Source organism: Lacihabitans sp. LS3-19 (assembly GCF_024343575.1).
In the GTDB taxonomy this organism is placed as follows: Bacteria; Bacteroidota; Bacteroidia; order Cytophagales; family Spirosomataceae; genus Leadbetterella.
In genome coordinates this window covers 1-57,671 of sequence record NZ_RJUA01000010.1, presented here as the reverse complement: position 1 = coordinate 57,671, position 57,671 = coordinate 1, and the positions used below count along the sequence as shown (strand labels likewise).

Annotated in this window: 43 protein-coding genes (1 of these 43 running past the window's edge); 11 read left to right on the top strand and 32 right to left on the bottom strand. The window is 34.8% G+C overall.

Annotation, left to right across the window (positions count from 1 at the left end; all coding sequences use genetic code 11):
• Both treF and EGI22_RS10000 read right to left on the bottom strand, forming a co-directional pair.
• On the bottom strand, nucleotides 1-660 hold the 5' end (the start) of the coding sequence (gene treF, locus EGI22_RS10005; protein WP_255068149.1) for an alpha,alpha-trehalase TreF. The gene continues 780 nt to the left of window position 1, outside the view; only the first 660 of its 1,440 coding nucleotides appear in the window; its start codon is at nucleotides 658-660; its stop codon lies beyond the left edge, outside the window.
• 13 nt (nucleotides 661-673) lie between these two features.
• Nucleotides 674-1,897 carry a sugar MFS transporter gene (locus tag EGI22_RS10000; RefSeq protein WP_255068148.1) on the bottom strand — a complete coding sequence of 408 codons (1,224 nt, stop codon included), beginning with the start codon at nucleotides 1,895-1,897 and terminating at the stop codon, nucleotides 674-676.
• 170 nt (nucleotides 1,898-2,067) lie between these two features.
• On the opposite strand from EGI22_RS10000, the gene EGI22_RS09995 reads away from it, so the two are divergent.
• Entirely contained in the window at nucleotides 2,068-2,919 is an 852-nt protein-coding gene (locus tag EGI22_RS09995) for an AraC family transcriptional regulator (RefSeq protein WP_255068147.1), read from the top strand.
• A 34-nt stretch (nucleotides 2,920-2,953) separates the two neighbouring features.
• Here the strand turns inward: EGI22_RS09995 and EGI22_RS09990 are convergent, their stop codons facing one another.
• A complete protein-coding gene (locus tag EGI22_RS09990) occupies nucleotides 2,954-3,901 on the bottom strand; it encodes a hypothetical protein (protein ID WP_255068145.1) in 948 nt (315 codons plus the stop codon).
• A gap of 162 nt (nucleotides 3,902-4,063) precedes the next feature.
• Between EGI22_RS09990 and EGI22_RS09985 the strand changes: the two genes are divergently transcribed.
• Together EGI22_RS09985 and EGI22_RS09980 are read left to right on the top strand one after the other, a co-directional pair.
• Nucleotides 4,064-4,735: an FKBP-type peptidyl-prolyl cis-trans isomerase gene (locus EGI22_RS09985; RefSeq protein WP_310588140.1), complete on the top strand. Its 672-nt coding sequence runs from the start codon at nucleotides 4,064-4,066 to the stop codon at nucleotides 4,733-4,735.
• A gap of 37 nt (nucleotides 4,736-4,772) precedes the next feature.
• On the top strand, nucleotides 4,773-6,854 hold the full coding sequence (locus EGI22_RS09980) for a carboxy terminal-processing peptidase (protein WP_255068143.1): 2,082 nt from the start codon (nucleotides 4,773-4,775) through the stop codon (nucleotides 6,852-6,854).
• Between the two features lie 74 nt (nucleotides 6,855-6,928).
• Here EGI22_RS09980 and EGI22_RS09975 read toward each other — a convergent pair whose 3' ends face one another.
• Nucleotides 6,929-7,903: a polyprenyl synthetase family protein gene (locus EGI22_RS09975; RefSeq protein ID WP_255068141.1), complete on the bottom strand. Its 975-nt coding sequence runs from the start codon at nucleotides 7,901-7,903 to the stop codon at nucleotides 6,929-6,931.
• A gap of 348 nt (nucleotides 7,904-8,251) precedes the next feature.
• Between EGI22_RS09975 and hisH the strand changes: the two genes are divergently transcribed.
• From hisH to lon, 4 genes are all read left to right on the top strand, one after another.
• Nucleotides 8,252-8,848 (top strand): imidazole glycerol phosphate synthase subunit HisH, encoded by a 597-nt coding sequence (hisH, locus tag EGI22_RS09970; protein ID WP_255068139.1) that lies wholly within the window; start codon nucleotides 8,252-8,254, stop codon nucleotides 8,846-8,848.
• On the top strand, nucleotides 8,845-9,567 hold the full coding sequence (gene hisA, locus EGI22_RS09965) for a 1-(5-phosphoribosyl)-5-[(5-phosphoribosylamino)methylideneamino]imidazole-4-carboxamide isomerase (protein WP_255068137.1): 723 nt from the start codon (nucleotides 8,845-8,847) through the stop codon (nucleotides 9,565-9,567). The genes hisH and hisA overlap by 4 nt, the downstream gene beginning before the upstream one ends.
• Nucleotides 9,561-10,316, top strand: a complete 756-nt coding sequence (gene hisF, locus EGI22_RS09960; RefSeq protein ID WP_255068136.1) for an imidazole glycerol phosphate synthase subunit HisF — start codon at nucleotides 9,561-9,563, stop codon at nucleotides 10,314-10,316. Before hisA ends, hisF begins: the two co-directional genes overlap by 7 nt.
• 293 nt (nucleotides 10,317-10,609) lie before the next feature.
• The gene (gene lon, locus EGI22_RS09955; RefSeq protein WP_255068134.1) at nucleotides 10,610-13,087 is read left to right on the top strand and encodes an endopeptidase La; all 2,478 of its coding nucleotides are present in this window, start codon (nucleotides 10,610-10,612) and stop codon (nucleotides 13,085-13,087) included.
• A gap of 28 nt (nucleotides 13,088-13,115) precedes the next feature.
• Here the strand turns inward: lon and EGI22_RS09950 are convergent, their stop codons facing one another.
• The 3 genes from EGI22_RS09950 to EGI22_RS09940 form a co-directional block, all read right to left on the bottom strand.
• A complete protein-coding gene (locus EGI22_RS09950) occupies nucleotides 13,116-13,829 on the bottom strand; it encodes a DUF6503 family protein (protein ID WP_255068132.1) in 714 nt (237 codons plus the stop codon).
• Nucleotides 13,822-14,904: a saccharopine dehydrogenase family protein gene (locus EGI22_RS09945; protein ID WP_255068131.1), complete on the bottom strand. Its 1,083-nt coding sequence runs from the start codon at nucleotides 14,902-14,904 to the stop codon at nucleotides 13,822-13,824. The genes EGI22_RS09950 and EGI22_RS09945 overlap by 8 nt, the downstream gene beginning before the upstream one ends.
• A gap of 239 nt (nucleotides 14,905-15,143) precedes the next feature.
• Nucleotides 15,144-15,470: an iron-sulfur cluster assembly accessory protein gene (locus EGI22_RS09940; protein WP_255068129.1), complete on the bottom strand. Its 327-nt coding sequence runs from the start codon at nucleotides 15,468-15,470 to the stop codon at nucleotides 15,144-15,146.
• A 56-nt stretch (nucleotides 15,471-15,526) separates the two neighbouring features.
• Between EGI22_RS09940 and EGI22_RS09935 the strand changes: the two genes are divergently transcribed.
• Complete coding sequence (locus EGI22_RS09935; RefSeq protein ID WP_255068127.1) at nucleotides 15,527-16,150, top strand: YiiX/YebB-like N1pC/P60 family cysteine hydrolase; 624 nt, start codon at nucleotides 15,527-15,529, stop codon at nucleotides 16,148-16,150.
• An 8-nt stretch (nucleotides 16,151-16,158) separates the two neighbouring features.
• Here the strand turns inward: EGI22_RS09935 and EGI22_RS09930 are convergent, their stop codons facing one another.
• From EGI22_RS09930 to mce, 20 genes are all read right to left on the bottom strand, one after another.
• Nucleotides 16,159-17,376 carry an exo-beta-N-acetylmuramidase NamZ domain-containing protein gene (locus EGI22_RS09930; protein WP_255068126.1) on the bottom strand — a complete coding sequence of 406 codons (1,218 nt, stop codon included), beginning with the start codon at nucleotides 17,374-17,376 and terminating at the stop codon, nucleotides 16,159-16,161.
• A gap of 85 nt (nucleotides 17,377-17,461) precedes the next feature.
• On the bottom strand, nucleotides 17,462-18,016 hold the full coding sequence (locus EGI22_RS09925) for a hypothetical protein (RefSeq protein WP_255068125.1): 555 nt from the start codon (nucleotides 18,014-18,016) through the stop codon (nucleotides 17,462-17,464).
• A gap of 155 nt (nucleotides 18,017-18,171) precedes the next feature.
• Entirely contained in the window at nucleotides 18,172-19,761 is a 1,590-nt protein-coding gene (locus EGI22_RS09920) for a SulP family inorganic anion transporter (protein ID WP_255068124.1), read from the bottom strand.
• Nucleotides 19,762-19,810: 49 nt separating this feature from the next.
• Complete coding sequence (locus tag EGI22_RS09915; protein WP_255068122.1) at nucleotides 19,811-21,679, bottom strand: proton-conducting transporter membrane subunit; 1,869 nt, start codon at nucleotides 21,677-21,679, stop codon at nucleotides 19,811-19,813.
• 3 nt (nucleotides 21,680-21,682) lie between these two features.
• Nucleotides 21,683-24,169 carry a YbcC family protein gene (locus EGI22_RS09910; RefSeq protein ID WP_255068121.1) on the bottom strand — a complete coding sequence of 829 codons (2,487 nt, stop codon included), beginning with the start codon at nucleotides 24,167-24,169 and terminating at the stop codon, nucleotides 21,683-21,685.
• Nucleotides 24,170-24,248: 79 nt separating this feature from the next.
• Nucleotides 24,249-24,623 (bottom strand): hypothetical protein, encoded by a 375-nt coding sequence (locus tag EGI22_RS09905; RefSeq protein ID WP_255068119.1) that lies wholly within the window; start codon nucleotides 24,621-24,623, stop codon nucleotides 24,249-24,251.
• A gap of 253 nt (nucleotides 24,624-24,876) precedes the next feature.
• Nucleotides 24,877-25,251, bottom strand: a complete 375-nt coding sequence (locus tag EGI22_RS09900; RefSeq protein ID WP_255068118.1) for an iron chaperone — start codon at nucleotides 25,249-25,251, stop codon at nucleotides 24,877-24,879.
• A 12-nt stretch (nucleotides 25,252-25,263) separates the two neighbouring features.
• Nucleotides 25,264-25,701 carry a VOC family protein gene (locus tag EGI22_RS09895; protein WP_255068117.1) on the bottom strand — a complete coding sequence of 146 codons (438 nt, stop codon included), beginning with the start codon at nucleotides 25,699-25,701 and terminating at the stop codon, nucleotides 25,264-25,266.
• Nucleotides 25,702-25,790: 89 nt separating this feature from the next.
• Nucleotides 25,791-27,023 carry a sodium:proton antiporter gene (locus EGI22_RS09890; RefSeq protein ID WP_255068115.1) on the bottom strand — a complete coding sequence of 411 codons (1,233 nt, stop codon included), beginning with the start codon at nucleotides 27,021-27,023 and terminating at the stop codon, nucleotides 25,791-25,793.
• Nucleotides 27,024-27,032: 9 nt separating this feature from the next.
• Entirely contained in the window at nucleotides 27,033-27,881 is an 849-nt protein-coding gene (locus EGI22_RS09885; protein WP_255068114.1) for a mechanosensitive ion channel family protein, read from the bottom strand.
• Nucleotides 27,848-29,155: a TIGR00341 family protein gene (locus EGI22_RS09880; protein WP_255068113.1), complete on the bottom strand. Its 1,308-nt coding sequence runs from the start codon at nucleotides 29,153-29,155 to the stop codon at nucleotides 27,848-27,850. The genes EGI22_RS09885 and EGI22_RS09880 overlap by 34 nt, the downstream gene beginning before the upstream one ends.
• Before the next feature lie 135 nt (nucleotides 29,156-29,290).
• Nucleotides 29,291-29,926 carry a DUF1801 domain-containing protein gene (locus tag EGI22_RS09875; protein ID WP_255068112.1) on the bottom strand — a complete coding sequence of 212 codons (636 nt, stop codon included), beginning with the start codon at nucleotides 29,924-29,926 and terminating at the stop codon, nucleotides 29,291-29,293.
• A 147-nt stretch (nucleotides 29,927-30,073) separates the two neighbouring features.
• The gene (locus EGI22_RS09870) at nucleotides 30,074-30,280 is read right to left on the bottom strand and encodes a helix-turn-helix transcriptional regulator (protein ID WP_255068110.1); all 207 of its coding nucleotides are present in this window, start codon (nucleotides 30,278-30,280) and stop codon (nucleotides 30,074-30,076) included.
• A 3-nt stretch (nucleotides 30,281-30,283) separates the two neighbouring features.
• On the bottom strand, nucleotides 30,284-30,820 hold the full coding sequence (locus EGI22_RS09865; RefSeq protein ID WP_255068109.1) for a DUF2975 domain-containing protein: 537 nt from the start codon (nucleotides 30,818-30,820) through the stop codon (nucleotides 30,284-30,286).
• A gap of 220 nt (nucleotides 30,821-31,040) precedes the next feature.
• Entirely contained in the window at nucleotides 31,041-33,509 is a 2,469-nt protein-coding gene (locus EGI22_RS09860; protein ID WP_255068108.1) for a carboxypeptidase-like regulatory domain-containing protein, read from the bottom strand.
• Nucleotide 33,510: 1 nt separating this feature from the next.
• Nucleotides 33,511-34,530 carry a glycosyltransferase gene (locus EGI22_RS09855; protein WP_255068107.1) on the bottom strand — a complete coding sequence of 340 codons (1,020 nt, stop codon included), beginning with the start codon at nucleotides 34,528-34,530 and terminating at the stop codon, nucleotides 33,511-33,513.
• Nucleotides 34,531-34,534: 4 nt separating this feature from the next.
• A complete protein-coding gene (locus tag EGI22_RS09850; RefSeq protein WP_255068105.1) occupies nucleotides 34,535-35,413 on the bottom strand; it encodes a glycosyltransferase family 2 protein in 879 nt (292 codons plus the stop codon).
• A gap of 120 nt (nucleotides 35,414-35,533) precedes the next feature.
• Nucleotides 35,534-36,271 carry an FkbM family methyltransferase gene (locus EGI22_RS09845; RefSeq protein ID WP_255068104.1) on the bottom strand — a complete coding sequence of 246 codons (738 nt, stop codon included), beginning with the start codon at nucleotides 36,269-36,271 and terminating at the stop codon, nucleotides 35,534-35,536.
• On the bottom strand, nucleotides 36,268-37,356 hold the full coding sequence (locus tag EGI22_RS09840) for a glycoside hydrolase family 99-like domain-containing protein (protein ID WP_255068103.1): 1,089 nt from the start codon (nucleotides 37,354-37,356) through the stop codon (nucleotides 36,268-36,270). The genes EGI22_RS09845 and EGI22_RS09840 overlap by 4 nt, the downstream gene beginning before the upstream one ends.
• An 85-nt stretch (nucleotides 37,357-37,441) precedes the next feature.
• Nucleotides 37,442-37,843, bottom strand: coding sequence for a methylmalonyl-CoA epimerase (gene mce, locus EGI22_RS09835; RefSeq protein WP_255068101.1), 402 nt, complete (start codon nucleotides 37,841-37,843; stop codon nucleotides 37,442-37,444).
• A 100-nt stretch (nucleotides 37,844-37,943) separates the two neighbouring features.
• Here mce and mutS point away from each other — a divergent pair, with 100 nt between their 5' ends.
• On the top strand, nucleotides 37,944-40,559 hold the full coding sequence (mutS, locus tag EGI22_RS09830; RefSeq protein ID WP_255068100.1) for a DNA mismatch repair protein MutS: 2,616 nt from the start codon (nucleotides 37,944-37,946) through the stop codon (nucleotides 40,557-40,559).
• Between the two features lie 266 nt (nucleotides 40,560-40,825).
• On the opposite strand, the gene EGI22_RS09825 is transcribed toward mutS, so the two are convergent.
• The 5 genes from EGI22_RS09825 to EGI22_RS09805 all read right to left on the bottom strand — a co-directional run bounded on the left by EGI22_RS09825 (nucleotide 40,826) and on the right by EGI22_RS09805 (nucleotide 45,777).
• The gene (locus EGI22_RS09825) at nucleotides 40,826-40,996 is read right to left on the bottom strand and encodes a hypothetical protein (RefSeq protein ID WP_255068099.1); all 171 of its coding nucleotides are present in this window, start codon (nucleotides 40,994-40,996) and stop codon (nucleotides 40,826-40,828) included.
• Between the two features lie 61 nt (nucleotides 40,997-41,057).
• A complete protein-coding gene (locus tag EGI22_RS09820) occupies nucleotides 41,058-42,584 on the bottom strand; it encodes a DUF6029 family protein (RefSeq protein ID WP_255068098.1) in 1,527 nt (508 codons plus the stop codon).
• Entirely contained in the window at nucleotides 42,581-43,054 is a 474-nt protein-coding gene (locus tag EGI22_RS09815; protein WP_255068097.1) for a TlpA disulfide reductase family protein, read from the bottom strand. The genes EGI22_RS09820 and EGI22_RS09815 overlap by 4 nt, the downstream gene beginning before the upstream one ends.
• Nucleotides 43,055-43,104: 50 nt before the next feature.
• Complete coding sequence (locus EGI22_RS09810; protein WP_255068095.1) at nucleotides 43,105-45,021, bottom strand: M1 family aminopeptidase; 1,917 nt, start codon at nucleotides 45,019-45,021, stop codon at nucleotides 43,105-43,107.
• Nucleotides 45,022-45,144: 123 nt separating this feature from the next.
• A complete protein-coding gene (locus EGI22_RS09805) occupies nucleotides 45,145-45,777 on the bottom strand; it encodes a response regulator transcription factor (protein ID WP_255068094.1) in 633 nt (210 codons plus the stop codon).
• 309 nt (nucleotides 45,778-46,086) lie between these two features.
• On the opposite strand from EGI22_RS09805, the gene EGI22_RS09800 reads away from it, so the two are divergent.
• Both EGI22_RS09800 and EGI22_RS09795 read left to right on the top strand, forming a co-directional pair.
• Entirely contained in the window at nucleotides 46,087-46,401 is a 315-nt protein-coding gene (locus EGI22_RS09800; protein ID WP_255068093.1) for a LytTR family DNA-binding domain-containing protein, read from the top strand.
• Nucleotides 46,402-46,517: 116 nt separating this feature from the next.
• A partial coding sequence (locus EGI22_RS09795) for a right-handed parallel beta-helix repeat-containing protein (RefSeq protein WP_255068091.1) occupies nucleotides 46,518-57,671 on the top strand: 11,154 nt, incomplete at its 3' end.

Genomic DNA, 57,671 nt, shown 5'->3' with positions numbered 1-57,671 from the left:
GTTTAACATTTCACCATCCGGCATTTTTACTGCCCTGTTTTTCATCCAAAAATCATATTCTTTAACCAATTGAGGTAAATAAAATTCCGGTTTTTTGGTAAATTCAAAAGTGTTTAGCAAATCTACCATCAAACAGAAAAACGGTGGTTGAGATCTGCTTAGAAAATAAGTTCTGTTGCCATTTGGAATAAATCCAAAAGTATCTATTAAATAAGCAAAGTTGTCAATTATGTTTTCAACTAAACTATATTTTTTGGAAATTATTAGACCTAGCATAGTGAAATAACTATCCCAATAATACACTTCTTGAAACCTGCCTCCAGGTACAATAAAACTGTTTGGCAAAGGAATATAAGTAGAATTGGCGTCTGTAGATTTAGTTTTTTTTGTTAAAAAATCCCATAATTCTGTAATGTGTTGCTGTGGATCCTTTTCCTTAAACACCTCAAAGTCCTGTGCTCCGTTTTCAACATATTCAAAGTTATCCAAAACGAATTTTTTAAGGCTAAAATCAGTTTTTACTTTTTGTTTTTTAAATTCTTGGGCAATCTGTACAATGTTTTTTTTGCCTATCATGTCAGGGAAAGTCTTAGAATCTTCAAATATACCTGACATCTGTACTGCCGCAAAAAGCTCTTTTTGCTCTACTATAGTTTCCATTTTTTGTGACTTTTTAAATTGTTTGTTTTTTGATTATTGCTTGTATTCTCAAAACAAAAATTATCAATAGCACAATTGGGATAAATAAGAAATAAAATGCATTTACACCTCCCATTGACTCAAAAAGCGTCCCAACTATCCTAGAGCCTAGAGTGCCACCTAAAGCGGAGAAAATGATGATTAAGCCTGACATTGGAGAATGAAGTTTTTTGGGCAAGCTACTTAATACTGCAGAGTTTAGCAAAGGATAAATAGGTGCTATAAATAGCCCAATTAATGGTAAAACGAAGCCAAGAAAAGGTACATCCGAAAGTGAATTTATCATTGTAACCTCTCCCGTAGTTGCGAGTTTAGGAAGCACTATAAACAAAATCAATATAGAAGCCAATGAGCAAATAATTACGATGTAAACCCATGAGATTTTTTTTGCAAACCAACCTGCTAAAAAACGGCCTGCGGCTAGTGAGATTGCCAAAATAGAGGCCATTTGCACACTTAGTTTTTCTGAAAACGAAAATATTTTTTGATTGAACCTTGGCAACCAGGTCATTATACCTTGCTCTATCATTACAAAAAAGAAAGCTGAAGCAACAAATACCAAAACCAGAGGCAGAATGATCAGTTTAAAAGATTCTTTTAGATCATCCATCAAGCTGGAGTTTGAAGCACTTGTTTCAATTTCAATTTTAGAAAATAATAGAAAAAGAAAAGAGATGAATATCATCAAACATAAAACTAAGTAAACATTAAGCCAATTGTTGATGTCTGAATCGCTGTAGAAAAATGGGAAAAGGAAATAAGCACTTGCTATACCAACCATAAAAAATCCTTCAATCGAGCTCATTAACGAAGTATGCTCTTTTGGTGAATTCGTTATCTCACCAATTAAACTATAAACAGAAAGTTTGATTAAGGCAAAACTAACGCCTATGCTCAAAAACAATAGTTCAGCACTCAAAAAAGTATTGCCAAAATACATGCCCAGGCAGCCAAAGAAAACTATTCCTAAACCAATTAACATAGCTTTTTTATAGCCAAGTCTAGGAAGGAATGAAGCAATGAGTAGCGATACAATGGCGATAGGTAAGTCCTTAAAGGCTTCTAAAATAGATGCACTACTTTCTGTGACTTTATAAACATTGATGGATTTGGATATAACTATTCCGACACTATTCAATAGAATGGCAAACACAAAATAGTTTAAGAAAAGAGAGACTTTTAATTTCCAATTGTTCATTTTTCTAGGGATTAGGATAAAAATAAAGCGAACTTAAAAAGTTCGCTCTAATATTCATCATAGGTTAATTCTTTGAAAGTAAAATTATTTAATGCAAATAAATAACAAAATAAACATATAAATTATCCTGAAATTATTTAATATTTGTACTGTATTAATATTTTTTAAATTTGATACCTTTAGAAAGAATATTACCAGATCCAAATTCCTCTTTTAGAGTATTGTATCACCATGTATTATCGGATGTTTTTTCCTGGGATTTTCATTATCATCCTGAGATTGAGCTGGTTTATGTATTTGGTGGAATTGGCCGCAGGCATGTTGGTAACCATGTAAGTTATTACGAATCTGGTGATTTAGTTCTGATTGGGTCTAATCTGCCGCATTCGGGCTTTGGTTATGGAGCCTTAGATAAGCATGAGGAAGTAGTAATACAATTTAAAAAAGAATTGATTTTAGAGAGTTTGGAGTTTCAAAAAATTCAAGATTTGTTTGAAAGAGCTGTGTTGGGTGTAAGTTTTTTCGGTTATACTAAAGAAATTTTAGAAAAGCATTTTAAAAAAATAAAAGAGCAAGATGCTATCGAGAAGTATATTTCATTATTAGAAATTTTGAAAATTCTTTCAGAAAGTGAAGAGTATATATTGCTAAATAAAACCCAATATGAGCAATCAAACTTGTCGAAGGATCAGCATAGATTATTTAGAATTTTTGAATTTGTAGAAAAAAACTTTGAAAAAGATATTAATACGGGAAACTTGGCCGAGATAAGTCATCTAACTATTCCAGCTTTTTGTAATTATTTCAAAAAAAATATCGGCGTATCATTTACTGATTTTTTGAACGAATACAGGATAAATCAAGCTTGCATGATGATAACGGAAGGAAATACTATATCTGATGTAGGTTTTAGATGTGGTTTTAATTCTCTTTCTTATTTTAGTCGAACTTTTAAGACTTTTAAGAATATGTCGCCAAAGGATTTCCAGAATAAAGTTTTCGAAAAAAAAGAGCGAAAGTAATCTTCCACTCTACATATTTTATTGTCACAATATTTTACAATTTCTCTAAGTTTTTTCTGAATTTTCCAGAAACTTTAACCATCTCATTAACCTTAGCAATCGCGATGTCATAACCTCTGGCAGTGCCACTTACTTTTTGTATTGCGTTGGAGTTAAGCATAATATCTTGCGAAAACTTCACAAATTGTGGATGGTCTTTTAATTCATCCAAAACCAATTTAGTATCAATTGTCATTGCTGCTTTGTCTATTCCAAAAGGATTTTGATAATAAAACTCGGCTGCTTCAGCTCCTAATTTTACATAAATCAATTGGTTAGGTATCAAACTTAATTTTTCAGAATTTCCTTGGAATACTAAAATTTTAAGTGGATTTTCGGAGTTTACTACTCCTTTGGTTTTTAGGTCTTGGTTTAATCCTTCTGCCTTTCTTTTGAATTTTGCGTCGTGCATTGATTCTTGTATGTAGACAAATAGGGCTAAAGGAATCACACTAAATCCAAAGTAGATTAGTGCATCTATAGGTAAATTGCTATCACCAACATTTTTTGATTTTAAAAAATACATCAAGCCAAAGATGATAAGAACAGACATCAGTAAAAACTGAATCAATTGTTTTGTTCCGGTCCAATGGTGCTCGTCATAAAAAGATTTCAAAACAAATGGCAAAACAAATTGACAAATTAACATTACAGCCAACACAATCATACCAGAAATGGCCATAACCATTATTTTATCGCCTTCGGCCATCTCTTTAATGCCAAACGGTTGTAAAATATAAAATAAAACAAATGCAGTAACTGTGACTGCTATTGAATGCAACAAGCCTCTGAAACTCATTGTAGACGAATGATATGGTTTTTTGAATTTGTCAAAGAAGGCCTTTATGGCACGTCCAATTCCAGATATTATTGAACCAAAAAAGTTAAAGATAGCTTTAAAAAAAGACGAAATTGAATTAGAAATGCTTTTTAGAAATGACATTTTATTAGGTTATTATATGATTCTAAGGAAATTCAAAAACTATACCACAAATTTTTTGGTTTAAAATTTGTTAATGTTAATGTTAAAAATGTTAAAATTATTACGTTTTTTTGTCTTTCTAACGTATTTAACAGAAATTATTTAATTTATAATCAAATTTTTATGAAAATCAGCTCAAATGTAGCAATCATTGCCTTAGTTTTTTATATCACTTCTGCTTTTAATTCACAAGCACAAACCCTTAAAACCCAAATGGATTCACTAAGCTATGCCATTGGTGTGAATGTCGGTGATAATCTTCGTAATCAGAAACTTAACGTAAATCCTGATATTGTTGCTAAAGCTATTAAAGATGCGATTGCTAACAATAAAAGTGTGATGAGCTCGGAAGCTTGTGGAAGTTTTATTCAAAATTATTTCCAAGGTCAAGCAGCTAAAGCGGGAAATGAAAATAAAATGAAAGGTGAAGCGTTCTTAACAGCAAATAAGACAAAGCCTGGAATAGTAACTACTCCTTCAGGCTTGCAATATAAAGTTTTAACAGCAGGAACGGGACTAAAACCAGCCGAAACGGATAAAGTTAAAGTTCATTATCATGGAACACTTATTGACGGTACAGTTTTTGATAGTTCAGTAAACAGAGGAGAGCCTGCTACTTTTGGTGTTACGCAGGTTATTAAAGGATGGGTTGAAGCTTTGCAATTAATGCCAGTGGGTTCTAAATGGACGCTTTATATTCCATCTGATTTGGCATATGGGCCTCAAGGTCCTCCGTCTATTGGCCCTAATCAAGCCTTAGTTTTTGATGTAGAATTGATTGAAATCGTAAAATGACCTATTATTGTTGGGGCGTTTTTTAATTTATACAAATATGAAAAAGAGTTTCTTAATTGCTTTAATCGGCTTTTCAGGGTATTTTGTTAATGCCCAAACGGATTCGCCAAAGTATAGTTATGATGATTTAGTGCCAAATGCTTCGCAATCAAAAGTTCAGGCTTTTGTAACGCAGTTTTTGAATAACTACCATTATCGAAAGTTTACACTTGACGACAGTCTTTCTAGTAAAGTTTGGAGCTCTTTTATTGAAAATGTTGACGGTTCAAAAGCCTATTTTACCAAATCCGAAATTGATGAATTTGAAAAATACAGATTCAAGATGGATGAAGCCATGCTTTCGGGGGATTTGACGGGGCCATTTGAGGTATTTAATGCCTATCGCCAAAAATATAAGCAAAGGCATGCTTATATCAAAGAATATTTGACTAAGCCAATGGATTTTACTACAAACGATACTTATCAAGTTAACAGAAATGACGCTAAATGGGCTTCAAATCAGGAAGAATTAGATGGAGTTTGGAACAAAATCGTTTTGAGTCAAGCTTTAGGATTGAAGTTAAGTGGAAGCTCTGATAGTGCTATTTTGGCTACGTTGAACAAACGCTACGACATGTATGAGACGAGAGTTTTGAAGTGGAGAGCGGAAGATGTTTTTCAGACTTTTATGAATTCATTTACTGAGGTTATCGATCCTCATACTTCTTATATGATACCTAGTACCGCAGCTCAATTTAATATTGAAATGAGCCAGTCTTTGGAGGGTATTGGTGCAACTCTTATGAACGAAGGAGACTATGTAATGATAAAAGATATAGTAGTGGCCGGTCCATTGTATAAAAATGGACAAGGCAATAAGAATGATTATATCGTAGCGGTTGCTCAAGGCGATGATGGTGAATTTCAAGATATTATTGGTTGGCTTACTGATGATGCCGTTAAACTTATTAGAGGTAAAAAAGGAACCGTTGTAAGATTGAAACTTTTGCCTTCTGATGCTCCTGCAGACTCCGAGCCTAAACTTTTGAGAATAGTTAGAGAAAAGATAAAACTTGAAGAGGCTGTTGCTCAAAGTGAGATAATTGATGTAAAACACGATAAGAAAACTTATAAAATTGGTGTAATTGATATTCCAATGTTTTACAGGGATTTTGAATATGCACGAAAAGGAGGAGATTTTCAAAGTACTACCAAAGACGTGAAGAAATTTTTGTTAGATTTTGAAGAGAAAGGCGTAGATGGCGTATTAATAGACCTTAGAAATAATGGTGGTGGTTCCTTGACTGAAGCTATTAACCTTTCTGGTTTGTTTATTACGGAAGGTCCGGTAGTTCAAAGAAGAACGGGTAGAGGCAAAGTAGATGTAGAGTCTGATACAGATTCAGAATTGGTATACGATGGTCCTTTAATGATATTGCAAAACAGATTTAGTGCTTCGGCTTCTGAAATTTTTGCCGGTGCTATTCAAGACTATAAAAGAGGACTTATAGTTGGTGAAAGATCTTATGGAAAAGGTACTGTGCAACAATTGGTGGATTTAGATCAATTCTTAAACTCTCCTCGTCAGGCTTCTAGAAATACCAAAGAAAATGCGGTTGGAGTTGGCTCTAACGGTTTGGGCTTTGATACCAAAGAGCGTTTTGGACAACTGAAGTTAACAACAGAGAAATTTTACAGAATCACAGGTAATAGTACACAGTTGAAAGGTGTGGAGCCAGATATCGAATTGCCTTCTCCATTTGATCCTGACGAAATGGGCGAAAGTTCGCAGCCAACAGCTTTGCCTTATGATGAAGTTGACAAGGCTAGCTTTGTTGTAGTAAATACTATTACTGACAAATTGATTGGTAAGCTAGATAGTAAGTTTCAAACTAGATTGAAGACAGATGAAAGTTTGAAAGAGCTGGTTGAAGATTTAGATGAATATAAAGCTCAAAAAGACAAAAAGGAGTATTCTTTAAACTACGAAGTGAGGAAAAAAGAGAAAGAAGAGACTGAGAACAATCGCAAAGCAGTGAAAAAAATGAATAAGTCTAATGGCAAATCAGATAAAGAAGATGATTTGTATATGACAGAATCTGAGAAAATCCTTTGCGATATGATTTCTATTATGAAATAAATCAAGAATGGTATTGATAATGAAAAAAGCCCTTTTTAGGGCTTTTTTTATGAAGTATTTTTGACGAATAAGATTTATTTTGTTCTTTCTATCGTAAACTGAACCAAATTTTTAAGTGAATTCTTATGTATTGATTCAGGAAAAGAATCCAGGATTTCATAAGCTTGATCTACAAAACTTTGCATTACTTTTTTGGTGTATTCAATTCCACCAGAGCCTTTTACAAACTCAATCACTTCCATTACTTTCGAAGGCTTATTAGATTGATTTTTGATGAGGTTGATTATTTTTCGTTTGGTAAGCCAAGAGGTATTATTTAAGGCATATATCAATGGCAAAGTCATTTTTTTTTCTTTGATATCTATACCAGTTGGTTTTCCAATTTCGTCAGTTCCAAAATCAAACAAATCGTCTTTGATTTGAAAAGCCATACCGATTTTTTCACCCAATAGTCTCGCTTTTTCAATTTCTTCGGCTTTTGCTCCAGTAGAAGCAGCACCAACAGCACAGCAAGAAGCTATCAAGGAGGCAGTTTTTTGTCTTATTACATCAAAATAAATATCTTCAGTAATGTCAAGTTTCCTTGCTTTTTCTATTTGTAAAAGTTCGCCTTCGCTCATTTCCTTCACAGCATTGTTAACAATCTCCATCAAGTCATAATCTTTGTGTTTAAGACTTAAATCTAAACCTTTACTTAATAGGAAATCACCCACCAAAACGGCTATTTTGTTTTTCCAAAGTGCATTTATGGAAAAGAAACCTCTACGATAGTTGGAGTCATCAACTACGTCGTCATGGACTAAAGAAGCAGTATGAACAAGTTCTATTAAAGCGGCTCCTCTGAAAGTTGAATCTGAGATTTTGCCCACAGTGCCTGCCGTAAGAAAGACAAACATTGGTCGGATTTGTTTTCCTTTGCGGTGAATGATATACTTCATGATTTGGTCAAGAAGCATTACATTGGTTTTCATCGAATTCCTGAATTTCTTCTCGAAACTTTTCATTTCTTCCGAAATCGGAGCTTGTATTTCATCAATTGAAATGGCCATTTAAGCTTTTTCTCTTACGCGAAATGTAAGGTTTAATAGGTATATAAATTTGGGCAAATTTATTTATTTAAACTACAATTACCTAATTGGCAATTACATTAATATTATATTTATTGTATTATTTCTATTAATTAGTCCAAGAATGTTAATTTTTTGAAGATTAATTGCATTTATATTTTGGAATTGGAATAAGTATAATTTATTTTGCAAAATATATTAATAATCAATCCATTACACGAAAGATTTTTTCCTGACAAATTTAGCGAACAAATAGGCCCGACAAATTAGTCGGGTTTTATTTTTTATTAATAGCATGGCTCGCAAAGAAATGAGACGTATTTTTGTGAAATGATTAAACCAGAGATTTCCATCATAAAATATAATGCGGGCAATATAATGTCAGTCATTATAGCTTTGGAGCGAATAGGAGCTACTTATGAGCTCACAGACGACCCTGAAAAAATTCAAAATGCCAATAAAATTATATTTCCAGGAGTAGGAGAGGCTGGGTCTGCCATGAAAAGTTTAAAGGAAACTGGTTTGGATAAATTAATCCCAGGTCTTAAGCAGCCTTTCCTTGGTACATGTGTAGGAATGCAATTGTTATGCGATTATTCTGAAGAAAGCGATACAGAATGTTTAGGTGTTTTTAATGTGCCGATTCTTAAGTTTCCTAAAGAACTAGGTTTGAAAATACCCCAAACAGGTTGGAATGATATTTATGATATTCAATCGTCAATTTGTAGAGATGTAAAAGAACATTCTTATGTATATTATAATCACAGTTTCTATGCTCCACTTTCTGAGTTTACTGTAGCCAAAACAGACTATGTTTTGGAATATTCAGCTATGCTACAGAAAGATAATTTTTACGCTTGCCAGTTTCATTCAGAAATAAGTGGCGAAGTAGGACAGCAAATATTTAAAAACTTTTTAGAATTATGATAGAGGTAATACCTGCTATAGATATTATTGATGGTAAGTGTGTTAGGCTTACGCAAGGCGATTATGCACAAAAGAAAATCTACAATGAAGACCCACTTGAAGTGGCGAAGGAATTTGCGGATGCTGGCATAAAAAGGCTACATTTGGTAGATTTGGATGGGGCTAAGCAAAAGAAAATTATCAATCATAAAGTTTTAGAGAAAATAGCAAACAATACTAGGCTAATTATTGATTTTGGAGGTGGAATACAGTCCAATGAAGATATTCAAAAAGCCTTTGATTTTGGTGCTAAAATGATAACTGGTGGAAGTATTGCCATCAAAAACGCTGAAATGTTTTTGGGTTGGTTAGAAACTTACGGTTCCGAAAAAATAATTTTAGGGGCAGACGCGAAAGATGAAAAAATAGCAATTTCTGGCTGGCAAGAATCTACAGAGGTTTCTATTTTCGATTTTTTAAAAGACTATATCAGCAAAGGAATAAAATATACCATTAGTACAGATGTAGCCAAAGATGGTCTTTTGCCGGGCCCATCTTTTGATTTGTATGAAAAAATGCAAAATCAATTTCCTGATTTAAAGGTTATTGCGAGTGGAGGTGTAAGCCAAATGTCTGACATTGAGCAATTAAATGAAGAAGGTATTTTTGGTGTGATAGTAGGAAAAGCGATTTACGAAGGTAAAATTGATTTAAAAGATCTTCAGAAGTTTTTATGTTAACTAAAAGAATAATTCCTTGCTTAGATATCAAAGAAGGTCGAACTGTAAAAGGGACCAACTTTGTAGATTTAAGAGATGCAGGTGACCCCGTAGAACTTGCTGCAATTTATGCCAAAGAAGGTGCCGACGAATTGGTGTTTTTGGACATAACGGCTACTGTAGAAGAGCGTAAAACGCTACTTGACCTCGTAAATAAAGTTGCACATGCTGTCAATATTCCATTTACAGTTGGAGGAGGTATAGGCAGTATTTCGGACGTTTCTAAATTGTTAAATGCTGGTGCAGACAAAGTTTCTATAAATTCTTCGGCTGTTAGGAATCCGGATTTGGTATATCAACTCGCTAAAGAGTTTGGTAGTCAGTGTATTGTTGTGGCAGTAGACACAAGATATGTAGATGGAGTAGATATTGTACATACACATGGTGGTAGAAAACCGACTTCTTTGAATACGAGAGAATGGGTAAAGCAGGTGGAAGAGTTGGGTGCAGGTGAAATTTTGCTAACTTCTATGGATGCTGACGGTACAAAAAATGGTTTCTCAATAGACATCACTTCATTCGTTTCCGAAAATTTGCACATTCCAGTAATAGCTTCTGGAGGTGCTGGAAATATGGAGCATTTTCATGAAGTTTTTACAAAGGGAAAAGCTGATGCAGGCCTAGCAGCTAGCATTTTTCATTTTAGAGAAATTCCTATTCCTGATTTAAAACAATATTTGGCCAATAAAGGTATTTCTATGCGAATCTAAAGACATAATTGTCAGGTTGTTTCTGCTTCAATTATTATAGTTTTTAGTATTTTTAAATTACTTATAGTCAATTATTTAAATATATGTTTTGAATTATTTTTCTTTAATTATACCATTAGATATGAATTTTCAGGAATCTTTTTAAGATTTAAAAAACATTTGTACCTTTACTTCGATGAAAAGTCTGCCATTTTGCCATGAAAAACTCCCATGGCATAGGGTTTGACGATTATAACTAACCAAAATTGGATAGACAAGTCAAATATTCCGTTTGACATATTGACATAACATTAATGCTAGATTTCGAAAATTTTAATAATATTGGTCTTTCAGGGAAAAACATTGAGAGCGTGGAGATGATTGAAATCGCCCCGCCTGATGAAGTGATGGAGGATGATAATAATTTACCTACCGAACTTCCAATTCTACCTTTAAGAAACACCGTGCTTTTTCCTGGAATTGTAATTCCTGTTACTGTAACACGTACCAAAGGCACTAAACTCGTTAAGAAAGCCTACAAAGGTGACAAAACCTTGGGCATAATTTCCCAAGTTCGTCAAACCAATGACGAGCCTACTGTGGATGATTTGTACAAAGTAGGAACAATAGCTCATATTTTGAAAATGATTGTGTTGCCTGATGGCAATGTTACTATCATTTTGCAGGGAAGAAGGAGGTTTAAAGTTGAAGAATTTACAAAATTAGAGCCTTATTTAACTGCTAAAGTTGAATATATTGAGGATAAATTTCCGAATCCCAAAAAGAAGGAAACCAAAGCTTTGATTTCTAGCTTAAAAGAAGCGGCTTTGAATATTTTGAATCTGAATCCAGAAATTCCTAGAGATGCTCAAATTGCCATAAATAATATTGATACGCCTAATTTTTTGACGCACTTTCTATCGTCAAATCTTAATATCGGTATTTCGGATAAGCAATTGCTTCTAGAAACTTTTGACGGATATGATCAAGCGGTTAAGCTTCTTGAGCATATGCTGAAGGAAGTTCAAGTTTTGGAAATCAAAAAAGATATCCAAAGTAAAGCTACTTCTGATATTGACCAACAACAAAAAGAATATTACTTACGTCAGCAAATTAAGGTCCTTCAAGAAGAATTGGGGCAAGAATCTCCTGATCAAGAGGTAGATAAATTAAGAGCTAAAGGTGCCAAAAAGAAATGGTCGCCTGAAATCAATGAACATTTCAACAAAGAACTTAATAAGATCATGCGTATGAATTCAATGGCCCCAGAATATGGTGTTTCGTTGGGTTATGCTGAGCTTCTGGTTGATTTGCCTTGGAATGAATACAGTAAAGATAATTTTTCACTTTCTCGTGCCAAAAGGATTTTAGACGGCGATCATTTTGGATTGCAAAAAGTGAAAGAGCGTATATTGGAGTATTTAGCTGTGCTAAAACTCAGAAATGACATGAAAGCTCCTTTGCTATGTTTATATGGCCCTCCAGGAGTTGGAAAGACTTCTTTGGGGAAATCAATAGCCAAAGCCTTGGGCAGGGAGTATGTAAGAATGGCTCTTGGCGGTGTACATGATGAAGCCGAAATTCGTGGACATAGAAAGACCTACATAGGTGCTATGCCTGGCAAAATCATTAACAATATCCAAAAAGCTAAAAAAAGTAATCCAGTTTTTATTTTGGATGAAATAGACAAAATCTCTCGAGACCACCGAGGTGATCCTTCGAGTGCCCTGTTAGAAGTTTTAGATCCAGAACAAAACAGTGCTTTTAAAGATAATTATTTAGAAGTTGATTATGATTTGTCCAAGGTCTTATTTATTGCCACAGCAAACTCTTTGGATACTATTCAACCTGCACTTCGAGACAGAATGGAAATTATTGAGTTGAGCGGATATACCGTAGAAGAAAAATTGGAGATAGCCAAACGCCATCTTTTACCTAAACAAATTGAACTTCATGGACTTAAACCAGAAATGTTCAAAATCAACAATGCTGCAATAGTAAAATTAATAGAAGGATATACCAGAGAGTCAGGTGTTAGAAGCTTAGAGCACAAATTGGGTAGCCTAGTTAGGAAAATAGCGAAGTTTGTAGCTATGGAAGAGGAATACAATCCTTTGGTAAAAGAAGCCGATATTGAGAAATTATTAGGTCAGCCTATATTTGATAAAGACTTGTATGAAGGCAATGAACTTGCCGGAGTAGTAACAGGATTGGCTTGGACGCCAGTGGGTGGTGATATTCTTTTCATAGAATCGAACCTTAGCAAAGGAAAGGGTGCTTTGACGCTTTCAGGACAATTAGGTGATGTCATGAAAGAGTCGGCAGTGACTGCTCTTTCTTATCTAAAATCTCACGCTGAAGATTTGGGTATTGATTATAGAGTTTTCTCTAATTATGATCTTCATATTCACGTTCCGCAAGGTGCTGTACCAAAAGACGGTCCATCGGCTGGTATAACCATGCTAGTTTCTATGGCGTCGATATTTACGCAGAGGAAAATCAAAAAAGACATGGCGATGACAGGTGAAACTACTCTAAGAGGGAAAGTGTTGCCTGTTGGAGGTATAAAAGAAAAAATATTAGCTGCAAAAAGAGCAAATATTAAAGAAATAGTGATGTGCTACAAAAACCAAAAAGACGTAGAAGAAATAGGGGCGGAGTACACCAAAGGTCTTACTTTTCACTATGTAAGTTATGTGGAAGAAGTTTTAGAAATAGCTCTTCTAAAAGAGAAAGTCAAGAAACCAATAATTTTTAGTTTTCCTGAAGAAGTAAAGAAAGAGTTAGCATAAAATATCAAAAAGGGGCGTTTAGCCCCTTTTATTTTTTATCGACTATTTCTAATTTATCTGTTCTAAAATGTTCACTCGTTTGATTCCAATGCCATTTTTTTGTTTTGGGCATTATGATTCCATTAAATTTTTCATAATCACTTAGATATATAAATTCTCCGTCTTTTTTTGAAATATCGTGGTGGAATTTATAACCTGCTAATAAAAAATCCTTTTTATCGAAATAGAAATACCAATGGTCAGTACCAGTGTTTTTCTCAAATTCCACAGCAATTTCATATCTTGTTTTTCCATTAAAAAACTTTTCTGAATACTGCTCACTTATTATAACCCCTGGGTCTTTTAGTTTGAATGGCAGACCAAATAAATAATTGTACACTTTTTCAAGGTATTGCGTTCTTTCACAAGTAATATCGTATTTCTTGATTAAGTCAGAAGAAATCTTCTTTCTATTATTTGCTTCCAAATAGCATTTGCCTTTTTTTATTTTTTGTTTAAATGAGACTGAATCTGTATTTACAATATATTCAAAACTATCTTTTGGCTTATTAAAAGCAAGGGTAAAATTTCTAGTTGCTTGCTTGTCTCTTACGATTTGGTAGTTGAATATACCTTCGAATTTTTCAAAATTATTGAAAGGGTCATGTGCATAAATACTTTTAGATACAATATCAAAGGCTGTAAGTTTTTGAGCTGAAAGACCTGTAGGAACTAGAAAAATAAGCAAAAGTTTCTTAATCATATTTATAATAGGAACCATTAGAGGTATTTAAAAAGTCTTCAAAGTTTATTTCTTCTTGTTTTATAAAGCCAATATTTGAGAGTTTGCCATCTGCCACCATTTCTACGGTAGCTGCTATAGCCGCAGCAGTGGTCCAAGATATGGCCCGCCATTTTTCACCATCTATTGTTATTGGCTTGAAGGCTCTATAATATTCTTCTCGTTTTATTTTTTCGTTTTTCCAGCCTTCTACTACGGCATACACATATACTACATCTTCTTGTACTGGCGGTTTTGAGTTTGTTAATATTTGCTCTAGTTGCTGCCTGTTGTTTTTCATAATGAGTTCATAAATCAAGAATTTCATTAAAGCACAATGACCTGGATATCGCATAGTTTTGTAGTTCAATGTATCCACTTTTCCTTCAAAAGTCTCACACATAGTACCTAATCCACCAGAAGTACTAAAAGCCTCAAACTCCTCGCCGCCGATGTATATTTTTTCTAAACCATCTAGGGCAGGCACCATCTTTTTTGTGCCGTTATGGATAACCTCGCAATCATTGATGTATTCGTTGATTACGCCTGCAGGCGACCATGTAAACGAATAACCCAACTGACCATTGGGGAATTGCGGTAAAGCTCCCACTCGCAACTCTATGTCGCGTATTTTGTCAAATCTCTTGCATAGGTCTGCTCCAACTATGCCAATAAATCCTGGAGCCAAACCACACTGAGGAGCAAGTACGGATGTAGCAGTAGCCGCCATTTCTCTTATTGCTTGTGTTGTAGGGACATCTTCTGTTAGGTCAAAATAGTGGATGCTGTTTTTATGGCAAATATTTGCTATGGGTAAATTCAAATAAAAAGGCATGCAAGAAACTACGGCCTCATAGTTTGTTACTGTTTTTTCTAAAAACGTAAGGTCAGCACAATCTCCTTTAAGAATATCAAAAGGAAGTTTAAAGTCGTAATGTGGAGGGTTTTTATCTAAACCAGTGACAGTAAATCGTTTATTGAGAAGGATGCCGACCAATGATCCTACTTTGCCCATACCGATAACCAAGACAGGTGAGCCATCTTTTAATGTTTTCATTGTTTATTATTTAATGTTGAAGAAGAAGTTCTAATTCCTGAAATTAAAGGCTTAGGTCAGGAACAAACGAGCATGCACTACGGAGGTAGGCAAGTCGAGCAAGGTAGAAGTTTAAATCGGTAAACATTCCTTTTGGGTTTTACATATCCAAATTAGTGAAATTATCCAAGAAAACGAAACAAAGCCGCATAAAAAAAACACGGCTTTGGGGCCGTGTCTCTTAAATGTCCTTTGAAAATTTATACAGAAAAACTCTCGCCGCAGCCACATGTACGGCTTGCATTAGGGTTTTTAAATTGAAAACCTTTTCCGTTAAGTCCGTCGCTATAGTCTAGCTGAGTGCCAATCAAGTAGAGAAGACTTTTTTTGTCTACAAAAATCTTTACACCTTGGTCTTCAAATATATGGTCGTTGGCTTGTTGTTCTGCATCAAAAGCTAGGTCATACATCAAACCTGAACATCCGCCGCCTTCAACAGCTACTCTTATGCCATGGTTTTCGTTTTTTCCTTCTTTGCTTTTTAATTCCAAAATTTTATTTTTTGCTTCTTCTGTTACCGTAATCATTTCGAAATTATTTTATATTTACCTTTACAAAACTTAATAATCTATCCAAAAGTTTCATGGCAGACAAAATAAAATCTAAAAGAGCACTCGACAAATTGTATGATTATCAATCCATCAGCACCAATTTGAGATTTTATGATGCTATGCGAAATGAGTTTCAGACGGGCGATCTTTTGTTTTTTTCTGGAAACCATTGGCTTTCTGGACTTATCAGGTGGCGAAGTAAATCTTCGTGGAGTCATGTTGGCATGGTGGTTAGGATAGACGAGCTGGATAGAGTGTTTTTGATAGAAAGTGTGCTAGAAGTTGGTGTAAGAATGCTCCCACTGTCTTTTTTATTTAAGGATTACGGCGGCGACAACAAACCTTACCAAGGAAGAGTGGCTTGGGGTAGGCATAAACTACTTTTTGAAGATAAAAATAAACAAAGAGCCGTAAAAGAATTTTGCTTAGATAATCTCTCTAAACAATACGATAGAAAAGAATATTGGCGTATACTTTGGAGGAGTTTTATGGGTATGGACAAGTTTTTTGAGGATGATAAATATACATGTGCAGAGTATGTTTATGAAGCCTACAAATATGCCAATATAGAATTGCCAAAAGAAAATGGGGTTTTTATAAGTCCAGGAGCTTTTTGGCGACAGAAAGAGTTGGAAATGAAGGCTATTTTGATTTAAAAAACTTCTTACTCATACAAAACATACTTCATTCTCATTTTTTTGTATTCTGAAAGACCGGGTTCCCATGATTTTTGGATTTCTTCGGCGTTTTTTCCTTCTTCTATTTGTTTTCTAAATTCATAAACACCTGCTAGGTAATCTATATTGCCCATTTGTTTGCTTTGTGTTCTATCAAAAAACTTGTCTTTTTGTGGATAAGCTTTGTATAAATCTATCATCCATTGGAGGTTAAGTCTTTTCGATTTTCTTAATTTCTCTATATCATATTGCATCAAATCTAAGCCATAACAAGTTTCGTTTATGTGTAGAGGCGACTCACTCATGCCTTTTATGCTTTCAGGTTTGAAAGTAAATTCATATTTTCCTTTTAATAAAGGACTACCCAAAACTGTGAACGGAACGTAAGTTCCTCTTCCTTGACTGATTATGGTGCCTTCAAACATGCAAATTGTTGGGTAAAGCATCACACTTTGTTGTGTATTAAGATTTGGAGATGGCTTTACTGGCAATGTATATTCCATATCGTGCTTATAATTAAGTACTTTTATGATATTTAAAGAACATTGTAGATTGTTTGGTAACCAACCTTCACCATTTATCATTTGAGCAAACTCTCCAATCGTCATGCCGTGAGCTATAGGGATAGGAAACTGTCCAATGCCAGATTTCAATCTCATGTCCATTATTGGACCATCAATGAGGTAACCGTTAGGGTTTGGTCTGTCTAAAATCAGTAAAGTCTTTTGGTTTTCAGCACAGGATTCCATCACATCTCTAAGAACATTGATGTAAGTGTAAAATCTGCATCCAACATCCTGAATATCAAATATCATAATATCTACATCTGCAAGATCCTCAGGAGTTGGTTTTCGTTTTTTTCCATAAAGTGAAATGATTTTTATGCCAGTGGCCTCGTCTACTTCGTCATTTACCTTTGCTCCATTTGATGCATTTCCTCTGAATCCATGCTCGGGGCCAAATACCTTTCCGATGTTTATCCCAAGTTTTTGAAGGCTATCTACTAAGTGAGATTTACCAATAACCGTAGTAGGATTTGCTAAAACACCAACCCGTTTTCCTTTCAAGAGATTTAAATACTTTTCAGTTTGTTCTGCACCTGTAACTATTTTATTTTCAGAATTTTTATAAGTTTTTTTGGTGCATTTAAAGCCTACTATTGCACTAACAGAAAGAAAAAGAAAGAGTATTTGAAGTTTTTTCATGAATCGAAAATTATTAAAAAGCCTGTTTAAATAGAAACGAGTATCTTTTTTGGAAATTGCCAGAAGTATAAATCCACTATTCAAATTAATATTCTAAAATATCATCAATTTTATATTTACCTTCTTGTTTAACAACCTTTATATCTCTCACATATTTAGATTTAAACTCAAGATCTTCAATAGTCACATGGAACATTAAAAAGCCATCGTTTTGAGGTTCTAATAGTTTACAGTCCGTAACTTTTATTTTACCCCAATCTTGGGCAGAAATCAAAAAACCTGTTCCTATTCCAGCATATTTTGTATTGTAAATTTTAGACCATTTTTCTTTAAAAGCTGCCTCAGTCATTCCACCGTCGTATTCTATTCCAATAGCATCAGTTTTGTATTCTTCGTAGGCATTGGTATAGATGTCATTTGGATGCTCAATTTTTTCTTTATCTTCAAATAGTGGGTCGGAGAATTCTTTCTCAATGCTTTTAATTAGCCAAGATTTGACTTCTTCTGGATTAAGCTTTTGATCTGTTAAAGTCGTTGAATCGGTTGAAGATAGGATTTGGGTTTCAGTTTCTTCGTTATCGTTTTGTGTACAAGAAAATATTACAAATACTATTAGAAATAGCCCAATTGTAGATTTCATTTTTTAGGTAATTTTAGGTTCGATGTAAAATTATATAAAAGTTTGAATTCTTTTCTTAAATGTATAAAATACTCTGTGAAATGGGGAGTTTTGAAAATCATTATTAAAGCAAAAAAAATCCTGCATTCTTTTGTAATGCAGGATTTTTACAGAGATTATTTCTTCTTTCTTGCTGCCAAATGGTGATCGGAAACTGGTGTGTGGGCTTCAAGTCCAATAAGTTGGACAGTTCCGCCAGTTGCCTGATAGTCGTGCTCAAAATGATGTAAGTTTTCCATTACGGAGTGATCAACCAATTTAGTGTTTTTTAAGTCTATTGTCACATTGAAACCTGGAGGTATTGCATCCAATTTTCTTTTAATTCCTAAATAATTAGTAAAAACAGCCGCTTTGTCAATTTCTACAAGGTAATTATTTCCTTCAAAGGATACTTGCGTAGGTGCTTTGAAAAATGAAGAAATAGGCGTGCCATTAATTAAGTGAATAATCATTTTAAGGAACATGCCTGCAAAGATACCAACCAATAAATCTTCAAATAAAGTAAAGAAAATAGTTACCAAAAATATGGCTAACTGCTCTTTTCCAATTTTGAAAGTATGGATAAACTCCTTTGGATGAGCTAATTTGATACCTACAGTAATAAGCATTGCCGCTAATGCTGTATTAGGTATTAACTCTATATATTTTGATGCTAAAAGGACAAAACCTAAAATAAACACGCCATGGAAAAAATTAGCCCAACGGGTTTTTGCTCCGTTGTTTACGTTAGCGGAACTACGAGCTACTTCTGATATCATTGGCAAGCCACCTAAAACCGCTGCGATAGTATTTCCAACACCTACAGCAATAAGGTCTTTGTTCGCGTCTGATTTTCTTTTCCAAGGATCTAAAAGGTCAATTGCTTTCAGTGTTAGCAGGGATTCTAAAGAGCCAACAAGGGTAAACATAATGATATATTTGATGAAAGTGCCAGTTTGCAAATAACCGCTAAAGTCAACATTTACTTTGATATTTTCGGCTAAATTTCCAATGTGTACCAAGGCATAAGTTGGCTCTGTATGTTGAAAATCTAACATCAATTCTGCAGGAATGGCTATTAAAAGTACCATTAATGGAGCTGGGATTTTTTTCAAAAACCCTGGTGTGTTTTGCCATCCTAACATTATCCATAAACTAATTACACCAATCAATGAAGCTTTTGGATCAAGGTGTTTTAGGAAGCTTGGAATAGCTGCAAATAATTCGAAAGGGCTTTTCCCTTTAGATAATAAGGGGTCTACGTCTAGTAAAACTGGAATTTGTTTGGCTATGATAATCAGACCAATGGCTGCCAACATTCCATGTATAGCCGAAAGCGGGAAAAAATCTACGAGTTTTCCGAATTTGAGCACTCCAAAAAGCACTTGTAAAAGTCCTGCTGCTACCATAGCACCTAATGCAAGATGCCAGCCTGTTTCTCCACCGCCAAAATCAGCAACTGCTCCTGCTACTATTACTATCAAACCTGCCGCTGGACCTTTTATGGTTAATCGGGCACCCATAAAAAAACTTACAATTATACCACCAATTATGGCAGTAACAAGCCCCATAATAGGAGGGAACTCTGAAGCTTTGGCAATTCCCAAACTTAAGGGTAAAGCCAATAAAAATACGATAAATCCTGAAATAGCGTCTGTTGAGAAATTCTCTTTTAGACCTGCTAACCCATCTAATGGGAGTTTAAGCTTTTTGTTTTCTGATTTCATTTTGTAATGTTTATTTTATCTGGTTTTTCCAGATGTATTTAATATTTTTTTAAGATGACCTGTAGGCCATTTCGTACATTGATTTTACGTGAGGTCCTAAGAATAGTCTTGCATATAATCTGATAATGGCAAGTCCGTCAATAATAAGACTCATAGAAACAAAAAGTGCCAAGAATATTTGGTTGGAATGAATATGACTAAAAATCAAATCCTCTCCAATAAATGTTGGCGTAATGGGAAATCCTGTAAGACCTAAACATGCCAATAAGAATATTATGGCTATTTTTGGATGCTTTTTTATGTAGCCATTAAACTGACCAAGACTTACTTCTTTCTCTATTTTCTTAAGTCGCATTATACATAAATGACCTACGATTGCAGATACTATTACTCCACCCAAATACATGGCAATTTCGGAGAACTGCAATTTTTCGTTGTAAGCCACTGTCAAGGCTATCCAAAAGTGGTTCATGACTACTAGCCACCAGCTCATTCTTACTCTTTTTCTTTCTGAGAAAGCCTTGAGAACCATAAAAAGGCCAATTAAAGCAAAGACTGTAGGTGAGCTTTCGGGGATTCTGAAAGGGATCATTTCTCGATTGAATAAGAAAAATACACCTGCAGAATATACCAAAACGAAGAAGATTATGATTTTTTCGAAGTTAATAAAATGCAGTTTTCTACTTATAAACTTTATCGGATTCCATAGATATTTATACATCATAGAGTCTAAGTTCCATTCTTGCAAACATAACAAATACAGCGTGTTACGAATTTTTGAAGGATACCTGTATTCCAAAGAATGCTTATGAGGAGAATAATTATAAAACTGCTCTCTTATCAAGTAACTCACCACCGAAGGGGATACCAAAAGTTGATAAGTTCTCAACAAAGCATTGGTAGCAAAGTGAAACAGTGCAAGGTTTTGGAATCCTAATGCTAGCTCAATGAAAATAAGGCCAATTTGTCCAATAGAAAAATAAGCAATTTGTGCTTTAACTGATGACTGCACTCTGGCCGTTCCTATAGCTATCAATGCTGAAACTATTCCCACAGATGCTATCAGGATTCTAACAGGATATTGATGTTCCCAGAATACGAATGTTCTCAAAAGTAAGAATACACCTATGTGCACGGCCAATGAGCCATAAAAAATGGCACTTGATGGGGTAGGGCCTTCCATAGCTCGAGGCAACCAAGACGAAAATGGAAACTGAGCTGACTTAGCTACAGCAGAGAGTAGAATGGTTAATGATAGAGCAAAACCAATCATGGTATGCTCAGATAAATGTTCGCTAACCAATTCGAAATTCGCCATTTTCATGAAAGTGATGTTTTCATGGAATAAATGGTGGCTAATCCACATGGCTAAAAGCAGTCCAATGTCGCCAATTCTATAAATTGAAAACACTTTTACGGCATTTTTTACAGGCAAATATCTGTCTCTATAGAATGCAATCAATAAAAAAGAAGACACACCTAACATTTCCCAACCTACAAACAATGTCTCTAAATTTCCCGATAAAATCGTAAGATTATAACCCAAGAAAAAGAAAAGTTTGGTGTTAAAAAAACGTTTATATCCATTTTCACGATGCATATAATACCTGCTGTAGACCGCCACAATAAAAGTCAAGAAACTTCCAACCAGTAAATAAACTGCCGTGATTTTATCGAAAAACAAATCGATAAAAAAAACATAATCTAAACTTCTGAAAAGTTCAATATCTCGCTCGTCAAGCGTTGAATGTCCATTAAATAGCCAATATCCAACAAAAACTGTCGAGAAGAACAACTGAAGCCCAGTAGTTAAGAAGGCTGTCCACGATATCAAAGTTTCGTTTTTTGAAGGAATCATCAAGCTGATGATAAATCCGACAAAAGGAATCAAAAGAAAAAATTTGATTAATGCTTCCATGTTTTAGTCTTCTATTAAGTATACTGGGAAATTCTCTTGATGCGACTCAACCAATTTTGCTACATCTTTTATTTTGTCAACATGTTTTGTAATCGGGCTGTAAGGCACAAATACACCATCTTTGAAAAATTGTAGCTCTTTGGTTTCTGGATTCACCGAAATCAAATGCACCCATTCGTTTTTGTACCATTCGTAGGTTGCCGGAAAACGCTCGATTACACGTAGGATTTTCTCTGGAAATTGCTCTACGATATACAACATCCTAATAGGATCATGAACTTCTATCATTTGGCTTGGCAGTCCAGGCCTCAAGTCGCCTTCAATACCATTTGCTACTCCAAACAGTCCCATTACATTATGAGGTAGTTTAGTGCCAGCTCCAAGTTTCTGATTATCAACTCTTGAGAAGTAATACTCTAAATTTATTCCACCACAAACGGGTGTAGCGGCATTTAGAATATTTGCCAAATAAGTGCCGTTTTCATCGTCTACACGGTAGTCGTACGAATTGAGGAATGAGCGTCTATCCAAAAATATTTTTTTAGACAATTCTCTTCTGCCAATTATCGTAAGAGCATTGGTGGCGTGGTTTAGCTCTGGTCTTGGTTCAAATAAAGATACCGAACGTCTTCTGATTCTTTTGTGAATCTTTTTCGCCGATTCTGTTGAGTCAATAGAGTCAAACCTTCTCGATCTTTCTTTTGCATTCAGATCCAAAGCTTTTCTGAAAGTTCTCTTGTTTTCTTCATGAGCCTCTAAGCTCTCAGGAGACAATATTTTTTTATCAAAAAATTGAATATCATCACTCGTAGTGTCATGCAAGCCTCCCAAAAACTTGGTATCATCCGTTATATCTATTCCTTTTGATTTAAGAATTTCTCTCACCTCAGGTTTGTTTGCCATAGCACTGAAAACTCTTCCATTTACCGAGCCAGCTCTTCCCGAGCATGCTCCACAGTCATACCCAGCATAATGTGGATTGTTAACTGTGCTGGCACCATGCCCGATTACGTATACAATGGGTGCAAAGTTTTTTACTAAACCAATGCTTCTTAGTACATTCTCAACCCTAGTTGCCATTTCCTCTATTTTGAAACCTATTTGAAGGCCATTTTCTTCAGGATTTTTAGGGTCAAAATCGATAGTAAGATTTGCATTTTTGTCCATGTGCCTAAACGACGTAGCCGTAGCGGGTGTCATTGTTGGTCTAAAAACGTTGAAAAATAATTTGACTGCAGAAGTAATACCCAAAGTTTGGGAAATAAATCCACTACCAATAGACCTTGATGGTGCCATGGGCGTAATGAACTCTTTACCTATTTTATGTGTATTCCCAATTTCTTTTATCAAGTATTTTGGCGTAACTGGTGCTGGGCAAACTTTTGTATAAAACTTTCCATTCTCAGGCTGATAGAAAAACTCTACGCCGAAAAAACCCGGTGTTCCGTAAGTTTGACAATTTGAGTCAAGATTTTCTACATATCTTCTCAATGAACACATTCTGTCATCTATACAAAACATGGCTTGGAAGGATTTTTTATCAATACTCTCATGAGGCGTATCTTCTTCTATTATTGCCTCTAGTACTTGGTCATAATATGACCATTCGAATGCATCTTGCCAAATAAATAGTACTTCGTCAAGTTCTTCTCCTTTTACTGGGGCAAATAGTTCCTCGGGTTGAACCACAATATTTAAAGCCAATGGTCTCCATAGATTTTCACCATATTGAGAGTCAAGAGCGTCTATTTCTAGCAAAAGTTCTAAAATTATTAACTCTTCGAGACTGATAGTTCGATGGCTTAACATAGAGACTGGATTGTCTTCAATGTTTGATACCATACCTGACCAACCCTGATGAGCAAATTGTTGATCATATAGATATTGTTCAAAGTATTTTTCGTCGCCTACGACTATTTGTAGGAGGTCTTCAATTTTGTGATTGCCTGAAAGGAGTATTTTCTTTGCTCTTTTGGTTTTAAAAATACTCGTGTAACTGTTTTTTTCAAGATGTTTTACAGCTTCCAAAAAAGGTATTTCAGACTCTGGAAAATCCCAAATCGCAATACCTTGATCGAGAAAACTACACAATAAACGGAACAAGTTGGGCTGAACCATAGCGTCCAAATCAATCTGGTAAAATCGTTTCCAGTTTGATTTTAAAATGCCGATTCTTGGAGAAAAAGCATTCTTGTATTTTTTGGAAAGCAGTTTTTCTTTCCAATCGGCAAACTCACCTTCCGATTTTCTGCTTTTTATAGCTTTATCTAAAAATATTTCAGGAATGCGGTTTTCTTCGTACATCTGGCGAAACTCACTTAAAGTCAAGCAAACCTTATATCCAAAGATATAATAGGCTTTTCTCAGTGCGTCTTCGAATTTATCTGTTTGGAATGCATGCAGCGTGTTATGATGCACAAAGTCCTTAAGTGGAGACTGTGCAGGCAAATAGTGCTTCAAGGCATGCAATACCTCGTGCTTATTAAACATGTTAAATTTTTAATATGATAAAAATATCAAATAGAATAGACTTGAAACACTGATTTCAAATCAAAAAAAAGTAGGAATATCAGCAAAAAGGGATTTTGAGCTGCTGAAAAAGTATAAAAAGTGAGGTGGTTTTAAAAAATCGAACTGATGAATATTTTGAAAAAAGTCCTAGACTTAGTTTTTTGAATACAATTGGGCTGAAACCCAACTGTGCTAAAATTATTTTTTCGTCATCGTCACAGTTTTCTTCATTTTCAGCTAAAAATGTTCTTGTTTCTAAATCTTGATGCAAACAAGCATAAATATGGGCCGAATGCTGATTTTCTGAAGTTGAAAGTGTTGTTAACTGTGATGCATTTTGAGCAGTAGAATAAGAATGTATAAATAGTGGAAGGACCAATAAAAATACAGCCAAGAATCCTTGAAAGGAAAACTTGCTTTTATTTTCGGCCACTATTTTTTTCTTATTTTTCAACATAGGGAGCAAAAATAAAAATTTTAATTTCAGTTTATCATATATTGAACTATTTTATTTCTTTAATTATTTAAAAATTTTAAAAACACTATTAAATAGTGAAAAAATAACATTTAAGTTTAAAATGGGATTTTTGTGTGTTTTTTGTTTTAAATTTTGAAGAAAATAAAATGAGGGTTTTTCTGAAGGGTCTAAAGTATTTGGTAAGAGTTATCTTCTAGTATTAAGGTATTTAAGGTTTCTTTTTTTGTAAAAACCTCTGACGATCATCTTCCAATCTGAATTTGGTTATTTCGGAAATTAAATCCAGAGGCAATGGCTTTGAAATAGGAAACTGAACAGCTCCTTTTGACCATTTATATTCAGAGAATCTTTCAGAAAAAAAATTAATCCCTGAGGACGTAGGATAAAAACCAATGTGGTTTTGATATGCTGCAAAATAAACCAAAACTCCATGCTGTTTGTAGGCTGGCATATTATAGCTGATTATTTCTTTGGCATCTGGTGCAGCTTTTTTAATGGTATCTCTAATTATCTCAAGCTGTTTTTGTGTTTCTTCAGGAAATGTTCCGATGTATTGATCAACAGTTTTAAATTTGGTGTTCATCAGTCTTACATTTTAATTTAGATTTTCAGAAGCATTCAAAAGTGTTTCAATATCCATTTTCTTCATTTTCATAAAAGCCGCAATTACTCTCTGGGACTTTTTTGGATTTGACATTAAACTGCCTAATACTGATGGGATAATTTGCCATGATAGCCCAAACTTGTCCTTTAACCATCCGCATTGACTTTCTTGACCTTCTTTAGTGAAAGCTTCCCAATAATAATCTATTTCTTCTTGCGTGTCGCAATTGATTACAAAAGACATAGACTCGTTAAACTTGAAAAGTGGTCCACCATTTAGTCCCATATATTTTTTTCCATTCAGCTCAAACATCACTGTCATGGGATTTGATGAGAGAATTTTTGAGTTTTTAAATACTTTACAATAAAATTCTGCCGCTTCTAGTGCTTGATTGTCAAACCATAGACATGGATATATCTCGTGTTCCATTAATTTCTTTTTTTAGTAAAGATATCTGGTTTTTACTAATTTCATAAGTTCCAAAACTGACAAAATAAGGGCATAATGCGACAACATTGTTATTTATTGTTTTTTGCCACTTTGGCAATCGTCATGCCTTGAATTATGATACTAAAAAGCACGCAGAAATAAGTTGAAATCAAAAGGATTTCTTTAGACTCGCCCTCTGGAAGTGACAATACCAAAGCCAAAGATAAGCCACCTCTTAAACCTCCCCAAATTATTATTTTAGCTTCTTTGAAACTCAAATCCAAGGCGTTTGAAAACAGCATCCTTGCCAATTGCACGACAACAATTCTAGACAATAAAACAATGAAGATTGAAATTATTCCCACTAAAATATGCTGAAAAGTGAAGTCGATTACAATCAAAACAAAAGCTATCAAGATAAATAAAATAGCGTTGAGTATGACATCTATCAGTTCCCAAAACTTGTTGATGTATTCATGCGTGGTGTCACTCATAGATTCTTTCGGGCGGTAATTTCCAGCCATCAAACCCATGATAACCATTGCTAAGGCACCTGAAAGATGTAAATAACTGCTAAGAGCGTAGCCACCCATTACAAAGGCCAGCGTTATCAAAACTTCGGTTTCATAATGATCGATAGAACGCAACAATAAGTGTAAGATATAACCCATAGCTAAACCAATTGCCACTCCTCCTATGGCTTCTTGTATAAACAATAAACCGAAATGGGATAAGCTAAAGTCGGAGCCTCCTGAATTTAGGATTTCGAGTAATGCTATAAAAACTACAACTCCCACACCGTCGTTAAATAGGCTTTCGCCTACTATGGTGGTTTCTATTTTTTTAGGCACTTTAGCTTGTTTTAGGATTCCCAAAACTGCGATAGGGTCTGTAGGAGATATCAATGCTCCAAAAAGCAGACAGTAAATAAAATCAAGATGCAGCCCGACGGCAGAAGTTAGGGAATATAACAAGCCAGCGATAATTACTGTAGATAACAAAACGCCACCAAAAGCAAAGACCGAAATAGCTTTTAATTGTTTTTTTACTTGGCTCCAGTCGGTATGCAAAGATCCTGCAAAAAGCAAAAAGCCAAGTAGGACGTTTAATATTATTTTGTCTATTTTGGCATTGGCCACTGCTATTTCTATGTCTTCTATAGGTATATGGAGCCAATATTTGGCACTTACTACCAAAACAGAAAGTACAGTAGAAAGCACAAAAAGTCCAATAACAAAAGGCAACTTTAGATACTTTTGATTAATAAATGCGAATGCTGCAGAAAGGCAAATTAGGGCAATAAGGGCGTTATATATATTCATAAATAATGGTTATTTGTTTATATGCACCACTCTTTGAGGGAATGGTATAGTTACATTTTTTGCATTGAACTGTTTAAATATCTCTATTCTCAAGTCACTTTTTATGTTTTCGACTCTAAAAACCTCATTGGTCCAAAACAAAACCGTAAATTTTAAACTAGAATCTTCAAATTCTTCAAATCTAACAAAAGGTTTGGGGGTTTTCAAAATATGTTGATGTTCTATTGCCGCTTTTTCTAAGATGCCCATCACAACATTTACGTCTGAAGAGTAGTCTACGCCCACATTCACTGCAAACCTTGAAACTACGTCATTATGGGTCCAATTTATAAGGTTGTTTCGGGTGAGGTCTGTATTTGGCAAAATGATGTACTTGTCGTCGCGGGTAAGAATAGTGGTGGTGCGAAGGTTAATTTCTTGAACTGTGCAAATAACCCCATTGATTTCTATAACGTCTCCAACTTTTACAGTGGAATCAAAAAGTATTATAATCCCAGAAATATAATCGCTAAATAAATCTTGAATACCCAAACCTAAACCTACCAATAGTGCAGCCGAACCTGCAACTAATACGGATAGGTTGAAACCTAGTATTTGCATAGTTACCCCAAATGATATTAAAATGAGGAGGTATTTCAGAAGGTTGTAGATTGAATATTTCTTTGCGGGATCTATCGTTTTTACACTATAAATGCTCTTTTTTAGAATTTTCAAAACCACAATAAAAACAAATATGCAAATCAATAATGTGAATAATGTACTCACTAAAATTGTGGTTTTGCCAATTTGTATTATTTGGTAATTTAGGAATTCGTTCATGTAGTTTATTGAATTTGAGATATTTGTAATTGTTGACATGAAAGTCTCTTTTTCAACCATGAAGATAAAGTTTCTGTTTCTTTTGTATTGAGGTTTTTCTTTGCTTTATAAATCATCAAAGTGGAAGTTATTGAACTATCTAATGTGGCTATATTTTGGTTTGAGACGGCAATTTCAGTTATGTTTGGGTACAGTATGTTGATTTCTGATAAAAGTTGTTTGTTGTCAAAAGTGTTTTTTTTGATTAAATTTTCTAAGTCAGCTATTTTTTTGTCTTTTTCGTCTAAAATAATGTCAGTTTTATGAATCTCGTTTAAGATGTTATTCTTAAAGTTTTCAAGATTCTCCGTTGAGTTTTTTCTAATTATAAGATTCGTATTGTTCATTCCATACAATGGAAGTTTATCTGAAAGTACTTTTTTGTCATTATCAGTAAATTCATTATTCAAAAAAGCTAACTCGATGGTACTTGACTTGGCCCCAAATTTTGTGTTTTTAAAAATCAAAGTTTTTCCTTTGTCTAAAAATTCTTTTGAGATAAATACATCCGCACTTTCTCTGAATTTTTGTTCATTATAAAGCGAGAATGCAAAATATCCGCTTGGGATTAACATCGCAAGAATGATGGCCGTAATGCCATATTGTACTTGTTTTCGATGCTTTTCGTTGATATATTCTACTGCAGGATATTTAAGATATTTAACTACGGCAAAAGTGGCAATACAAATAAAAACGCAATTGATACTATATAAAAACATTGCTCCTAAAAAAAATTTCCAGTTGCCTGTGGCTAAGCCGAAGCCAGCAGTACAAAGTGGAGGCATCAATGCCGTAGCTATGGCTACACCAGGAATTGGATTGCCTTTCTCAACTCTAGTTATGGCAATAACACCCACCAAACCACCAAAAAATGCAATCAGTACATCATAAATATTAGGCGAAGTTCTGGATAAAAGTTCCGACTGTGCTTGCTTGAAAGGACTTATGTAAAAGTATAAAGCGGAAACAATCAAACTCGCCAAAGTAGCTATTAAAAGGTTTTTTAATGATTTTTTGAGGAGATTAAAGTCGAAAACTCCCAAGGCAAATCCAGATCCAACTATTGGGCCCATCAAAGGTGATATCAACATGGCTCCGATTATAACAGCCGTAGAGTTGACGTTGAGTCCAACTGAAGCCACCAGAATTGCACAGGCTAAAATCCAAAGATTCGCACCACTAAACGATATGTTGTTTTTTACCTGCTCTAAAGTGGTAGCTTTATCTTCTTCGCCTTTGTGAAGGTTAAACAAATCGGACACAAAATTCTTCATAAATACAGGTAAGCTTTTTCTTGAAGTACAAAATACAAAAATAAGCTAAAATATGCATCGCCTTGCGAAAAAAAAGCAAAAAATAGGGTTTATTTAAGGTCTAGTAAAATGTTAGAATTTTTAAAGCTAGGGACTTTAAATGAATTTGTGAGAACCATCGCATCCTGGCATTTTTTTGGAAAATCCACATATACAGTCATTTATGCCTTTTTTGTCAAATATTCTTTGGGTGTATTTTTCTATTCTAGCTGTACGAGATTGGGACTGTTTAGCAGCTGAGAAAAACATATTATAAGCTCTTTGGCGACCTATAGTCAAAGCTTCGAAAGCTTGTTGAAATGCTGGATTTTCTTCAAATTTTAGCAGAAGTTCGTCGGGAAATACTAAAACCTTGCTTTCAGATAAGTCCACTTTTAAATTTGCTTTTTCTATTTCTAGGGCTTCAAAAATATAAGTTTTAATGGAAACTTTTAGTTTTTCTATTTGCTTAATATCCGTAAACTTAAACATCCTTACGGACTGGGAGTTTTCACCAGGTTTGCTCAGGAGGCCTTCTCCGTCATTTAACAAGACGCCTTTGAAAAAACTCAAAGTAAAGTATTCTTTAAAGCCACCCAGCAATAGAATGTTATTTTTTTGAAAAGTGTAAGTTGGTACTCCCCATTTTAACTCTTCGTTAAGGCCGCAATCGAGAATTATCGCCCTCAACAGTTCTAATTCTGTTTGCCATTTTTCAAGATTATTGAAAAATACATCAACTTTTGGGTTCATTTCCTACAATAGTTTTTTTTGAAATTATATTTTTTTGCTAAAAATATAAAAATGAAATTGAGAAATAAAGTAATTTAAAAAACCTTTAAAGCCAATAGTATTTTGAGATATAAAAAGGAAATTTTATTGCGGAAACTTTTGAGGTTTTCAATTATTAACAAATTCCAAAATATCTCCAGGCTGACAGTCCAAGGCTTTACAGATAGCTTCTAAGGTATTAAATCGTACGGCTTTGGCCTTGCCAGTTTTCAGAATAGAGAGATTAGAAAGTGTAAGGTCAACTTTCTCTGAAAGTTCATTTAATGACATCTTTCTTTTTGCCATCATTACGTCTAAGTTTACTATAATTGGCATATTTTAAATCGTTAAATCGTTTTCGTTTTGTAATTCTACTCCTTTAGCGAAAATATTTGCTATGACATATATAATAGCCGCCATGATGATAAATGCTTGACTATCTTCCCAAAACATATTTAGTTTATCGATTTCATAACCGTTTTGTGCTAAGCTTTTGGCTGTTTCCTTTGCTATAAAACTAAGTAGTCCAATAGTCAAAGTGAAGTAACTCATTAGGGAGATTTGTCGAGAAGCAAAGCTGCTAAAGGGTTTTGACATATCGATTTTGGTTACAAGTAAGACCACAATATAAAACAACACAGCTTTCAATATAGAAATGACCAATATAAAACTATACATGCAATAAAACACCCATTCATTTTTTTTATACATTTTACTTAAATCCAATTTTTGATATAAGTTATGGACAAATGCAGGCTTTAAAAGGCTGAAAATAAAATTGACAATTAAGGCACCGGCTTCAATGCACAAGCCTATAAAGATTGCCCAAGCCACAATGCTAAGGACGATAAAAACGAATCTGTTACTTTTTGACATATTTATTGAGATTTTAAATGATGCTGTAAAAGTAATAAATATTTATTGATAAACAATAAATTTATATTTTTTCTTAATAATTATTTTTTGAATTAGTATTTTTTCAAATTAGGCTATTTGAAATATAGTCCTAGTTGATTAGCTTATAAATTCCTAATATTTAAAGTGCATAAAATCAGGCTCTTAGTTTTAGAAGACATTGTTTTTGTTCTTTATACTTTTAGAAAAATACTGGAATCACAAATGGTCGGATACCGAATCTATTGTTTCCAAAAGTTTGCGGAGAATAATCATAAACCAAATTAGCTCCAAGGCCAATTCGAAACCCAAAAACTTTTATTTTGAATATGTTTCGGATACTGAGAGAAGCCTCAAAAACTCCTTTTCGAATATCGTTTACAGGCTCTGAATTAACGATAGGGGCATATTGGGTGAGTTTACCTACCGCAATTTTGTTTCCTATCATAAACTCAGGTTGGAACCATCGGCTATTTGTCCTCCAAAGTATTTTTTCGAAATCATGAAAAATTGCCAGTGAAACATAGTTATTATAGGCCAAATTCACTGTGCTCAGCATCTGAAATCCTTGGCTGCTATTGCTACCCCAGATATTTAAAGGAACAGAAAGATTATTGAAAAGATATTGGAAAGGTAAAGTTCCCCAAGAATTTCCTGCTGAAAAATTAAAATTTGTTTTACCTAATTTCGGCATTCGGATTTGATGTAATACTACCAAGTTTGCTTTCCAGAAAGTGTTTGCTTGGGCGATATTTGAAGTGAAATGACTGAAATTTAATCTTAAAATAGGAAAATAAGGATTGGTTACCGATTCTATATAACCAGTTCGCATGATGGTTTCTTTTTTGGCGAATCTAAGACTCATTCCCAAATGATTATAGTTGGTTGGGGTAGGGTTTTCTAAAGTATAACTTAAGGCATTTCTAATTTCGTTTTCATAAAAAATCTTAACTTGGGTCCAGTTAAATGGCTTCATATATGCCGCAAAGCCTAGTTTTCTGTAGCTGTCTAGGAGGTAATCTTGGAAACCCAAATTCAAACTTATTTTTTGTGGTAAAAAGTAATTAGCAAAAAGTAAAGGATTTTGGCCAGGCCTTTGGAGGTCATTTCCTCCGTAAATTTCTATTTTATTGTATCTGTCCTTAGTGATATGATAGCTAAGGATACCCTCATATTTTAGTTTTTGGTCTTTTAGTCCATATCCACTTCCTACATATATTCGCCATCTTGGCGATTTTAACATATCATTCTGTAAACCTATACCTATCCGCGGGCCTTCATGAATGTTGAAGTCCATTTGGTTGTACAAAACATACATTGGGCCAATTTTCAATCCATTGCTCAAAAGGGTTTTTACTAAAAACATTCCAGGTACTAACACTTTTTGGTTAAAAGCTTTCTGGTTAGCCATAGCTGCCTTTTGGTAGGATATTTCCTCTTTTAGTTTAAGCTGATTAATTCTTAAAAGCTTGAAATTGTCCTTACTTATAGTATCCGCTGAAGGTAATATTAATCGAGCAGTGCCATCGAAATGAACCTCGTTTGGTTCTATGTTATATTTAAAATTATATAGTTCTTCTTCCGCAAAATAGGTCAGCAAAAGATCCATCCGTTCTACGTCGTATCGATATTTTATGTCTAGAGACCTAAAGTTTGGCGTCCAGTGTAGACTATCTCTGCTATATTTATGGTAGATATTAAAATTTAAAACTTGCAGCGAATCAGCATTCTTTGCAGAAAACTCTTCGAGTGCATACCCATTGGAATTGATTTTTAAAAAGCCAGTCAGAGCATTGAAGTTTTTGTCATTTCTAGGCCCAAAAAGAATAGTAAATGTTGAGTCCTTTCCAGTTATAAGTGTGTCCGTCAAGCTAAGTTCGTAATTCGAAAAAGTTTTGTCATGGAGCGGGTTTAAGTAGAATTTTTGATTTTGAACCTGAGTAGTAGTTTGAACCGCAGCTATCAAATTTAGGTTGAGCTGAAATAGAGGCTCATAAAATCCAAGTGGGTTGATTTGTGTATTTGTGAATAAATTGAAAGGATAGTTTTTTGGGAATGTACTAATACTATGCTCTATCACGTCCTTTTGAACTTTATTTTTCTGAAAATATTTACCAATATTTTCAACTAAAATCAAAGTGGATTCCTTTTCTGGGATTTTATCATTTTCTTTTTTTGGAATATATCTTAAGAAATCGCCATTTAATCCAATCTTAGTATAATGCTCTGCTTTGAATTCAGGGATATTTTTTGGGTCGTTTTTGGGAATATTATGAAAAGCTTTTCGCATAATTGCCCATGCTGGGTTTTCATCTGGAGTTATTGTGATTTCGGCAAACTCTGCGGTATTTGGTTCCAGGCCAATGACAATAAAAGTACCTGGACTTGCAATTGTTTGGGTAGTTTTAAAACCAACACAGCTAATTGTTATTAAAGTATTTTCTGAATTCAACTGGATTTTGAAACGACCAAGAGAGTCTGAAGTTACGCCTTTTTGATTAGCTTTGTCTTGAATATTGGCAAATTGAACCGGTTTCGCATCACTATTCGATATTATTACTCCTTCTGAGTAAGATACTTGAGATAAGCATATAGTGCTATTTGTGAAAATTAGTAAAAGTAAGGAAAGTAGTTTTTTTAACAAAGAAACGTAGTTTAAACCAAAACGCATTTCATTTATTTAAAGTATTGTTTTCCGCGATTTTTTGAAGGTAAGCAAAACTTTTCTCGAATCTTACACTTTCTTCCCAAATTGCTTTACAAAACGCATTGTTTCTTATTCTAATAAGCTGTTTTTGAGAATATTCTTGGGCTTGGATAAATTGAAAAGGGTCTTTTGACCAAAGGCTCAGTTTTTTTCCAATAAAATTAAACCACCAATATTTTCTTAAATTATTTAGCAGGCTTTTGTTGCCTGTTTGTTCTGCGTATAAAATTTTGTAAGGTAGTGTGAAAACATCCGCTTCCCCAAAGCCCTCTGTCATTCTTTTTAATCTGTCCCAAGTAATTCTGTGGCTTGCAGTGAAGTGTTTGAATTTTAGTTGGTTAGAATAATATATCCTATATCCTAATAACCTAGTTATATAACACATTTCTGAATCTGCTCCGGCTGATTGCTTATTGCCGACACGACCTTGTAGAAATGGCTTCCAGTTTATTTCAAAAAGTTTCTCATAGACTTTTTTCCTGACACAAAGTCCAGCACCTGGCACCAATGCATGGTCTGTGATATCTACAAAATCTCCATCATAAAGGCTGCCGATAGCAAAAGCGTTTTTGTTTTCTTCAAACCAAGCTGGTGGAGTTTGTTCAAACTCTCCTATACCTTCACATCCTATTAGTCCAATCTTTGGGTTCTCAAAATAGGAATTTACCGTGTGTATCCAATTATCAGATACCCAATTGTCATCATCAACAATGCTTAAAATCTCATATTGGGCAGCTTTTATGCCTGTTTGTCTGGCATGTGCTTCCCCAACATTCTCTTCTAAAACTATTTTTAGGGGAACCAAAGGTTTTTGGTCCCAAATCTCTTTGGCTACCTCAGCGGTTCTGTCTGAGGAGTTGTTATTAACCAATATTATCTCCCAATCTATGCCCTCAGTGTTGGTTTGGGCTTGCAGATGTTTGAGCGTAATTCCGATTACTTTTTCACTATTGAAGCAGGCTATAATTACTGATATCCCTTTCATAGGCCTATTTGCCGAAAAGTTTAAAAAAGTTAAAGTAAAGTTTAACTTCAAAGGGCATTTTTTTCAAGACAGCACTTTTATCAACTATATCAGATGTAAAAAGTTTTTTTGTCCAAAATAGCATGGTTTTACGCTTTTTTGACCAAGAAATAGGGTAGTGTTTGAATATATAAAGTGCGATTTTTATACCTTCTACAAATTGAAGTCCCTCTCTGTCAGATTTAAACGAAACATTATTTTCGTGTCTTCTAAAGTAATTTAGACGTTTTTCAATTCTTTTTACCTGTGTATTGGATAATAATTGAACCCAAAATAGCCAATCTCCGGTATATTTAAACTGGCCAATTTGCGAGAAATTAATTTTGTTGATCAAGCTTTTTCTAAATACTGCTGAACTGGCATTATAAATTAAATTTCCAGCTAGAAATTCATTCTGAATCAAATTATTTCCTTGCCAAAAATCTGCATCTTCTTCATGGTCTGGTTCGAGGATTTTTTTTCCGTCTTTATCTATCCAAATAGAGGGACAAAATGCCAAGCCAACTTTTTGATTTTTATCCAAAATTTCTATCAATTGCGTCAAAAATCTCCTATCTGCCATATCATCACTTTCTGCTATCCAAATATATTCGCCTTTGGCCATTTGGAGACCTTTTTCCCATTGGACAAAAGTCGATCCGGAGTTTTGGTCATTGATGACGAACTCCTTGATACGAGAATCATCCAAAAATTTTCGAATATTTTGGGTGCTTTGATCTATGGAAGCATCGTCTAATATGATGAGTTCAAAGTCTTTAAAGTCTTGATTAAGAATACTTTCTATCCTTTGCTCTATGTAGTCTTGGTGGTTATAGTTTGGAAGTATTACGGTTACTTTTGGCATCTACTCTTTGTTGTTATTATACTCCTGCTAAATTGAAATTTTAATCGGCTAATGTATTAAGCCACAAAAATATAGGTTTTTCGGTGATTTAAAAAGGTCTTTGAAAACCTTTGATAATTTTTACCATCCATGGTTTTGCCTTAAAGGACTATTTTCCAGCACAAAACAAATGTCTAATTGCCCCAAAGCTTTGTCCAAGGGACGGTTGGCAAATCCTGCAAAATCATAAATGACATAGCCATTTTTACACATATAATCTATGATTTCGTGTAATAAAGGTTGATTTGGAGAAAATTTAAACATAGATGCTTCTAATATAAAAATATCGGTTTTGCCTAAAATGGATTTTGCACCTTTAAGTACTTCAATCTCAAAGCCTTGTACATCTATTTTGCATATATCTGGGATCGGCATTTTACCCTCTGCTATTAATCCATCAACACTATAAATCGGCACTTTTCTTTGTTTTTTGCCAGATTCTTGTCCTTCGGGAAGTAAAAAGGATGAGCCTGCAAAATCATCCCAAACGCTCAATGTCAACTCTCCATTTTCAGCACCAGCTCCGCCTAAAAACCAAGCTCCTTTATGATTTTTTAAAAAAGAATCAATAAAAGGTTTTAATTCTTCCTGTGGCTCAATCATATAAAAGGCAGCATCAGGAAAAATCTCCGAAGTAGAAAGACTCCAATCGGCTTTGTGAGCCCCGATGTCTAGAATGTTTTTTGGAGAAATACCTCTGCTTTTGATTCCTTCCAAAAACAAAGTCATATCACCTGATATACAATTTTTGCTTAATACATGATATCCAAACCTATGAGCTAAACTTTGGATCAGGTCCTTAATTTTTTTCGAAATCATTTATTCGTGTATTTACTCAATATTTCTTTAGTTTTTTCTAAAAAAGCCTTGCCCCATTTTTTATCAGGCTCCAAATGATTTCCTTCCGCCCATTCGTTCCAAGCATTTATGAAAACAAAGTTTTCTTCCTCTGAATACACCTCTGCATTTTCGCAAACACTTTCGAGCCAATTGCCGTACAAATCCGGAGTGGCATTGTCCATTATAAAGGCATTGTTTTTTCGGCGAGCACTGTTGTCCCATCCAGGTACCACACAGTGGAAGTGTTTCATAGATGGACATTTTTTTGCTTTCATTCTATTTACAACCTCCTCAAAATCAATCTTTCTGTAAGTTTCACCCAAAGAGAGTTTATTTTTGATTCTATCCCAAAGGCTCGGAATAATATTTAGATTTTCCCAATCTGGTTGCCATTCTATAACTACATCAAAACCCATTTCTTTAGCGTCAGGAATATGACTTGCGGAAGTTTTTATGCCACCTAAATAGATATCTTCAAATCCATGTTTTTTCACTTCTGCCCGCCATATAGCTATAGTTTCTTTGAGATTGGGAATAATATGCGAATTGTAAAAAAGAAAGAAAGGTTTTCCGCCTATTTTAATATATCTAGGGTCTTTAAATTCGTTTTCACAAAGATATTTTGCATGTGCGGCATGATCCTCAGGGGTATAATTTTGCTCCATCAAAACCTCTTTGTCTTGGCCATCCCATCGACGAGACCAGTTTTCATTGGCCCAAGCCAACATAAACGGGAAATCAGGTTTATCTGAAGCAAGAATTTTCTTAATTGGTGTTTCTAAAAGCCTTTCGCCATTAAACCAATAGTGATAAAAACAAAAACCCGAAATGTTATGGTCTTTGGCCATTTGAGCCTGATCTATAAGAGATTGTAGTAATCTCATATCATAAAAACCCAAGTCAGCTGGAAGGTGAGGCTGATAGTGACCCTTAAATCTCGGCAGAGCTTTGGTTACATTGGTCCATTCCGTGAATCCTTTTCCCCACCATTTGTCGTTTTCGGGAATAGGGTGAAATTGGGGTAAAACTACGGCAAGTGCTCTTAAAGTTTTGTCTGTAACCACGCTGAGATTTTTGAACTTTTCTAATAAAAGCTACAAATTTAAAACAAAACGGCTTATTACCTTTTTATTTTCAAAATTTAGGCATTTATTTTTTTTCTTGACAAAGTTCTATCAAAACACCATTGGTATTTTTTGGATGTAAAAAACACACCAATTTGTTGTCTGCCCCGTTTTTTGGTTCCGTATTTAAGAGAATAAAACCCTCGTTTTCCAATCTTTTCATTTCTGAATAGATGTCTTCAACTTCGAACGCTATATGATGTATTCCTTCGCCCCTTTTTTCAATAAACTTGGCTATGGGACTATCTTCTCTTGTTGCTTCTAAAAGCTCAATTTTTGAATCAGACAATGCAAAAAAAGACGTTTTTACCCCTTCTGTTTCTACTGCTTCTTCTTTGTAGTGAGCTTTGTTAAACAGTTTTCTAAATATCTCATTAGATGCCTCAAGGTTTTTTACGGCTATTCCAATATGTTCTATTTTAAGCATTATTTATGATAATTTTCGGTAATTGAGGCCTAATTCCGAACAAATTTATATAATTTTGAGGTGAGTAAATCTATAAAGAAATATTATTTTTTAAAGAAATATGGCAAAACCAGCCGCCCCAAAGGAAACCCCACTTTCAAAACAATACAATCAGATTAAAGTAAAGTACCCAGGAGCAATGTTGCTCTTTAGGGTAGGCGATTTTTATGAGACTTTTGGTGAAGACGCCATAAAAGCCTCTAAAATTTTGGGAATTGTTTTGACAAGGCGAAACAATGGTGGGGCACATGAAGAATTGGCAGGTTTTCCGCATCATTCTTTAGATAATTACCTTCCTAAACTAGTCAGGGCAGGACAAAGGGTTGCTATTTGTGATCAATTGGAAGATCCAAGTCAAGCCAAAGGTATCGTAAAAAGGGGCGTAACTGAGCTGGTAACCCCAGGCGTTTCTTATAATGATAATGTCCTAGATCTAAAACACAACAACTATTTAGCTTCCATTCATTTTGCATCTGACGATTATCTAGGTGTCGCATTTTTGGATATTTCTACGGGTGAATTTTTCACAACAGAGGGTTCGCTGGCCTATATTGATAAATTGATTCAGGGTTTTAGTCCAGCCGAAATCTTGTATTGCAAAAAGCACAAGGCAAGGTTTGAAATGATATTTGGCGATAAATACAATACTTATACTTTCGACGATTGGGCCTATTCTTTTGATTTTGCTTACAATCTTTTGGTAGGGCATTTTAAAACCAACTCACTGAAAGGATTTGGTATTGAAAATTTAAAAGAAGGCGTAACTGCTGCTGGGGTTATATTGCAGTATTTGGCTGATACTGAGCACAAAGAAATCAATCATGTGAGTAGTCTGACACGCTTAGACGAAGAAAAATATGTCTGGCTAGATAGGTTTACAATCAGGAATTTGGAGTTGATTTATGCCCAATTTGAGGGTGGTGTGCCTTTGATAGATATCCTTGACCATACCCATACGCCAATGGGAGCGAGGCTTTTAAGAAAGTGGATGGTACTTCCGCTCAAAGAAAAAAAGCCCATAGAGGAGCGGCTAGATACGGTTGAGATGTTTCTGCAAGATGAAGATATTTTGTCAGATTTGAGTCAGGTATTGAAGCCCATTGGGGATTTGGAACGTTTGGTTTCTAAAGTTGCTGTTAGACGAATAAGTCCGAGGGAGTTGGTACAACTAAAAAGGGCTTTGTTGCAAATAGAACCTATAAAAGAACTTTTAGGGAAAAAAGTTAACGAGAACAAAGTTCTTGAAAAATACATTAATCAATTAAGCGATTGTAAGTTTTTGATTGATAAAATCACTGCTGAACTACGCGATGACGCACCTATGCTCAGCAATGGAGGAGGCATGATTTGCACAGGTGTAGATACCGACTTGGATGAGCTACACAAAATTGCATTTTCAGGAAAAGACTATTTGGTGGATTTGCAAAATAGAGAGTCGGAACGAACGGCTATTCCTTCTTTAAAAATTGCTTTTAATAAGGTATTTGGGTATTATTTGGAGGTTTCAAATGCTCACAAAACCAAAGTGCCACCAGAATGGATAAGAAAGCAAACTTTGGTAAATGCAGAGAGATATATCACAGAGGAATTGAAGATATATGAAGAAAAGATACTTACGGCAGAGAGCAAAATATTCGAGATAGAGTTTAAGATTTTTAACAATTTGGTGATTACAGCTACTGAGTTTGTTGCTCAAATTCAGCAAAATGCCAGGGTGATTTCTACGATTGATGCCCTGTTATCATTTGCACATGTGGCTCGAAAAAACAAATATTGTAAGCCACAAGTGACTGAAGGAAAGGTTATAGATATAAAAGATGGTCGCCATCCGGTTATAGAGCAGCAATTGCCTTTGGGTGAATCTTATGTTCCCAATGACCTTTATCTCGATGACCAAGAACAACAAATTATCATCATAACAGGACCAAACATGGCGGGAAAATCTGCCCTTTTGCGTCAGACTGCTTTGATAGCCCTGATGGCTCAAATTGGTTCTTATGTGCCAGCTACTCAAGCAGAAATAGGTCTTGTAGATAAGATTTTTACAAGGGTAGGAGCTAGCGATAATTTGTCTCGCGGAGAAAGTACTTTTATGGTTGAGATGATAGAAACATCCTCTATTCTAAATAACCTGAGCGACAGAAGTTTGGTCATTATGGACGAAATAGGCCGTGGCACTAGTACGTATGATGGTGTAAGTATAGCTTGGAGCATTGCGGAATATTTGCATAATCACGCCAAATTTAAGCCATGGACGCTATTTGCGACACATTACCACGAATTAAATCAACTTACGGAGGATTTCAAACGCATAAAGAACTTTAATGTTTCGGTAAAGGAACTGAACGGGAAGGTGGTGTTTTTGAGAAAACTAAAAGAGGGCGGAAGCGAACATAGTTTTGGTATACATGTGGCCCAAATAGCCGGAATGCCACAAACGGTGGTTTTGCGGGCCAATGAAATCCTGCATCATTTGGAAAAAGATCATATCAAAGAAAACAATAAGGAGAAAATCAAAGAAGCTCCAAAAAACAATTTCCAATTGAGTTTCTTCGACCCAGTGGATACGATAGGAGAGGAAATAAAAACAAAAATCAACGAACTGGATGTAAACACCATGTCGCCAATCGAGGCTTTGTTGAAATTGAATGAGTTAAAACGGATGCTTTCTAAGTAGGGTTTTAAAAAATATTTAGGTTGATTTTTATGGAAAAAAGTTTAGAAAGATAATTCGAAAAGGCTTTAAAAATATCTAAAAGAAACTTTAAATATTACTTTGAAATAAACCAGCGATTTAGGAAAAAAGTATCAATAACCTCCCTGTAGCTAAATGGAAACCAATAACAAATACCCTAATAAACCAATAACAAATACCCTAATATACCAATAACAAATACACTATTTTACCAATAACAAATACACTAATAAACCAAATAACCTCCCTTACTTGTCCTCTAAAGAATCATATTCTGTTTCTTCGTAATCATTGAAATCGAAATCTTCAGGACTTAAAAGGTTTTCGGAGTAGTCCATTTTTGTAGAGCTTTCTGAGATAATCTCGAACTTTGGATTGTTTTGTAGCGTGGCTTTGAAGCCGTATATTCTTTTATTCATGCTACAAATTTCGATATTTAATATTATCTGAATATGTTGCAAATATTATGAAATTGTTAATTCAAAACCTGGTTGTAACACTCAAATTTAACCCCTGGTACTCGGGAATTATCTGACAAATGCCTCCGACACAAAAGAGCCCTTCTCTAACTTTTCCATAACTTAGACCAATGCTTTTTGAGCCAAGATTTAAATTACTGCCCATATGGTAATAATTATGGCTTCTTGAATAATTGTATTCATCCGAAAAATACACAGAAACTTTTGATTTTATTCTTAAATCCAACAAAGCCATTGCCCAAGAACCTTTGTCTTGTTGGGTGTGTAAATGTTGGGCTTGTGTATTGATGCTGAGGTTTTTATTGATTTTAAATGACCAATCAGCTACTACCGTTTGGAATTTGATGATTTCATTGAAACCGCCCAAAACTATGCCTTTATTAAAATGAGCGTAATTTGCTAATAGATTCAATTTGCTGTTTTCTGAAAGTTCTTTTTCAAACTCAACAACGGCTTCTCGGTACAGTTTTTTATCATAGCTATTTTCCAAAGACAGATTTTTTGGCTGATCATAAGCTGCTAAATTTATTGTTATACTACTGCCCGAATTCAAATATTTGGAGACTTCAATTTGCCCACCGATTTCACCCAAAACTTGGGATGCGGAAGGATATAAGGTTAGGAGTCTGTAAGTATGGATTTTTGTAAAGTTAGGAATATAATTGACGATCGCCGTATTTTGCGTTTGGCCTCGTTCTGACCTAAAGTCCATGTTTTTTGTGCGTTTTATTTGAGCTAAATAAGAGGTATTGCCTTTTATCCATTCTGTGTTCCATATTATCGCTGAGCCGATTTCGGTGCTGTATCTGTTGATAATTGCGGCATCTGAGCTTTTTATTGCGGATTCTATTTGACTTTTGAAATTTCCTTTTTGCACTTCAGCTCTTGCCGAGCTGGCAAATACATTTTGCTTTATAGCTTCATTGGTGCCAAGATAAGCTTCATTTTTCCAAATTTGACTTAATCCAATACTTAAGGTAGTTTTTGATATTTTGATTTTGTTTTCAAAATCTATCCCAGTCAGCCATCCTGCTGCATGTCTAAATCCAATCCGCTGTTTGCCTGATATTATTTTGATTTTTACATTTTTCAATCGAAAATTTCCCCATATTCCGTCCAAAGAATTGTCCATGCCTAAGGCCCTTTGTTCTTGGGTTTTAAATATCAAACCATTGCCAAATTGCTCATAATGATTGCCAAGGCCGAGGCTAAAGTTTTTTGATTGGTACCTAACAAACTTGTTGGCTAATCCCCAGCCTTTTAGTTCATTAGGCATTCCAACTAAAGCTGGCCAGTAACTTTCTAATCTGAAACCAGCTTGGAATCTTTGGTAGGCGAAATTTAAGTCTAAGTAATTCTGACTAGCTATTTTTGGATAATATACAAATGGGTTAATATCAGGATTATAAACAATATTGGTGCTTTTGAAATCCCCCCAAAGTGCTACCTTATTTTGTGTACTGTCTTTTTCATTTGCAAAAGCAGTAAGGCTTAAAAATAGCAATATTTGTGAGAAATAGATTTTCATTTGATTCTTTCAAAATATTTGTCTTCATCTCCTTTGGTAAAAGAATTTGATTCAAAAATCAAGGTTTTATTTGTATCATAAACGAAGGTGTGCGGAAGAATTCTTACACCCATCTTACGCATTTGCTCTTGGTTAGTATCAAAAAAGCTTAAGGTAGTCCAGCTTTTTTGTTTGGCCAGAGTTTTAGCTTTCAATATAGACCGGCTATCGTCAGTGCTGATTATTACGAAGTTTATTTCTATTTTTTTGCTGATTATTTCTGATCGCAAAGCTGATAATTCTTGTATACAAGGCTTACACCAGCTGGCCCAAAAAGCGATTATTGTAGGAAAGTTCGAGTTGATTTTTTCAAATAGCTCAATTTCATTTTGGTTTTCGTCTAAAAGAAAAGTGTTCTGCAAGTTTTTTTGAGCAATACTCGAAAAAGCCGCAGAAATAGCGATAGCTAATAGGAAAACTTTTGGTTTCATTTTCAAAAAAGATGAATTGAGAATAGAATTCCCAAAAACCAGTCCAAAGCTTAGTTTTTAATGAAGGTTTTTGATTTTAAGTAATTTTCACCAGAAAATTTCAAGATGTATTGACCAGCAGGAAGCTTAGAAATATTGTGTTTTTTTGTATTTATTTCCAGAGAATTTATCAATTGACCTTTTGAATTTAATAATTCTATTGAGCTAACCTCCTTTGGGATTTCTTTAATTTCTATCGTTTCCATTCCAGGGTTTGGGTAGATCATTATTTCATTTTCAGATGTATTGGTGATGGACGTAACTTCACCCAAATCCAATAATTCTTTCATGATAAAATTATCGGGGTCAAACTGAATATCTTTTACGGTTTCAGGTATATTTTCAAAAGTGAAAGTTTTGGTTTGTTCGTCCACAAAGCGTGTTTCCAATAGCTCTTTTCCAGAATTCAAAACAATTTTGAACTGAACGGGCATTTTGAAAAACGAAGGGTTGCTGCTAAGTTTTTCCTGACTTATTTCCACACCAACAGATTGATCACCCAATTGTTTGTAGGAGAAAGTATATTTTGGATAGTTTACGCCATATATCCATTCATCAAAGAAATATTTTAAGTCGGTACTTGTATTTTTTTCAAGGAATTTCCTGAAATCATCAATGGAAGCAGCTCCGTAGGCATATTCAGAGTTTTGAAAATCCTTGAGGCTTTTAAAAAATGCTTCATCGCCCAATACACCTCTGAGCATGTGCAATACCACGGCACCTTTTCCGTAAGTCAGGGCGTAGTCAAAAATCAAGTTTTCGTTGGTTGGATCAGAAATAAAAATAGGTTCTGTAGTTTTTTTTGCTCGAGCCATGTGGTCTAAAATAGGCGTATAATAAGCCGCACGTCCATTTTTATGTTCCTCATACAAGGCTTCTGAATAGGAGGCGAAGGCTTCGTTCATAAAAATATCTGCCCAAGTCTTGCAGGTTATTTTGTCGCCAAACCACTGATGGGCCAACTCATGCGAAATCAAATCTACCGAAAATCCTCCCATGGAGCTTACGGTCTGATGTTCCATGCCCCCACCAAAATTGCACATGGCATGTCCATATTTTTCGTCTATAAAAGGGTATTCTCCAAAAGTGTCCGAAAAAAACTGGAGCATAGCCGTGGTTTCGTCCAATAGTTTTTTTACGTTAGTCGTAAGTGTTTCAGGATAGATATAATGGCTGACAGGCATTGTTTTTCCATTGTATACAAAACTGTTTTCGTACAATTGATAGTTAGAACAAGCTATCGAAATCAGATAATGGGATATCGGGTGGCTGTTTTTCCACTGGTAAGTTTTGGTATTGTTTTGGTTATTGATAAGACCTTTTTGGACACCATTAGACACCGAAACAAAAGATGAGGGTAGCGTAATCCAAACCTCAGAGCTATCGATTTTGTCTGAGGGGTCATCCTTACAAGGCCACCAATCAGGTCCGCCATAAGATTCACTCAAAGTCCAAACCACAGGTGATTTGGCTGCCCCGTGAGTGGAAACACTAAAACTCCCAAAAGTAGAAGTGCGGGGATTGCCTTTGTAAAATATTTCCAGGCTTAAAATCTCGTCTTTTTTTAGGGTATTTTTAAATGTAATATTTACTTGTTTAGATGTTTGGCTAAATGTCAATTTATTTTTATTCCATATCACAGAATCCACTTTCATGGGACTGTTGAGGTCAAAGCTGCAGGTTGAGATATCAGTCAAGGCTTTTAAAGTCGTAAACACACTGCCATTTAAAAATTTGTTGGTATAGTCAATGTTAAGTTTTAGTAAATGATACTTTATGTCAATATTTTGGTCGCCAGGGTAGGCGAATCGAGCATTTTCTTTGTTGTAGATAAAAGCCTTTTTTTTTGCTAATGAGCAAGCTTCCCCATTTAATGTTTGAGATTTGGCGGAAATGGTAAAAAGGAGAATTAAAGCAAAATATTTCAAAAGCCTATTTGTTTTATAATACGAAAATAGGTCATTTTTTAAATACCTTTTAAAATAAGCATTTAAAATCTAATAAATAGGAAGACAAATGCTTTAAAATAGGCCAAAACAATAAAAAAAGAATCAATCTTCAAATTCCGAATAAATCTTCAAAAGTTCTGTGACTTTGTTGATTCCAAGTTTATTATAAATGTTTTTGCGGTGAGCTTCAATGGTATGGAAACTGATACCCAATCTATTGGCCATATCTTTGGAAGAAAAGCCATCTTTTATCAAAGTAATAACCTCTAACTCACGTCCACTTAAATTATATTTTCTTTGAATTTTAGATTGATGATTGTTATTACCGAAAGTTCCAATGCCAGGGTCATAAAAGCTACCATCTTTGTAAACAATTTTAATTGCAGCAATAAGCAATTCCTTTGGAGAGGATTTCAAAACATATCCTGAAGCACCATTTTTGTTGGCATATTCCAAATAGATTTGTTCGTTACTATTAGCAAGCATTATGATTTTGCTACTTGGATTCTGTTTATGAGTAGCATATAAAAAATCCCAAATGTTTTTTCCCATTCCATTTGCGTCGAGTAATATGACATCTGGGGCAAAAGATTTGATGTTTTCTGCTATGGAAGTATCTGTTATAGTATAACCTTCTACATCTTGCTCTTCCGTATTAAGAAGCATTTTTAAGGCATCTATATATAAGGTTTGATTACTTAAGATTAAAACTTTTATTGTTATTGGGCTACTCATTATTTAGTAGATTTAATGGCTTTTAAGTTTACCGATAATTTTATTTAACGGTTACTTTTTTAAAGATAAACACAAATTTTTAAAATTTAAAATTTATTTATTATTCGGTAAGTTTTACTTTTTGTCTCAATAAAGTTAAAATAAATTCCAGAATAATTTATGTTAATTGTTTTCAGGTATAAAAATCTGTATTTATACCTGAAAATATTTATTAAGTAGTATTAAAAAGTTATTAAAATACCAGTATTATGGAATTGTAGTACCAAATGAAACATTGGAATTTTGTATTATTCAAATACCGAATAAACTATGGAATATTACTACTTAAAAAAAAATGACGCCGTTGAAATTAGTCAATTGGTTTTATTGGAGGCCATTGAAAATTATACTTTGTTCCATCTGAATGATGGATCCAAACTTATTTCCTCTTCTACGCTTAAACGTCATCAAGAAAATCTTTGCAATAGTAAATTCTTAAGAGTTAATAGGTCAATGCTTATTAACTCTCAATTCATTGTTAATACCATTCTAAAAAAAGATACTCATTTTATTCGCCTTCAAAATGGAAAGGAGATTAGAGTATCTAGGAGAAGGGTTGACACAATAGTAGATATAGCATCTTAATTAAACCTCTGTTATTTAAATACAATTATTATTAAAACCTTAAAAATCCCTCAGTTATGAGATCAAATTTTACATTTATCTTTTCAAATACTAGCAAGATTAAGCTTAATTTTTTTATGCTTATATTATCGCTTATATCATTTTTTCCTGAATCCATTTTTGGACAAGTTGTTTACCAGTATGTTGACGATGTAAATGGAATCCCTTTTAGCGTTAATGCCAATGCGACTGGTTCCAACTTATTAAGAGGAGCTGGGCTTTTGTCAACTGGAGTTTCATGTACAAGTGCTAACCAAGGATTTGGTTCAACCGATTGGTACAATTCAACAGCAGCTAATATTTCTACTGCTAATGCAAATGGAGAATTTGTATATTTAACTATTACACCAAAAGCTGGTTATAGATTAAATCTTACAGGTTTTAAGGCTAGCTTAAGATCTCCTAATGGACCAACTTCAATTCGTTATTCTTATACAATAGGAAGCGGTTCTTATGTCGAAAACGGGAGTAGTTTAACCCCAGGAACAAGTTCTTCATGCACAAACTCAGGTATAGAAAGATCTTGGACTTTTTCTAGTTCCGTTATAACTACAGAAACTGTAACTTTTAAGATTTATGGTTTTAACTCTCCTTCTTCTGCAGGTGAAATGCAATTAAGAAATATTGAAGTAGCAGGAACGATTGAATGCAATCCTGCCTTGGTTGCTTCTATTACTCCTTCTTTACCTTCTATATGCGAAAATGATCAAATTACATTAAATGGCCTAGTTTCAGGAGGAAGTATACCTAGCTATACCCATTTATGGGAAATCGTTTCTGGAGGTTCGGGTACCGGTAGTTTGTCTTCGCCTGGCACTAATTCTTCAAACATTTTTACAGGTTTATCTGCAGGTTCAGTTAATGTTAGATATAAAGCTTCCTACGGATCGGCTCCTTCATGTGAGGTGATTTCTCCAAATGAAGTGGTAACAGTAAATGGAATTCCAACAATTTCATTAACTGGAACTTTAGAAAACTGTATTGGAAGTACTTCGGAAAATATTGAATATTCTGCTACTACCCACTCACCTGATAAATATAGTTTGAATTTCAACCCGAGTGCTGAATCTGAAGGTTATTCGGATGCATTGAATATGACTTTAGGAGCATCTCCAATTATTGTCTCTATTCCAGCTTCTGCAACACCTTCTACTTATTTTGCAACTCTTGTTGTTGAGAATGGTACGACAGGATGTCAAAGTCCTGTTTATAATTTGGATTTTATACAACATGCATTACCTGTTGTTTCAGTTTCTGGCTCAAATGAGGTTTGCCTAGATTCCGACATTACACTAGTTGGGAATTCAATTCCTGCAAAGGTTTCTGATTCATGGGATACATCATCTCCTGGTATTGCAAGTGTTGGTATTGATGGTTTTATAATTGGTTTAGGCGTGGGTAATACTGATATTACTTATACTGTTACAGATATCAATGGATGTATAAATACATCTGATATTCATAATGTTGTGGTTAATGCTTTACCAGTAGGTACTCTAATGTTTACAGAATCATCAGGTTCAATAGCAGATGATGGCGAGGTTTGTTCTGGTGGGGAGGTAGATTTTACAGCAACTCTGGGTTTTGATAATTATAACTTTAAGTTAGATGGGTCCTCTGTACAAAACGGGTCCTCAAATACTTACAGCACGACTTTTACCTCTTCCGGTGTAATAACAGTAGAAGTAACTGATGGTAACTCTTGCTCATCTACCTTTATTGGTGCCAATATTACAGTTGGCACTTGCAATGTAACTAATGTCAATACTTCGAAAAACTTTGTAACTATTCAAGCGGCAATTGATGATGCTGGAACATTGGCAGGCCATACAATTGCATTAGCAGCTAGTAATTTTAACGAGCAGGTGATTGTAAATAAAGAACTTATTATAAAATCAGCCACTGCTACTAAAGCAATAATTGATTTTACAGGAACAGTCACTGGAAAACCAACAATTTTCGATATTTCTGCTAACAATGTTACTGTTGAAAATATAAATTTCAAAGTAGATTTATCAAAACTTAGAAGTGCGGTTGTAGCAAGCGGAGCTGGAATTGATAACATTACAGTTAAGGATAATTTAATAGAACCTTATGGAACTCCTGCTGGCTCTTACGGAGAAAGAAACGCTGTAAGTGTCAACTATGGAGCTTACAGAGTGGCAACGGGTGGGGTTAATACTGTAACTTTTTCAGGTAATACTGTTACAGCTGGAACCTACCCTACAATGTTCCGTTCAGGTATTTCGGTTGATGAAGTTGGAGGTACATTCTCAGGTAATACATTGGCAACAATCAACCATGATATTTTAGTTAGGTTTGGAAGTAATGGAGATATTACGATTGATGATAATGATATTAATGGTGGTGGTATTGAACTGACAGAACAAAATGTAGGAGCAGGAACACTCAGCATCACAAACAATACACTTGATGCCACATGGGCAAATAATTTGGCACCTTACTCGCCACTTATAAGGTTGAAAAATAATTATACCTTTAGACCAACTACGGTAAGCGGTAATGCCTTCTCCAATCATCTTTGGGGATTAAGTTTGGAAAACTATAATACAGTAACGGTTGATAATAATATTTTTACTCCTCTTGCTAATTCAACTACTTATCGCCATATAACGGTTGATACCAAGGAATTGAGTAGCTCGTCAAGTGGTTTTTACCAGCCGAATGTAAGTGCTACAATTACAAAAAATACTTTTAATGGTTCTGGTACAATTGGTGGTATTGCTTTAAGTTTTGCTAATCAAGACAATGATAGCCCAATCTTTGGTGCATTTGTATTAGGAACCAATGGTTCTGAAAATAATTTTAATGCTGGTATTCAATCCTATATTAAACTTGAAAACATAACAGGAACAGTTAGTCCAAATGCAACAACAGCTGTACCTTGGAATCAAAACTTAGATGCTCAATTCAATGTTTTTGACGGACAAACAGGTGCTACTGCCAGCCTTACCGAAAATTTCGCAATAGAAGATAAAATATTCCATAAAATTGACAATAATGTTTTAGGTTTTGTTTTAGTTAAAGCCAATAATGATTTTGTAACTTCAAATAGTGGATCGATTCAGCAAGGAATAAATGTTGCCTCTTCTGGGTTTGAGGTAAACGTTGGTCCTGGTACATTTACTGAAAATGTTACTGTTAATAAATTTGTAAAAATCAAAGGTTCGGGTAATACCACAATTGTTCAAGGTGTTGGTAATACAGGCGATTTATTTACTTACCCAGCAACATCTTCGGGTACTGATGCCATGAATAGGGCTTCAATTGAATCAATGAAACTAACGAATGCTCAAAGAGGTATATACACCAATGAATCTGCAAATTTCTTGAGAATAAAAGAGGTGAATTTTGATGCATTAACTAGTTACGGTTTGCAAATCAATAATACTGCAGGAAGTACAGATGATTGGTTAATTGATAATAGTGTTTTTAACGCCACTACTGGGCCAGGTTTACAAATAGGTACTGCTGCAAAAGTTGAGAAGTTGGCTATTCAGAATTCTACCTTTACAAATAATACCTCTGGTGCTATTTATGTAGGCCAAAATTCTGCAGGTACGGGTATTTTTAATGATGTTACGATTACTGGGTCGACATTTTCTAATAATGGTGCTACAAATAACCAAGCAGCTTTGTATATTGAAAAATTGTCGAATGCTACTATTTCAGAAAATACTTTTACAGATAATGGTATTTCGACTAATCCGCGTTCCATTATATTAAATCTTAAATATGATGATTATTCTGATTTAGAAATTTTAGATAATATAATGAATGAAACAAGAGCAGGAACCATGGTTAATGGCTACGGTTTATTTCTTGCTGGACGCAACGACGCTTCCTATAGTTCTAATCCTGCCTCTGTTTCAAATGTTACTATATCCGGAAATGAAATATCAAGTTTCCAAAATGGAATTGGCTTAGAAAATAACGTTGATTGGAATTCGACAACTGTTAATAATAACAGTGTTGCAAATTCCAATACTTCTATATATGGAGTTGGAGCGGGAACTGGTAAAACTTTGGAAGTTCACAATAATTCTTTTATAAATTCAGGTACTTATAGTGTGGCAAATGGTGTGGCATCAAGTACAATTAATGCAGATTGTAACTGGTTTGGAAGTACTGCTTTAACCGCAATTCAATCCAAAATAGTAGGAAATGTAACTCTTGATACTTGGTTGGTTAATGGCACTGACGATGCTCCTGCTACTTCTGGTTTTCAACCCGTTGCAGGTTCTTGTACAGGATCTCCGATAATTATCGCATCAACTACCCCTGACCCAATAACCTGTGGTGAAACTACTGGAGGAATAAACATCGTGTTTTCGGGGGGGACGGCACCCTATGACATTAGTTGGAGTGGTGTAGCTTCAGGTTCTGCTACTGGTATTAGTTCAGGTTATGATGCAACCGGTTTAATTGCTGGCTCTTATACTCTTGTAGTAACTGATGCCAACGGGTCTACTGCTTCTGCAGATGATATTGTGTTGAATTTGCCCGTTTCTAATACTAGTGCTTCAACTTTCTTTGCAACCATTCAGGAGGCTATAGATGCCGCTTCCTCTGGTAATATCATTGAAGTTTGTGATGGTACCTATACCGAAGATATTTTAGTCAATAAGCCGATAACACTTAAAAGTGTAAATGGAAGTGCTCTTACCACTATTGCTGCTGCTTCAGCGAATTACACTATAAATGTGACTGCAGACGATGTTACAATTGATGGTTTTACTATATCTAATCAGGATAAGGCATTCGGAATTTATTCTAACAATAATAGTGGCTTAGTTGTTAAAAACAACCATATTACCAATGTAGGAGGAGCTTCTTTAGTATCAGTAAATGTGTATGGTATAGCAGTAGAAGCAAGTGCCAATTCTATAAATGATGTCCAAATAACAGGAAATACCATAGATGATATCAATGGTGGAATAAAAGGGTCTATTGGAGGTGTCGCTGTCGGTTTTTCCACAGGTGATTTTGATGTATCAAATCTTTTAATTGATAATAATATTATTAGTAATATAGACGCAAGCACTTTAGCTTGGCCTGACGGTAGAGGGGCATATGGTATTCAAATAAATCTTGGATCTAGTGCTGGGGGAACAGGTACTGTTATTGGAGCCATGATATCAAATAATGACATTTCAGATTTAGAAGGTTTATGGGCAACAGGTATTGGGCTTGAAGGTGATACTCCAGGTGCAATTGTTTCCCATAACGATATATCCGATATTACTGATCATAAAGGACCATCAAATCCTGATGCATCAGGTATTAAAATTGAAGACAATGATGGAGCAGCCACAGTAGTTATCAATAATAATAATTTTTCAAACATCGGAAGCGGTACTTCAAATGATGGGTTTGGTGTAAATAATTTTACTACTACAATCGTAAACGCGAATAACAACTATTGGGGTGCAACGGATGGTCCATCTGTAGTTGGAATTGGAGCTGGTGTGAAGGTTACCTCTTATGTTACATTTTGTCCTTATTTAAATGATGTTGATGGTGTCGGGGTATCAGTTGGTTGTCCAGTCAAAAATGTTGATACAGATAAAACTTTTGTAACTATTCAATCGGCCATTGATGATGCTGGTACTGATAATGGAGACGTAATTGAAGTATCAAGCGGTACTTATGATGAGCAGGTTATGGTTAATAAGGAATTAACTTTGAATGGAGTTGGAGCATCTAAACCTATTGTCAATTTTACCGGTACGGCACTAGGAAAGAACAGCTTGTTTGATGTTTCTTCGGATAATGTTACCATAAATAATATTCAATTTGATGTAGATCTTACCAAGCTAAGTAGTGCGATTGTAGTATCAGGTGCAGGGATTGATAATATTGCGATTACCAATAATCAAATTAACCCAATTGGAACAAGTGCAGCAGCTTCAACTGGAAGTTATGGACTTAGAAATGCTATAAGTATAAACTATGCTGCTTATAGAGTTGCCACTGGTGGAGTAAATAATATAACTGTTACTGGTAACACTGTAACAGCAACAAATGACGATGGATTTGGAATTAGTAGACTGTTTCGATCGGCAGTTTCGGTTGATGAAGGAGGTGGTACCTATACTGGAAATGATTTTACCTCAATAAATCAGGATATTATGGTTCGTTTTAATAGCAATGGGCCAATTTTAATTGATAATAATACTTTTAGAGGTGGAGGAGTGCAAACGAATTCACATAATGCAGGAGGTGGACAGGTAGATATTACTAATAATACTTTTGATTCTCCATTTGCTAATACATATACAAGTTCATTAAGATTACAGTATAATAATCAGGATAAGCAAACAAATGTTACAGGAAATACATTCAACAATCACAATTGGGGAATTAGCCTTGAGAATTATAAAAATGTACATATCAGCGACAATATATTTACTCCGTTAACCAATTCTACGACTTTCAGGCATATAACTGTTAATACAAAAGTCTTAGCTTCGGATAATCTACCAATAAGTCAAACAACAATTGATGCTGATATTTCAAAAAATACTTTTAATGGTTCAGGTATATCGGGCGGAACTGGTATTGCATTTTATAATCATGATAATACTGCCGCCAGTTTTGGTACATTTACTATAGGTACATCTGGAAATGAAAATGAGTTTAATTCGGGAATTTCTAATTTTATTTATTTAGGTGACCAAGTAGGGAATTCTGATGTAATAGGTTTCCCTGAATATGCCGGGGCAAGTGCGAAAGTTACGCCTGCAGTATGTTGGTCCAATGATCTTGATGTAAAAAATAATAAATTCGATGTAGGTGCAGGATTACAATTACCATCTGCTATGAATTTAACTCAAAGAACTACCTTAGAATCTAAATTAACACATAAGCCTGATCTTGCTTGCCTTGGTGAAATTCAGTACTTCTTGCCCGTTCACAACACTACTCAAGATACTTATTTCGCTAATATTCAGCCAGCTGTAGATGCTGCAGTTGCAAATGACGTAATTGAATTAGCAGAGTGGACATTTAATGAAAGGGTGGTGATTGATAAATCGCTAACGCTTCAAGGTACTAATACCGATAAAACATTAACAGTCATTGATGGATCGGGTTTGGGAAATGGGGACGGAATTCAAATTGCCTCTGGTATAACAAACGTAATACTTAAGAATTTTACACTTCATAATTTTGCTGGTGTAAACGGAAACTCAGATGCTGCAATTTATGCAATAGGTCAAAACAATGGACTAACAGTAGATAATGTGAAAATTTCTTCGGCCACACTTTCGGGTGGTTCAGGAATTTATGCAAATGGACCAATAAATGGATTTACAGTAACAAATTCAGATATTTCAGACAGGGGTAATTCTGCCCGTGGTATAGTAATCTGGAATGGTTTTAAGGAAAATATTACAATCACAGGAAATACCCTAAATAATAATATTTGTTGTGGAATTGAGTTGCAGGATGGCACTGCCTCGGCAGTTAATATTTCCAACAACTTAATAAATATAGGCTCAGGTGACAATGCATTAGGCATTAATGGCTTAAGAACCAACACTGGAAGTAATCATATCGAAGGAAACACTATAACAGGTGGAGGTAGATTTGGTATAGAAATTAAAAATCCGTGGGATAATGATAATGGTTCTAATACGACTACTGTTTCTAATAATACAGTTACACTTTCAAATGAAAATACGGATATCAGAGATAGGGCTGGTATAGCAGTCTTTAGAAGAGGAGTGCTTTCTTCAAATCCGGATAGTCATCCAGATGCTCCCAATGGTGTAATAATATCTTTAAATGCAATTGAAAATTATAAACAAACCAATGCAACTTCAAGCTCAACAGGTTTTGGTATTGTGATTGAAGGTGAAAATCACACTGTAACTGGAAATTTATTGACAAATAATGATGTAGGTATTCAACAGCAAGCAGGACATACCCCATTTACTTCTGATAATATTGGTGATGGAGACCAAACTAACATAGCTGATTTGTATTTTGGCAGAGGAAACTCTCCAGTATTGTGTAATAACACTCTATCCAGCAATAGTCATTTTGGCAATGGAGTAGACGAAAGGATTGTAATTGGTGGCGGCTTAGGAACTATTGCTACTGAAGTTACACCTACTGTTGATGATGTTACAGATATAGTAGTTTGTAACGGTGACGCCATTTCAACGATAGTATTTTCGGGAAATAATATTCCAGGAGTGGTCTACAACTGGACAAATTCTAATGCTGCTATAGGTTTTACAACTTCTGGATCTGGTGATATAGTAGGATATACTTCCTCTAATACAACTAGTTTAGCAATTACAGCCATAATTACAGTAACTCCAATTGTTAACGGATGTGAGGGTACTCCGCAAGATTTTACAATTACAATAAATCCTACCCCATCTGTTGATGTAGTTGGAAACCAAGTTTTATGTGCTGGAGAAACAACTACTGCAATCTCATTTTCTGGAAGTGGGACTAGTTATACTTGGGTAAATGATAATGATGCAATTGGATTGGCATTGTCGGGAACAGGTGATATCGTTGGTTTTACAGCCACAAATACCACTGGCGTTCCCCAAATAGCTTATGTCACTGTTACTCCAAACTTTACTGGAAGCTCACTGTCATGTGCCGGAGTGTCAAAAAGTTTTTCAATTTCGGTAACTGATAATTCTACTGCTGAATTGATATGCCAAGATGATGTAGAATTAGACAATGACGTAAGTTTGTGTACGGCAGTATATAATTTTGATCTTCCTAAGGCATATGATCCTGTGTTTTTTGATGGATGTGAAAATGTTAATTGGCAAACAACTAATTTGGGTTGGAGTAATTATAATTCACAATTAACAAGAGAACTTTCAGGATTGTTAATTTCTTCAGATGGTGTTTCTCATGGCTTAATTGACAATACGGTATTGCCTGCTTCACCTGATGATTATACTGGTGCTTTTTCAAGACTTGGTGGATATAGTTCAACTTTTGGAAATGGATTTAGAAATCGAGTAGATGTATATATTGATCTAGACGATCCTGCTGTTTCAGCGAACACCTATGGATGGGATGTGTCTTCAGCCGTAAGTACCCAGTCAAATTCTCACAGACGTGATTTTGTTTTTCATACATCATCTAATGCAACTGGAAATGTTTTGATTGGTGGTAGTAATGGAACCAACTTTACCCGTAGAAACGATTTGGCGTCAATAAATAATTATGAAATTACTGCCTCTGGATGGTACACTTTTGAGTGGATGTTTGTAGACAAAGGAGATGGTACATTAAAAGCTGATATGAGTGTGTTGGATAATAGCGGAACTAAACTTTGGACAGAAACTCGCAATGACCCTTCAGATATAATTGCCACCCAAATTGGTGGTAGTAGATACATGTGGTTTACATTTATTGAAGCGGATAATTTAAGAATTGATAATGTTGAGAAAGCAAATATTTTAAATACTTCTTCTGACATTGCAAGTGGATTTGCCTTTCCAGTAGGAACTACTACAGTTACAGTGACTTCTGAAGCAGATGCATGTGGTGCTCAGGCAGTTTGCACTTTTGATGTAATAGTCAAAGATGTAGATGCTCCTTTATTTACTAACTGCCCTACAGATGTTGTAATTTGTGCCGATGATGCCGAGTATTCTTGGACGCATGTGACTTTAACAGATCAGTGTTCATTAACTGGTGGATTGGAAGAATTAACTTATACGCTCACTGGAGTTACTTCAGCTGGACCTGTTACAGTAACATCTTTTGTCGGTGGTACAATGGGAACGGAAACCTTTAATGAGGGAATAACTACCGTTACTTATTCTGGAAAGGATGCTGCTGGAAATTTAGTATCGAATGTTTGTAGCTTTACAGTAACTGTCAATCCTGTTGCAATAGTTGATCCAGGAACTTATGCTCCGATTTGTCAGGGCACTTCTGTTACTTTAGGCGGTTCATTCTCAGGGGCGGCAAGTTCTGCCACATGGTCTGATGGTACTACAGGAGGAACGTTCTCTCCGAGCAATACTGATTTAAATGCTATTTATACACCACCTGCTAACTTTTCTGGTGCCGTAACTTTGACTTTAACTTCGGATGATCCAATCGGGCCTTGTAATGAAGTAAGTTCCGATGTTGAATTGATAGTGAATCCTCTACCTACTGTTTATAATGTTGCTGGAGGAGGGGTTTATTGTGTTGGAACTACTCCACCACCAATCACATTAAGTGGAACCCAAATTGGTGTAAACTATACTTTAAAAACGAATAGTTATCCATTTTTCTTTGGACCTACGATTTCAGGGACAGGAGGGGCAATAAGTTTTGTTTCGCCATCTAATTCAGGTGAATATTTTATTGAAGCACTTAATACTACAACCAATTGTTCTGTTTTGATGAATGGTACATCGATAATAGGTGTTGGTGTTCCACCAGTTGCTAATGTTATTAATAAAATTGATCCTCTGTGTAATGGATTTGAAACAGGAAGTTTTAATGTTAATGTCAGCCAAGGGTTTGCACCTTTTACTTATGCTCTAAATGAAGGGTCCTTTGTAAGTAGTAATAGTTTTACGGAATTAGGAGCTGGATTGTATACCATAACAATAAAAGATGGAAATGGATGTACTTCTACAGTAAATACTACTATAATTGATCCTTCTCCGATTGTTCTAGTAGTTAACGACCCTGCAGCTGTATGCTCACCAAGTACTATTGATTTAACTGCTCCATCAGTAACAACGGGGTCAAGTTCTGGTTTGACTTTTGAATATTTTACTGACACTGAGGCTACAATTTTATTGACATCTCCTGACGCAGTAACTACTACCGACACTTATTATATTGTAAGCTCTAATGCAAATGGGTGTTCTGATACAGCATCTGTAAATGTCATCATAAATACTCCAACAACCAGTGAGACCACAGAGTCAGCTTGTGGAAGTTTTGACTGGAATGGAACAACCTATACAGCGTCGGGTACATATACATTTACAACAACGAATGCAGCAGGCTGTGATAGTGTAGCCACTTTGTTATTGACCATAAAAGAAGCAACAACCAGCGAGACCACAGAGTCAGCTTGTGGAAGTTTTGACTGGAATGGAACAACCTATACAGCGTCGGGTACATATACATTTACAACAACGAATGCAGCAGGCTGTGATAGTGTAGCCACTTTGTTATTGACCATAAAAGAAGCAACAACCAGCGAGACCACAGAGTCA

What these genes read in the sequence shown, in the direction of transcription:
- EGI22_RS10000 (WP_255068148.1), bottom strand. Translation starts at nt 1,897, where the DNA reads ATGAACAATTGGAAATTAAAAGTCTCTCTTTTCTTAAACTATTTTGTG.
- EGI22_RS09990 (WP_255068145.1), bottom strand. Translation starts at nt 3,901, where the DNA reads ATGTCATTTCTAAAAAGCATTTCTAATTCAATTTCGTCTTTTTTTAAA.
- EGI22_RS09985 (WP_310588140.1), top strand. Translation starts at nt 4,064, where the DNA reads ATGAAAATCAGCTCAAATGTAGCAATCATTGCCTTAGTTTTTTATATC.
- EGI22_RS09980 (WP_255068143.1), top strand. Translation starts at nt 4,773, where the DNA reads ATGAAAAAGAGTTTCTTAATTGCTTTAATCGGCTTTTCAGGGTATTTT.
- EGI22_RS09975 (WP_255068141.1), bottom strand. Translation starts at nt 7,903, where the DNA reads ATGGCCATTTCAATTGATGAAATACAAGCTCCGATTTCGGAAGAAATG.
- hisH (WP_255068139.1), top strand. Translation starts at nt 8,252, where the DNA reads ATGATTAAACCAGAGATTTCCATCATAAAATATAATGCGGGCAATATA.
- hisA (WP_255068137.1), top strand. Translation starts at nt 8,845, where the DNA reads ATGATAGAGGTAATACCTGCTATAGATATTATTGATGGTAAGTGTGTT.
- hisF (WP_255068136.1), top strand. Translation starts at nt 9,561, where the DNA reads ATGTTAACTAAAAGAATAATTCCTTGCTTAGATATCAAAGAAGGTCGA.
- lon (WP_255068134.1), top strand. Translation starts at nt 10,610, where the DNA reads ATGCTAGATTTCGAAAATTTTAATAATATTGGTCTTTCAGGGAAAAAC.
- EGI22_RS09950 (WP_255068132.1), bottom strand. Translation starts at nt 13,829, where the DNA reads ATGATTAAGAAACTTTTGCTTATTTTTCTAGTTCCTACAGGTCTTTCA.
- EGI22_RS09945 (WP_255068131.1), bottom strand. Translation starts at nt 14,904, where the DNA reads ATGAAAACATTAAAAGATGGCTCACCTGTCTTGGTTATCGGTATGGGC.
- EGI22_RS09940 (WP_255068129.1), bottom strand. Translation starts at nt 15,470, where the DNA reads ATGATTACGGTAACAGAAGAAGCAAAAAATAAAATTTTGGAATTAAAA.
- EGI22_RS09935 (WP_255068127.1), top strand. Translation starts at nt 15,527, where the DNA reads ATGGCAGACAAAATAAAATCTAAAAGAGCACTCGACAAATTGTATGAT.
- EGI22_RS09930 (WP_255068126.1), bottom strand. Translation starts at nt 17,376, where the DNA reads ATGAAAAAACTTCAAATACTCTTTCTTTTTCTTTCTGTTAGTGCAATA.
- EGI22_RS09925 (WP_255068125.1), bottom strand. Translation starts at nt 18,016, where the DNA reads ATGAAATCTACAATTGGGCTATTTCTAATAGTATTTGTAATATTTTCT.
- EGI22_RS09920 (WP_255068124.1), bottom strand. Translation starts at nt 19,761, where the DNA reads ATGAAATCAGAAAACAAAAAGCTTAAACTCCCATTAGATGGGTTAGCA.
- EGI22_RS09915 (WP_255068122.1), bottom strand. Translation starts at nt 21,679, where the DNA reads ATGGAAGCATTAATCAAATTTTTTCTTTTGATTCCTTTTGTCGGATTT.
- EGI22_RS09910 (WP_255068121.1), bottom strand. Translation starts at nt 24,169, where the DNA reads ATGTTTAATAAGCACGAGGTATTGCATGCCTTGAAGCACTATTTGCCT.
- EGI22_RS09900 (WP_255068118.1), bottom strand. Translation starts at nt 25,251, where the DNA reads ATGAACACCAAATTTAAAACTGTTGATCAATACATCGGAACATTTCCT.
- EGI22_RS09895 (WP_255068117.1), bottom strand. Translation starts at nt 25,701, where the DNA reads ATGGAACACGAGATATATCCATGTCTATGGTTTGACAATCAAGCACTA.
- EGI22_RS09890 (WP_255068115.1), bottom strand. Translation starts at nt 27,023, where the DNA reads ATGAATATATATAACGCCCTTATTGCCCTAATTTGCCTTTCTGCAGCA.
- EGI22_RS09885 (WP_255068114.1), bottom strand. Translation starts at nt 27,881, where the DNA reads ATGTCAACAATTACAAATATCTCAAATTCAATAAACTACATGAACGAA.
- EGI22_RS09880 (WP_255068113.1), bottom strand. Translation starts at nt 29,155, where the DNA reads ATGAAGAATTTTGTGTCCGATTTGTTTAACCTTCACAAAGGCGAAGAA.
- EGI22_RS09875 (WP_255068112.1), bottom strand. Translation starts at nt 29,926, where the DNA reads ATGAACCCAAAAGTTGATGTATTTTTCAATAATCTTGAAAAATGGCAA.
- EGI22_RS09870 (WP_255068110.1), bottom strand. Translation starts at nt 30,280, where the DNA reads ATGCCAATTATAGTAAACTTAGACGTAATGATGGCAAAAAGAAAGATG.
- EGI22_RS09865 (WP_255068109.1), bottom strand. Translation starts at nt 30,820, where the DNA reads ATGTCAAAAAGTAACAGATTCGTTTTTATCGTCCTTAGCATTGTGGCT.
- EGI22_RS09860 (WP_255068108.1), bottom strand. Translation starts at nt 33,509, where the DNA reads ATGCGTTTTGGTTTAAACTACGTTTCTTTGTTAAAAAAACTACTTTCC.
- EGI22_RS09855 (WP_255068107.1), bottom strand. Translation starts at nt 34,530, where the DNA reads ATGAAAGGGATATCAGTAATTATAGCCTGCTTCAATAGTGAAAAAGTA.
- EGI22_RS09850 (WP_255068105.1), bottom strand. Translation starts at nt 35,413, where the DNA reads ATGCCAAAAGTAACCGTAATACTTCCAAACTATAACCACCAAGACTAC.
- EGI22_RS09845 (WP_255068104.1), bottom strand. Translation starts at nt 36,271, where the DNA reads ATGATTTCGAAAAAAATTAAGGACCTGATCCAAAGTTTAGCTCATAGG.
- mce (WP_255068101.1), bottom strand. Translation starts at nt 37,843, where the DNA reads ATGCTTAAAATAGAACATATTGGAATAGCCGTAAAAAACCTTGAGGCA.
- mutS (WP_255068100.1), top strand. Translation starts at nt 37,944, where the DNA reads ATGGCAAAACCAGCCGCCCCAAAGGAAACCCCACTTTCAAAACAATAC.
- EGI22_RS09825 (WP_255068099.1), bottom strand. Translation starts at nt 40,996, where the DNA reads ATGAATAAAAGAATATACGGCTTCAAAGCCACGCTACAAAACAATCCA.
- EGI22_RS09820 (WP_255068098.1), bottom strand. Translation starts at nt 42,584, where the DNA reads ATGAAAATCTATTTCTCACAAATATTGCTATTTTTAAGCCTTACTGCT.
- EGI22_RS09815 (WP_255068097.1), bottom strand. Translation starts at nt 43,054, where the DNA reads ATGAAACCAAAAGTTTTCCTATTAGCTATCGCTATTTCTGCGGCTTTT.
- EGI22_RS09805 (WP_255068094.1), bottom strand. Translation starts at nt 45,777, where the DNA reads ATGAGTAGCCCAATAACAATAAAAGTTTTAATCTTAAGTAATCAAACC.
- EGI22_RS09800 (WP_255068093.1), top strand. Translation starts at nt 46,087, where the DNA reads ATGGAATATTACTACTTAAAAAAAAATGACGCCGTTGAAATTAGTCAA.